This window comes from Dialister sp. (assembly GCF_051885895.1).
Classification (GTDB): Bacteria; Bacillota; Negativicutes; order Veillonellales; family Dialisteraceae; genus Dialister.
The window spans coordinates 12267-55504 of record NZ_JBJEXP010000029.1; the positions used below are offsets into that span (position 1 = coordinate 12267).

At 47.1% G+C, this 43238-nt stretch carries 39 protein-coding genes and 1 tRNA gene; 36 read left to right on the plus strand and 4 right to left on the minus strand.

Annotation, left to right across the window (positions count from 1 at the left end; translation table 11 throughout):
- The first annotated feature begins 255 nt into the window (after nucleotides 1–255).
- The 8 genes from ACI4N7_RS02265 to ACI4N7_RS02300 all read left to right on the plus strand — a co-directional run bounded on the left by ACI4N7_RS02265 (nucleotide 256) and on the right by ACI4N7_RS02300 (nucleotide 12013).
- The gene (locus ACI4N7_RS02265) at nucleotides 256–1200 is read left to right on the plus strand and encodes a manganese-dependent inorganic pyrophosphatase (RefSeq protein ID WP_439731748.1); all 945 of its coding nucleotides are present in this window, start codon (nucleotides 256–258) and stop codon (nucleotides 1198–1200) included.
- A 173-nt stretch (nucleotides 1201–1373) separates the two neighbouring features.
- Complete coding sequence (gene pcrA, locus ACI4N7_RS02270; protein ID WP_439731749.1) at nucleotides 1374–3581, plus strand: DNA helicase PcrA; 2208 nt, start codon at nucleotides 1374–1376, stop codon at nucleotides 3579–3581.
- A 15-nt stretch (nucleotides 3582–3596) separates the two neighbouring features.
- The gene (ligA, locus tag ACI4N7_RS02275) at nucleotides 3597–5600 is read left to right on the plus strand and encodes an NAD-dependent DNA ligase LigA (RefSeq protein ID WP_439731750.1); all 2004 of its coding nucleotides are present in this window, start codon (nucleotides 3597–3599) and stop codon (nucleotides 5598–5600) included.
- A gap of 158 nt (nucleotides 5601–5758) precedes the next feature.
- Nucleotides 5759–7483 (plus strand): proline--tRNA ligase, encoded by a 1725-nt coding sequence (locus ACI4N7_RS02280; protein WP_439731751.1) that lies wholly within the window; start codon nucleotides 5759–5761, stop codon nucleotides 7481–7483.
- A gap of 61 nt (nucleotides 7484–7544) precedes the next feature.
- Nucleotides 7545–7832 (plus strand): chorismate mutase, encoded by a 288-nt coding sequence (locus ACI4N7_RS02285; protein WP_439731752.1) that lies wholly within the window; start codon nucleotides 7545–7547, stop codon nucleotides 7830–7832.
- Nucleotides 7829–9964: an SF1B family DNA helicase RecD2 gene (recD2, locus tag ACI4N7_RS02290; protein WP_439731753.1), complete on the plus strand. Its 2136-nt coding sequence runs from the start codon at nucleotides 7829–7831 to the stop codon at nucleotides 9962–9964. The genes ACI4N7_RS02285 and recD2 overlap by 4 nt, the downstream gene beginning before the upstream one ends.
- Nucleotides 9961–10611 (plus strand): ComF family protein, encoded by a 651-nt coding sequence (locus ACI4N7_RS02295; protein WP_439731754.1) that lies wholly within the window; start codon nucleotides 9961–9963, stop codon nucleotides 10609–10611. Before recD2 ends, ACI4N7_RS02295 begins: the two co-directional genes overlap by 4 nt.
- Nucleotides 10612–10798: 187 nt before the next feature.
- Nucleotides 10799–12013, plus strand: a complete 1215-nt coding sequence (locus ACI4N7_RS02300) for an RtcB family protein (protein ID WP_439731755.1) — start codon at nucleotides 10799–10801, stop codon at nucleotides 12011–12013.
- Between the two features lie 138 nt (nucleotides 12014–12151).
- Here ACI4N7_RS02300 and ACI4N7_RS02305 read toward each other — a convergent pair whose 3' ends face one another.
- The gene (locus ACI4N7_RS02305) at nucleotides 12152–12964 is read right to left on the minus strand and encodes a DAPG hydrolase family protein (RefSeq protein ID WP_439731756.1); all 813 of its coding nucleotides are present in this window, start codon (nucleotides 12962–12964) and stop codon (nucleotides 12152–12154) included.
- A 153-nt stretch (nucleotides 12965–13117) separates the two neighbouring features.
- Here ACI4N7_RS02305 and ACI4N7_RS02310 point away from each other — a divergent pair, with 153 nt between their 5' ends.
- The 3 genes from ACI4N7_RS02310 (at nucleotide 13118) to ACI4N7_RS02320 (ending at nucleotide 16904) form a co-directional block, all read left to right on the plus strand.
- A complete protein-coding gene (locus ACI4N7_RS02310) occupies nucleotides 13118–14020 on the plus strand; it encodes a LysR family transcriptional regulator (protein ID WP_439731757.1) in 903 nt (300 codons plus the stop codon).
- A 350-nt stretch (nucleotides 14021–14370) separates the two neighbouring features.
- The gene (locus ACI4N7_RS02315; protein ID WP_439731758.1) at nucleotides 14371–15570 is read left to right on the plus strand and encodes a hypothetical protein; all 1200 of its coding nucleotides are present in this window, start codon (nucleotides 14371–14373) and stop codon (nucleotides 15568–15570) included.
- Between the two features lie 14 nt (nucleotides 15571–15584).
- On the plus strand, nucleotides 15585–16904 hold the full coding sequence (locus ACI4N7_RS02320) for a glycosyl hydrolase family 18 protein (protein WP_439731759.1): 1320 nt from the start codon (nucleotides 15585–15587) through the stop codon (nucleotides 16902–16904).
- A 45-nt stretch (nucleotides 16905–16949) separates the two neighbouring features.
- On the opposite strand, the gene ACI4N7_RS02325 is transcribed toward ACI4N7_RS02320, so the two are convergent.
- The gene (locus tag ACI4N7_RS02325; protein ID WP_439731760.1) at nucleotides 16950–17573 is read right to left on the minus strand and encodes an HD-GYP domain-containing protein; all 624 of its coding nucleotides are present in this window, start codon (nucleotides 17571–17573) and stop codon (nucleotides 16950–16952) included.
- Nucleotides 17574–17650: 77 nt separating this feature from the next.
- Nucleotides 17651–17902, minus strand: coding sequence for a GNAT family N-acetyltransferase (locus tag ACI4N7_RS02330; RefSeq protein ID WP_439731761.1), 252 nt, complete (start codon nucleotides 17900–17902; stop codon nucleotides 17651–17653).
- 270 nt (nucleotides 17903–18172) lie between these two features.
- Here ACI4N7_RS02330 and ACI4N7_RS02335 point away from each other — a divergent pair, with 270 nt between their 5' ends.
- From ACI4N7_RS02335 to ACI4N7_RS02455, 25 genes are all read left to right on the plus strand, one after another.
- The gene (locus ACI4N7_RS02335; protein WP_439731762.1) at nucleotides 18173–18874 is read left to right on the plus strand and encodes an MBL fold metallo-hydrolase; all 702 of its coding nucleotides are present in this window, start codon (nucleotides 18173–18175) and stop codon (nucleotides 18872–18874) included.
- Nucleotides 18871–19176, plus strand: coding sequence for a hypothetical protein (locus ACI4N7_RS02340; RefSeq protein WP_439731763.1), 306 nt, complete (start codon nucleotides 18871–18873; stop codon nucleotides 19174–19176). Before ACI4N7_RS02335 ends, ACI4N7_RS02340 begins: the two co-directional genes overlap by 4 nt.
- Nucleotides 19177–19503: 327 nt before the next feature.
- Entirely contained in the window at nucleotides 19504–19800 is a 297-nt protein-coding gene (locus tag ACI4N7_RS02345) for a hypothetical protein (RefSeq protein ID WP_439731764.1), read from the plus strand.
- 73 nt (nucleotides 19801–19873) lie between these two features.
- Nucleotides 19874–21472 (plus strand): ribonuclease Y, encoded by a 1599-nt coding sequence (gene rny / locus ACI4N7_RS02350; RefSeq protein WP_439731765.1) that lies wholly within the window; start codon nucleotides 19874–19876, stop codon nucleotides 21470–21472.
- A gap of 238 nt (nucleotides 21473–21710) precedes the next feature.
- On the plus strand, nucleotides 21711–21944 hold the full coding sequence (locus ACI4N7_RS02355) for a YdbC family protein (RefSeq protein ID WP_439731766.1): 234 nt from the start codon (nucleotides 21711–21713) through the stop codon (nucleotides 21942–21944).
- A gap of 225 nt (nucleotides 21945–22169) precedes the next feature.
- The gene (locus ACI4N7_RS02360) at nucleotides 22170–23369 is read left to right on the plus strand and encodes a cation diffusion facilitator family transporter (protein WP_439731767.1); all 1200 of its coding nucleotides are present in this window, start codon (nucleotides 22170–22172) and stop codon (nucleotides 23367–23369) included.
- 437 nt (nucleotides 23370–23806) lie between these two features.
- Complete coding sequence (locus ACI4N7_RS02365; protein ID WP_439731768.1) at nucleotides 23807–24868, plus strand: PIN/TRAM domain-containing protein; 1062 nt, start codon at nucleotides 23807–23809, stop codon at nucleotides 24866–24868.
- A complete protein-coding gene (ispF, locus tag ACI4N7_RS02370; RefSeq protein WP_439731769.1) occupies nucleotides 24861–26024 on the plus strand; it encodes a 2-C-methyl-D-erythritol 2,4-cyclodiphosphate synthase in 1164 nt (387 codons plus the stop codon). The genes ACI4N7_RS02365 and ispF overlap by 8 nt, the downstream gene beginning before the upstream one ends.
- A gap of 3 nt (nucleotides 26025–26027) precedes the next feature.
- Nucleotides 26028–27488, plus strand: coding sequence for a glutamate--tRNA ligase (gene gltX / locus ACI4N7_RS02375; protein ID WP_439731770.1), 1461 nt, complete (start codon nucleotides 26028–26030; stop codon nucleotides 27486–27488).
- Nucleotides 27489–27705: 217 nt separating this feature from the next.
- The gene (locus ACI4N7_RS02380) at nucleotides 27706–28281 is read left to right on the plus strand and encodes a hypothetical protein (protein ID WP_439731771.1); all 576 of its coding nucleotides are present in this window, start codon (nucleotides 27706–27708) and stop codon (nucleotides 28279–28281) included.
- A 50-nt stretch (nucleotides 28282–28331) separates the two neighbouring features.
- A complete protein-coding gene (locus ACI4N7_RS02385) occupies nucleotides 28332–28595 on the plus strand; it encodes a DUF4321 domain-containing protein (protein ID WP_439731772.1) in 264 nt (87 codons plus the stop codon).
- 72 nt (nucleotides 28596–28667) lie between these two features.
- Nucleotides 28668–29351, plus strand: coding sequence for a RadC family protein (gene radC / locus ACI4N7_RS02390; RefSeq protein WP_439731773.1), 684 nt, complete (start codon nucleotides 28668–28670; stop codon nucleotides 29349–29351).
- 172 nt (nucleotides 29352–29523) lie between these two features.
- Nucleotides 29524–29865: a hypothetical protein gene (locus tag ACI4N7_RS02395; protein ID WP_439731774.1), complete on the plus strand. Its 342-nt coding sequence runs from the start codon at nucleotides 29524–29526 to the stop codon at nucleotides 29863–29865.
- Nucleotides 29866–30087: 222 nt separating this feature from the next.
- Nucleotides 30088–30813: an ATP-grasp domain-containing protein gene (locus ACI4N7_RS02400; protein ID WP_439731775.1), complete on the plus strand. Its 726-nt coding sequence runs from the start codon at nucleotides 30088–30090 to the stop codon at nucleotides 30811–30813.
- A 219-nt stretch (nucleotides 30814–31032) separates the two neighbouring features.
- A complete protein-coding gene (dnaG, locus tag ACI4N7_RS02405) occupies nucleotides 31033–32823 on the plus strand; it encodes a DNA primase (protein WP_439731776.1) in 1791 nt (596 codons plus the stop codon).
- 221 nt (nucleotides 32824–33044) lie between these two features.
- Nucleotides 33045–34187, plus strand: a complete 1143-nt coding sequence (gene rpoD, locus ACI4N7_RS02410) for an RNA polymerase sigma factor RpoD (protein WP_439731777.1) — start codon at nucleotides 33045–33047, stop codon at nucleotides 34185–34187.
- Nucleotides 34188–34371: 184 nt separating this feature from the next.
- Nucleotides 34372–34448 (plus strand) — tRNA-Ile (locus ACI4N7_RS02415).
- Nucleotides 34449–34504: 56 nt separating this feature from the next.
- The gene (locus ACI4N7_RS02420) at nucleotides 34505–35188 is read left to right on the plus strand and encodes a tRNA (adenine(22)-N(1))-methyltransferase (RefSeq protein WP_439731778.1); all 684 of its coding nucleotides are present in this window, start codon (nucleotides 34505–34507) and stop codon (nucleotides 35186–35188) included.
- Entirely contained in the window at nucleotides 35185–36231 is a 1047-nt protein-coding gene (locus ACI4N7_RS02425; protein WP_439731779.1) for a Nif3-like dinuclear metal center hexameric protein, read from the plus strand. Before ACI4N7_RS02420 ends, ACI4N7_RS02425 begins: the two co-directional genes overlap by 4 nt.
- Before the next feature lie 172 nt (nucleotides 36232–36403).
- Nucleotides 36404–36958: a signal peptidase I gene (lepB, locus tag ACI4N7_RS02430; RefSeq protein WP_439731780.1), complete on the plus strand. Its 555-nt coding sequence runs from the start codon at nucleotides 36404–36406 to the stop codon at nucleotides 36956–36958.
- A gap of 205 nt (nucleotides 36959–37163) precedes the next feature.
- Nucleotides 37164–38276 (plus strand): efflux RND transporter periplasmic adaptor subunit, encoded by a 1113-nt coding sequence (locus tag ACI4N7_RS02435; protein ID WP_439731781.1) that lies wholly within the window; start codon nucleotides 37164–37166, stop codon nucleotides 38274–38276.
- Between the two features lie 2 nt (nucleotides 38277–38278).
- Nucleotides 38279–38992, plus strand: coding sequence for an ABC transporter ATP-binding protein (locus ACI4N7_RS02440; protein WP_439731782.1), 714 nt, complete (start codon nucleotides 38279–38281; stop codon nucleotides 38990–38992).
- Nucleotides 38989–40203: an ABC transporter permease gene (locus ACI4N7_RS02445; protein ID WP_439731783.1), complete on the plus strand. Its 1215-nt coding sequence runs from the start codon at nucleotides 38989–38991 to the stop codon at nucleotides 40201–40203. Before ACI4N7_RS02440 ends, ACI4N7_RS02445 begins: the two co-directional genes overlap by 4 nt.
- Nucleotides 40204–40462: 259 nt before the next feature.
- A complete protein-coding gene (locus ACI4N7_RS02450; protein WP_439731784.1) occupies nucleotides 40463–41566 on the plus strand; it encodes a hypothetical protein in 1104 nt (367 codons plus the stop codon).
- A gap of 22 nt (nucleotides 41567–41588) precedes the next feature.
- Entirely contained in the window at nucleotides 41589–42386 is a 798-nt protein-coding gene (locus ACI4N7_RS02455; protein WP_439731785.1) for an undecaprenyl-diphosphate phosphatase, read from the plus strand.
- 160 nt (nucleotides 42387–42546) lie between these two features.
- On the opposite strand, the gene ACI4N7_RS02460 is transcribed toward ACI4N7_RS02455, so the two are convergent.
- Nucleotides 42547–43238 (minus strand): hypothetical protein (locus ACI4N7_RS02460; RefSeq protein ID WP_439731786.1); only part of this gene is annotated, 692 nt, incomplete at its 5' end.

Consider the following 43238-nt stretch of genomic DNA (forward strand, 5'->3'; position numbering starts at 1 on the left):
GTACATGGCCGGGGTTTTTGTTTTGGTGAATTAGTGGGTTAGTGGACTGGTGGCCAGCTACCCGATCCCAGTCCCAGTCCCGTTCCCGACTGTGCCACCATCATTTTCCATTTTTAATTTCCTCCACCACCCTTTGAACCTCTGCACCTTCTGCACCCTTTGAGCCCTCTGTACCCTTTTCATCATCTGTCCCTTCATGGTATAATGGGGAAGTAATTATGAACCCATTCATCATTGGATTAAAGGAGCGATAGAATGAGCAAGGTATATGTAACAGGTCATAAATCTCCGGATACCGACAGCATTGCTGCTGCCATTTCCTATTCCTATCTGAAAAGACAGCTGGGAATGGACGCAGTAGCTGCCAGAGCAGGGGAACCGAATAAGGAAACAAAATTTGCCCTTGATTATTTCAAAGTAGAAGCACCGGTGCTTCTCACCAATGTGGCAAGAAAAGATGAATCGGAAGAAAAAACAAAGCTGATTCTGGTGGACCACAATGAATCCAAACAGTGCGTAGACGGCATTAAAGATGCAGAAGTGCTGGAACTCATCGATCATCATCGTCTCGGCGACTTTGAAACAGAAAGCCCCATTTTCATCCTGATCCGCCCGGTAGGCTGTGTGAACACCGTGATTTACGGCCTTTACAAGCAGAACGGCATTAAACCGTCCAGGGAAGTGGCAGGCATGATGCTTTCCGCCATTATTTCCGATACAGTTCTCTTCCGTTCTCCCACCTGCACCGAGGAAGATAAGGCAGCCGTCAAAGAACTGGCTGAAATTGCTGGCGTAGATTATGAAAAGTACGGCATGGACATGCTGAAAGCCGGCGCTGATATTTCCGACTATCCTGCTGAAAAACTGGCTCATAACGATACCAAGGAATTTGAAGCCGGCGGAAAGACCTTCTCCTGCGGACAGATTTCCGTGATGGACGTGGAACCCATCAATGCCAAGAAGGCAGACATCATGAAAGCCCTGGAAGCCACCAAGGCTGAAAAGAACTATGAAGCCTCCTATCTGATGGTGACCAATATCCTCACCGAAGATACCTATCTCTGGTTCACAAAGGGCGCTGAAGAAGCGGCAGAAAAAGCCTTCGGCAAGAAGGCGGAAAACGGTATGGTTTACCTGCCGAAAGTCATGTCCCGTAAAAAACAGGTGGCTCCGTTCCTTTTGAAGGTTTATGGAGAATAATGAAATTCCGGGATAGCGGCATGATGACTCATGGCTGATTCCCTGAGGAAGAACTCATACATGACTCTGTCATATATGAGTTTTTCTTTTTGGAGGAGCAGAATCGGCGGAAGGCAGATGAGACCTTTTCGCCGGAAGGCCTCTATTCCACTCATTTTATGGAAGGAGTAAGAATGACAGATTTTTTAAATACATTGAATGACCGCCAGCTGGAAGCGGTGAAGCAGGTGGAAGGCCCGGTACTGATCATGGCCGGCGCCGGTTCGGGAAAGACAAAAGCCCTGACCTGCCGTATTGCCTACATGCTGTCTCTGGGCATCCGTCCCAGTGAAATTCTGGCCATTACGTTTACCAATAAGGCAGCCAAGGAAATGCGGGACCGCGTTCACGGTCTGGTAGGGCCGGCTGCCGATAAGATCTGGATGTATACCTTCCATTCCTTCGGCGCCCGCTTTCTGCGCCGGGAAATAGGAAATTATCCTCCCTATACCGATAAATTTACCATTTATGACTCCGATGATTCCAAGCAGCTGGTGAAAAATGTGCTGAAGGAACTGAATCTGGATGACAAGCAGTTCCAGCCCAATGCAGTGCAGAGCGCTATTTCCACAGCCAAGAACAAGCTGCAGGATCCCAGGGCCTTCCGTCAGCAGGCAGGAAGCAATTTCTATAATCTGAAAGTAGCGGATGTGTATGATCTTTATGACAAGCACATGAAGCAGAACAACGCCCTTGACTTTGATGATCTTCTCTTTATCACTACGGCTCTTCTGGCCAATGAAACCATCCGCAGACGCTGGCAGGACCGGTTTCACTATATCCTGATCGACGAATACCAGGATACGAACCATGCCCAGTACCTTATGGCCAAGTACATTGCGGGAAGCCTGCAGAATATCTGCGCCGTAGGTGATGCAGACCAGAGTATTTATTCCTGGCGCGGCGCGGACCTTCGGAATATCATGGATTTCAAATCGGATTATCCCAAAGCCAAGGTTATCAAGCTGGAGCAGAACTACCGCTCCACCCAGACCATTCTGGATGCAGCCAATGCGGTGATTGAAAACAATCCGGACCGTCCCTCCAAAAAGCTGTGGACGGAGCAGAGAGGCGGCGCCCACCTGCAGTGGTATACCGCCATGGACGAGCACAATGAAGCGGAATTCATTGTGAATACCATGAAGAAAAAACATGATGAAGACCATGAGCCCTACGGAAATATGGCGGTGCTGTACCGGATGAATGCCCAGTCCCGTGTACTGGAAGAAACGCTGGTGAAACGGGGTATCGGTTATACCATGGTCGGGGGCACAAGATTCTATGACCGGGCGGAAATCCGGGATATGATGGCTTACCTCAAGGTGATCAACAATTTTCGGGACAATATCAGCCTGACCCGCATCATCAACGTACCGAAGCGGGGCATCGGCGCCACCACGGTACAGAAGCTGACAGACTATGCCAATGCAGGGGACATGTCCATGTTTGAAGGCATTATGGCAGTGGAAGGGTCCGATATTGCCTCTTCTGCCCAGCTGAAGCTGCAGAATTTCAGCGCTCTTATTTTTGATTTTCTGAATGCTTCTACGGAAATGAATATTTTCGACCTGCTCCAGAAAATCATGACGGATACGAAGTACCTGGCCCAGCTGCAGGAAAGCAATGATCCCCAGGCCCAGAGCAGAGAAGAAAACCTGGGCGAACTTCTCTCCGTAGCCAAGGACTTTACCACCACTCATCCCGGAGAAGGGCTTTCCGAATTTCTGGAACAGGTAGCCCTGGTGAATGATGTGGACGGCTATGAAGAAACGGATGATAAAGTCACCCTCATGACCATGCACAGCGCCAAGGGGCTGGAATTCCCTATTGTCTTCCTGCCCGGCATGGACGAAGGCATTTTCCCCGGCGTCCGCTCCATGATGGAAGAATCCAGGCTGGAAGAAGAACGGCGTCTCTGCTATGTGGCCATTACCCGGGCCAAAAAGGAGCTGTATCTCTGCAATGCCCATATGCGCACCATGTACGGGCAGATTAAGCCCTATATGGCCAGCCGATTCCTGGAAGAAATCCCTTCGGATCTCATAGATCACGTGGGGGTGGACCGGCAGAAGGAAACCATGCATGCAGCCGGCAGATGGCAGAATGAAAGCAGGAGCCGCTACGCTCTTTCCGACTCCGCCGTGGTGAACAAGCCGAAAAAGACAGGCGTCAAAGCAAGATATGACTGGAAAGTGGGAGACACCGCCCACCATAACCTCTGGGGAAATGGAAAAGTGGTGGCTGTCATGGGAAATGACAAGAATATGATGATTAAAGTGGATTTCCAGGGCAAGGTGCGCCAGCTCATGGTGGCCTTTGCGCCGATTACAAAGGTTGAATAAAAAAGAGGGACATCTATGGTACCGGAAGAAATCAGACAAAAAGTGCAGGAGCTCAGGAAGGAAATCCGTCATCACAGCTACCTGTACTATGTAAAGGATGCACCGGAAATTACGGATTATGAATTTGACCACCTTTACCGGGAGCTGGTGGATCTGGAAAAGGAATATCCTGAAATCGTGACGCCCGATTCTCCTACCCAGCGGGTAGGTGGGAAAGCGTCCGATGATTTTGGGAAAGTCCGTTTCAGAAAGCCCATGCTGAGTCTGGCCAACGCATTCAGTGCGGAAGAGCTCAGGGATTTTGACCGGCGGGTGAAGGAAGGACTGGGCGTAGACCGGGTAGAGTATATTACGGAGCTTAAAATCGACGGTCTTTCCATGAACCTGATCTATGAAAACGGCAGTCTTGTCCAGGGCCTGACCCGGGGCGACGGCAGAGTAGGGGAAGATGTGACAGCCAATGTGAAAACCATCCATACCATTCCCCTCTACATTGAAAATGCGCCGCCCTACATGGAAGTCAGAGGCGAGGTGTACATGCCCCGCAAAAGCTTTATTACCCTCAATGAAGAACGGGATGAAGCAGGTCTCATGCCCTTTGCCAATTGCCGGAACGCGGCGGCCGGTTCTCTGCGCCAGCTGGATCCCCATGTCACCGCCTCCAGAAACCTGGCTTTCTTCGCCTATGCGTTAGGCGATATCCAGGGGCTGGAAATCCACTCCCAGGAAGAACTGCTGCAGCAGCTGGAAAAATTCCATTTCCAGGTCAATCCGAACTATCGGAAATGGGACTCCATCGAAGGCGTCATTGAAGGCGTCAATGCCTGGGAAGTGAAGCGCCATAATCTGGGCTATGATACCGACGGCATGGTGATCAAGGTCAATGACTTTGCCCAGCAGAACCGGCTGGGAGCTACGGTGAAGGATCCCAAATGGGCCATGGCCTATAAATATCCGCCGGAAGAAGTGGAAACGACGGTGGAACGGATCGTTGTCACCATGGGACGCACCGGCGTGCTGACGCCCTCTGCAGACCTTGCGCCGGTACATCTGGCCGGCACTACGGTGAAACGGGCCACCCTGCACAATATGGATTTCATTCATGAAAAGGATATCCGCCAGGGAGACCATGTGATGATTTACAAAGCGGGGGAAATCATTCCTGAAATTTCCACCGTGCTGAAAGAAAAACGCACCGGCAGGGAAGAGGTCTTTGTCATGCCCGAACTCTGCCCTGTCTGTGGCAAACCGGTGCACCGGATCGAAGGAGAAGCGGCCTATCGCTGCACCAATCCGGACTGCGGCGGCGTGGTGCGGGAAAAGCTCATTCATTTTGCTTCCCGGGATGCCATGGACATTGAAGGCATGGGGCCATCGGTGGTGGACAGCCTTCTGGCTGCCCGGCTGGTGAATGATCCCGGCGACTTTTACCGCCTGAAACAGGAAGACATTGAACAGATCGAACGGATGGGTGAAAAAAGCGCCTCCAATCTGGTGAATGCCATTCAGGACAGTAAAGGAAGGGGCCTTTCCAAGCTGCTCTTCGGCCTGGGAGTGCGTTTTCTGGGAGCCAAGGGGGCAGAGCTCATTACGGCAAGATACCATACCATGGATGCCATTATCGGTGCTTCCGCTGAAGATATCCAGGAAACGGAAGGGATTGGAAAGGTTATCGCCGGAAGCCTCTATGACTATCTCCATGATGTCAAGAACCTTGCGGTCATTCAAAAGCTGAAGGACGCAGGAGTTCTCATGGAAGAAGTGAAGGAAGAACCGGCAGGACAGGCCTTTGCGGGCGAAATGGTGGTGCTTACGGGAAAACTGTCATCCATGGGACGGCGGGAAGCCGGAAACATCATCAAACAGCAGGGCGGAGACACCCAGTCCTCTATTACCAACAAGACCACGCTGGTGGTGGCAGGCGAAGATGCAGGGAGCAAACTGGAGAAAGCCAGGGCTAAAAATATTCCTGTCATCGATGAAGAAACCTTCCTGCGGAGAGCAGGCATGCGGTCCTGAGAAAAGGAAATTTCTCTTTCTCAAGCGGGGAAGACTTCTGCCGCTGCATGGTTCGACGCATAAAAGCGTGGTATAATGAGAAAGCATATGACGAAAAAATTTCGGTATGAAAATTCGTTTCGGTGTTTCTGCCGAAACAGTTACAGGGGGAGATTGCATTGTTAGCATCCAGATTATACAGTCCTACATTACGTGAATTACCGGCTGACGCTGTAGTGGTAAGCCATCAGTACATGCTGAAAGCAGGTATGATGAGAAAGGTGGGAAACGGCATTTATTCATTCCTTCCGCTGGCATGGCGTTCAATTCGCAAGGTGGAAAAAATCATCCGCGAAGAAGTCAACAAGACCGGCGCTCAGGAAATCATGATGCCAATTCTGCAGCCTGCGGAACTGTGGCAGAAGACCGGCCGTTGGGAGGTATTCGGCCCGGAAATGTTCAAGCTGAAAGATCGGAATGACAGAGAATACTGCCTGGGACCGACCCATGAAGAACTGGTTACCACCCTGATTCAGATGGATACCACTTCCTATAAACAGCTTCCTGTTTCTGTATACCAGATCCAGAATAAATACCGTGATGAAAAGCGTCCCCGCTTCGGTCTCATGAGAAGCCGCGAATTCATTATGCAGGATGGATATACCTTTGATGCTGATGAAGAAGGACTGGATAAACAGTACAAGCTCATGTACGATGCCTATTCCCGTATCTTTACCCGCTGCGGCCTGACTTTCCGTCCGGTTATTGCCGATTCCGGCGCTATCGGCGGCAATGCATCCCACGAATTTGAAGTACTGGCAGATTCAGGGGAAGCAGATATCGTTTACTGCGATAACTGCGATTTTGCAGCTAATATTGAAGCCGTAGATCCCCTTACCATCCACAGCGATGTGCATAATGACAAGGAAAAGGAACTGGTAGAAACACCAGGGCAGCATACCATTGAAATGGTGTGCGATTTCCTCCATGCACCGGTAACACAGTCTGTCAAAGCTGTCGTTTATAATGTGGACGGCCTTGTGGTGCTGGCCATGGTTCGTGGCGATCATGAAGTGAATGAAACCAAAATCCAGCATATCTACAATGCCATCAATGTGGATATGGCTTCTGACGAAGATTTGAAACGGGTAGGCCTTACCGCCGGCTATATCAGCCCCATCGGTCTCAAGCGGACAAAGGAATTTGATATTGTGGTGGATCCTACCGTTATGGAAATGCAGGATGCCTGCTGCGGCGGCAATGAAAAGGACAAACATTACATCCACGTAAATCCGGCCCGTGACTTTACCGATGTACGGGTAGAAACCATCCGCCAGATTGATGAAGGAGATGTATGTCCGAAATGCGGCGGCCACATTGTACGGTGCCGGGGCATTGAAGTAGGACAGGTATTCAAACTGGGGACCAAGTACAGTGAAGCCCTGCATGCTACCTACCTGGACAACCAGGGAAAATCCCATCCTTTCGTTATGGGCTGCTATGGCATCGGCGTCACAAGAACAGTGGCTGCTTCCATTGAACAGAACCACGATAAGGACGGAATTATCTGGCCTGCCTCCATTGCGCCCTACGAAGTAGTTATTGTGCCGGCCAACAACAAATCGGAAGAAGTCATGGCTGCGGCACAGAAATTGTATGATTCCATGGAAGACAGCCGGGATGAAGTAGTATTGGACGACAGGAACGAAAGAGCAGGCATTAAATTTAAAGATGCTGATCTTATCGGATATCCGGTGCGGGTAACCATTGGAAAGAAATGGCAGCAGTCCGGCAATGTGGAAATCAAACTCCGCCGTTCCGGTGAAGTAATCGAAGTGCCGCTGGAACAGTGCAAAGAAAAGGTGGCTGAAATCCTGGCCCGCCTTTATGCAGAAAATCGCTGATTACTGCCGCAGGAATCCGTTTTGATATCCCGTTTTCCGATGAAGAGGGGAGTGAACGCAGATGGAAGATAAAGAATTAGAAGCTTTAAGAAATTCAGTCAGAGCCATTGATAAAGAAATGGCCGCCCTGTTTCAGAAACGGCTGGCCCTTTCCAAGTGCATTGCCCAGTGCAAGCTGAAATCGGAAATCCCGGTCTTCGATGCCAAACGGGAGGAAAAGAACATAGAAGAGCTGTCCGGACTCATTGAAAATCTGTCCGTGCGGCCCGACTTTGTCCGCTGGTACCAGATGCTGATGGATATCAGCAAAAAGGTACAGAATCAATGGATCAGGGGAGAGAACAAATGACAGAAGAACTGCGGGGCACCGTAAGGAAAATCATATTTTCCAGCGATGATGGCAGATTCTGTGTATTTCTTCTGGAAGATAAAGAAAGCAGAAAAATAGTGACTGTCTCCTACAGAGGCGCTGTGCCCTATACAGGACAGTCCGTGCTGCTTCGGGGATGTTGGCAACGGCATCCCCGTTTTGGCATGCAGTTTAAATGCAGCACCGTGGAAAATGTAAAGCCTGAGGAGACAGAGGAAATCAAGCAGTTTCTGGCTTCCGGCATGATTGACGGCATCGGTCCGTCCATGGCTGAAAAAATCGTGGACCATTTCGGCAGGAAAACACTGGATATTTTTGAGAACCAGATCGATTCCCTCATAGATGTCCCGGGTTTAGGAGCCAAAACCCTGAAAAAAATCAGGGAATCCTATGAAAAGATCAAAGAAGAGCAGTCCCTCATTATGTTTCTGCAGTCTCAGGGCATTCCTGAACGGTTTGCCGCAGATATCCGGAAACGCTATGGCGACGAAGCGGAGGTAGTCCTTACCCGAGATCCCTATCGGATGGTGCGTGATATTCCGGGACTGACCTTTCGGGACGTGGACCGCATGGCCCTGACCAAGGGCATTGCTCCCGATGATTCCGACCGGATAGCCGAGGGGCTCCATTATGTCATTTCTCTGGCTTCAGGCCAGGGGCACGCCTGTGCACCGGAAGCCTCGGTTTTCCGGAATACCTCTCTGACTCTTGGCATTACGGAAGATCTTGTCCGCTCTGCAGGAAAGGAGTTTGAAGAAGATGGACAGATTCCTTCCGTCTTCTGGAACGAAGAAAGATATCTTTATCTGCCCTCTCTCTATGAGGCGGAAACGGAGTCCGCTCTCCGCATCAAATCCCTCCTGCAGGCAGAATCCCTTGGCTCCGCTGGTCTGGCCATTGAAAAATTTGAACGGGAGAATCAGCTCAAACTGGCGGACAGGCAGAAAGAAGCCGTACAGAAAGCTCTTGAGTCAGGGGTGCTGATTATTACCGGCGGCCCGGGCACAGGAAAAACGACCCTTGTCCGTGCGGTGATTACAGCGGCCAGGCAGTTCCAGCTGAAGGTGCGGCTTATGGCGCCTACGGGGAGAGCGGCCAAAAGGCTGTCCCTGTCCAGCGGCGTGGAGGCCGACACCATCCATAAGGCGCTGGAAGCGGAAATGAGGGACAGCGGCGGCACCCTGTTCAATCGAAATGAAACGGATCCTCTGGAAGAGGATCTCATCATTGTAGATGAAGCATCCATGATGGATATTTCCCTTTTTTACCACCTTCTCTGCGCACTGAAGGAAGGGGCCCGGCTTATCCTGGTGGGCGATATAGACCAGCTGCCTCCGGTAGGACCCGGTTCTCCCCTGAGAGACCTGATCCGGTGGGGAGAAGTGCCGGTGGTGCGGCTGACTCAGATTTTCAGGCAGAAGGAGGGAAGCGGCATTATTGACAATGCGGCCCGCATCCGCTCCGGCGAAAGCTGTTTTCCCGATGAGGAAGGGGAGTTTTCCATTTATTATGCCTCTTCCGAAATGGATGCTTTTCAGGAGGTCATGTCCCTCTGTGAAGAACTGCAGTACGGCAGTGATAAGATGAAAATGTCCATGCAGGTGCTGTCACCTATGTACCGCGGCGTATGCGGCGTGGACAATCTGAACCATGCCATCCAGGAACAGGTGCATCACTGCGAAGTGGCGGCAGGACCCTCCCATTTCATGATCGGCGACAAAGTCATGCAGAAGAGAAATGACTATGAAAAGGGTATCTATAACGGGGATCTGGGCATTGTATGGGCTGTGGATAAAAATAAAATTTTTGTCCGCTTTGACAGCGGAGAAGTGGTGTTTGAAGGAGAAGAAAGAAACAGTATCCAGCTGGCTTATGCCTGCACCGTGCATAAAAGCCAGGGCAGTGAATATGATACGGTTATTCTGGTGCTCCTTCCCAGCCAGAGCATCATGCTGAAGAGAAATCTGCTTTATACCGGCGTCACAAGGGCGAAAAAGAGGACCATCCTCATTTCCACAGAAGACGCCATTTCCCGGGCAGTCAGCCGGGCCGACACAGCCAGCCGCTACAGCCTTTTCCTTCCCCTGCTGAAAGAGGAGGCAGAGCCATGAACCTTTTCAAAGACCTGGCGGATCTCCTTTATCCTGTAACCTGCCCGGGCTGCGGCAGAGTCATGGACAGAGATATCGTGTGGTGCAGCAGCTGCCTCACAAAAATCTGGAATCCCCGTCTCATCAATTCATCCCGTACTGAGCACCTGCAGGGCTGCTATACCCTCTGCAGCTATGAAGGGGCAGTCAGAAACTGCATTATAGAGGTCAAGTACGGCGGAAGGGCAGATCGGAAGCAGGTCTTTTATCCCCTCCTGGCCCGTTTTCCCTACTGGGACCGGCTGTCTGCCTTCCACCTGGTAATTCCTGTTCCCCTGTCGAAAAAGAAAAAAGAAGCCCGCGGCTATAACCAGGTGGACCTCATGTTTGAAGACTGGATGAAAGAGCAGGGGAAAACCTATCTTCCCCAGGGACTGGTAAGGTTCAGAAGTGCAGAAACCCAGTCCCTCCTCTCCAGACGGGAGCGGTATGAAAATATCAGAGGCGTGTTTCATATCAATAAAAATCTGGATATAAAGGGGAAATCCATTCTGATAGCCGATGACGTATATACTACCGGCGCCACAATGGAAGCAGCGGCCCACGAGCTGATGCGGGCCGGGGCAAAGACTGTGATGGGCATAACCATCGCCAGCGGTGCCATGTGAAGATGGATTTCTCCGGGCCCGGGCCTTTGGATGCTCTCGACTGACCATATCACTGTCTATCCCAAACAAGATGTCAGGCCTGCCTTTACAGATGGACCGGATATAGAAGTGGGTGAAGCAAAGAAAAATTCCGATTATGTTATAATAAAGTAAGTTATAAAACATAATGAAGGAAGGTGAGTCTCTAATGGAGAAGATTGAAGGAACGGTTACAACGGCCATTTCTTATGCCAAGACGATTGATGCAAAGGCAAGAGAACAGATCCGCCGAATGTGCAGCTATGAACTGACAGAGGGAAGCCGAGTACGGATTATGCCGGATGTTCACGCCGGCAAAGGCTGTACGATCGGTACGACGATGACAATTACGGATAAGGCTGTACCCAATATTGTGGGCGTGGATATTGGCTGCGGCATGTATACAATTGATCTTGGAAGCCAGCCAATAGATTTTGCTGCACTCGATCAAGCGGCTCATACCGTACCTTCCGGGATGAACGTATGGCCCGAGAAGCAGGCCGATTTTGATTTGAAGCAGCTCTATTGTTATGACAAACTTAAAAAGCTGTCCTGGATTGCATGCAGTATCGGTACTTTGGGCAGCGGAAATCATTTCATCGAAGTGGATGAAACTCACCATGGACAGCATTATCTCGTCATTCATACAGGGAGTCGGAATCTCGGCAAACAGGTAGCGGAAATTTATCAACAGACAGCAGTTGAACTGAATGCTCACGGTGAAAGGCTGGAAGAACGGCTTGGCCATATTATAGAGGAATACAAGGCAGCGGGAAGACAGAAAGAAATCCAGCAGGCCATTAAACAGGCGAAAGTGGAACAGCGCCGGAAAAAGATACCGGCTGACCTTTGTTATGTTTCCGGCAAGTACCTGAAACAGTATCTCCATGATGTGGATCTTTGTCAGCAGTTTGCCAAGCTTAACCGGGAAATGATTGCGAAAGCGCTTCTGGAAATGACAGGCCTTCAGTCTGGCGAAGCATTTCATACGATTCATAACTACATTGACGTAAATGAAATGATTTTACGGAAAGGGGCCATTGCTGCGCATCAGGGTGAAAAGGTTCTTATTCCCATTAATATGCGTGACGGAAGTATTCTGGCGGTTGGCAAAGGAAATGCTGAGTGGAATTATTCTGCTCCTCACGGGGCCGGCCGTATTATGTCCCGTACCCAGGCTGTAAAAACGCTTTCTCTCCAGGAATACCGTAAGGAAATGGCGGGAGTTTATACGACATCCGTCAATGAAGGGACTATCGATGAGGCCCCTATGGCCTATAAATCTCTGAACGATATCCTGGATGTGATTGGTGATACTGTCGATGTTATTGAGGTGATGAAACCTGTCTACAATTTCAAAGCCTCTGAAGACAAACATTTCTAGATTTCATAAATTTTTATCCATAAAAAAGATGCCTTCCTGCAAACTGGTGAAAAACTGTGGGAAGGCATCTTTTTATTTGGCCCTGCAGCAGGCTGGAAGACAGCGTATCAGACCAGGGCGTTCTGCTGTTATAAAAGATCAGAAATTATCTTTATTTTCTTTGTACAGGGATGGCAGGATGGAAGCGAGGTTGGTGAATTCTTCAATGTTGTGACGGAACAGCCCTCTGACTGCTGCCAGCGGGATTTGCTGACCTTCCGGCAGGGTTTTTACAATGCGGCCGTTGACCTCTCCGTAGCCGATCCAGAAGCGGGAACAGAACATGATACCTTTCTGATAGGGATACCATTTATGTGTCATAGCCGCAGCAATCCGGCTCTTATCGATACCGCATACCAGAGATGAGCATTTGGGGGTTCCAATGAGGGACTCGTCATAGCCGAAATCCCTGGGCCGCATAAAGCAGAGGTGAAGTGCCTCCGGTCCCATGCCGGCATCTTCCAGAATATAGTGTTCCACACCCCAGGTTTTCTGATTTACCGGAACATGAGGGTCGCACACATAGGCTGCGTTATCCGCCCGGGCAAAATAGTGATCCTTCGGGTCCCAGATTTTATACCGGAGGTCACTGCCCACGCTGTGCCATGGAAACCACCAGTCCATCATCTCACTGGTAACGCCGGGCATATAGGTGGCATTGGCGGAAAAACCGGTTCCATCCTCACAGATGCCAAATCCTATCTGTATATATCCCTCTGCTTCATCTTCACCTGAGAGGAATTTGTTTCTCTCTTCAAAAGGAATGACATGGCTCTGCGGTTCTTTATTCAGAAGATCCAGTTTCTCCTGAGGAACCGGGGCCATGGGTTTTAGAAAGTATTTGAAATAAGGAAGGCTCATTTCTTCCTTTGTAACCGATACCTTTTCACCGCGCTTTAAAATTCTGCTCATGTGTATGGTCCTCCTTTTCATCAGATATGTGTATTATAACTATTGATTTTATGGAAATCTAATAAGAATATTGCCTCTATTTATAATCAATGCTTATTACTGATTGCTTTCTGTTCATCTTCCCTGTATACTGGACATCAAAGGAGGCGCACCATGAATATCCGCCAGTTACAGTATTTTGCCGCCGTTGCTGGCACGCTGAATTTCACGAAAGCCGCCAGAAAACTTTATGTATCACAAACCGCTGTTACCCAGCAGATACAGGCTCTTGAAAAGGAAATGAATCTGGTACTCTTTAAAAGGAATCACCGGCATGTGGAACTGACGCCTGAAGGAAAGGCATTTCTCCCTGCAGTCCGGAGTATTCTCCAGGAACTTCAGGAGGCTGAGGAGCGCTGCCATAATCTCACCACCGGTATTACAGGATCTCTGACTATCGGCATGGTAAAAGACTATGCAGCCGTGAATTTTGTGGATGTGCTGGATAGATTCAGCCGGAATTATCCCAATATTTCCCTTCGTTTTCTCCGCCTTACGGCAGGTGCCATTCATGAGGCTCTTGTTACCGGGAAAATAGATTTTGCCATTAACATTAAATTCGATACAGACTGTTTTCAGGAACTCCGTACTTTGGATCTTGCCACTGCGAACCTTACTGCTGTGGTGTCCCGCAGTCATCCTCTTGCCCGGAGGAATGCCGTCAATCGCGCTGATCTCAATGATGAAGATCTCTTCATATTGGAAACGCAGGAAAATGAAAAAATTGATGAGCACCAGCAGGTGTATCATTCTCTTTTTCCGGACAATACCCATCATGGAAAATTTCTTTTCATTCCGGATGTGGAGACAATTTTTTTCCTGGCATCATCCAACCAGGGCATAGGCCTTGTAGGTGACTATGTGTCACAGCTTCCTCTTTTTGAGAAGCACGTGAAAAGTCTGCCTCTGGCGGATATACAGCATCAGCTTACGATTGTGGCAGAGTGGAATGAAACAAATAAGAATCCCTCATTACAACGGCTTCTGGAAATGATAGGAGTCGGGAAACCGGATTAAAGGGGAAAGATAAAACTTTTTCTACTTGCAGGCTGTAAAAAGGAACTTTTTAATTTTTTAAAGTGTGCCTTGCAGAACCTTTTTGCATTAATTTTGAAATCAAAAGGGGACCCTATGCGATTCCGGATAAGGTCCATCTATATGCTGCTCTCAAAGTGATGGATATGGATTCATTAAACTTCATTAGCATGGGAGCTTTTAGAAAAATTGTTTGATTATATCAAACCAAGTATAATAACATATATCAACGACCGGCGGCAGAATGGATGCAGCAGCTTGATAGAAGAGCTGTGAAGGACACCCATTGCCGTCGGTGCCATATGAGGATGTTTTTGGGGAAGGAAAAACCTATGGAAATCAGGAAAAGCAATGCAGTGAAAGACAGGATTCAGGATCTCTGGAAGAATTATCTTCTTTCCACCGCCGCACAGGACATGCTTCTGGGAGAAGTGGCGGAACATCTTTATGTGGGAAATCTGGACTTTAAACAGATGGCAGCCCGGGGAGACTCTTATGTGTCTTCGGCCTATGTGGAAACCGGCTTTGCCGATGATATCGGAGAGCTGGCCTATGAACTCTGCCATGGGGGAGAAGACATGGCTCCTTTTTCAGAACTTTCCGATTCCATGACGGAAGAGGAAATCGGAGACGGGCTTTTTCATATCCTTGTCTCTCATATAAAAATGTACAGTGCTTCTGATATTTTAGATAATCCCTACTATCGAAAAGTGAAGGTCAAAAGAAAGACCAGAGAAGGGCATATTACCCTGACGGTGAATGACTACCTGCCGGGAGAGCTGATTCAGACTTACCATGACGGATTCCGGAAAGAAGATCCCTTTGCCTACGGCGATGCAGGATTTTTTGACAGCCGGGTTGTTTTTCCGGTACTTCTGGAAAACGGCAGCGTATGGATGAGCGTAGTACTGAGTGAGATCGAGTCCATGAAAGAGCCCCTGGAAAAAGCTAAAGGAAATGTAATCACCTATGGTCTGGGGCTTGGATATTATACCTTCATGGCTTCTGAAAAAGAGGATGTGGAGTCGGTGACAGTGGTGGAACTCAATCCACATATGATTTCCCTGTTTAAAAATCAGCTGCTCCCTCAATTTCCTCATCAGGAAAAAATTCATATTGTAGAGGGAAATGCGCTGACATATGTAAAAAATCAGGAAGACGGAGCCTTTGATTTTGGCTTCAGTGATTTTTGGGGAGGTCTTGAAGACGGACTTTTTCTATATCTGTCTTTTGCATCTAGGACAGCCCGCTTCCGAAGGACAATTCATGATTACTGGATTGAAAATGCTTTTATTGATGCCTATTTCCGCCCGGCAGTCATGAAATTCCTGATGAAAAAAGGGCTGGGTAGAAATGTTATATTATTAGATCAGGGAAAGAAAGTCAGAAGGATCTGTGAACAATTTATTGCTTTCCTGGACAGAGAGCCTTTATCTGTGGATAGGGAAGAAGATATATACCGCCTTTTGGATACAAAGACCCTGGTATCCCTGGTGCGTAAGTTTGCTTCAGAAAACGTTGAATCTTGGTAAAGGAGAAGGATGTGTTGAAAAAATTACTGCCGGCACTTCTGCTGGCTGCTGCGCTGCAGACGGTTTCCTATGCGGAGGATCCTGTTTCCGTAAAGATGAAGGGAAATGATTTCAAAAATTTCACTGCCATTGAAATGGACGGAACGTTTTATACGGCACCGGTAGTCCTGTCCAAAGGCGGAAAATGGAAGTTATCCTGGGAGAAGGATAAGCTCTATGTATACCTGACACCGGCGTCCCTCAAGAAGGAGGAAAAGGTTGAAATTCCCTACAAGGAAATCCAGGGAAGCAGATATGTGGATTTTTCCTATTTCAGTACGCCGGCAGGACTGGAATATGTGTACAAGCCCGGAAAGAAAGAGCTGACAGTAAAAAAGCGGAAAGAAAAATCCCGCCCGGCCAGGGAGGTCAGGGAAAGACCCCTGGTGCTGTGGGATGTGAATGATTCCTACCGGGCAGAAGATTCCGACTTTGCAGTGCTGCCCGGCAGACATGTTCTTTCTCCCTCCCTGGGGAGTTATGAAGATATGGAAAACAACCGGTACCGGTGGAATTTCGACTATCTGAAGCAGGTCAAAAAAAGTGATGCCGATATCATGCCCCTTGTCCACAATGACTTTGAGGTAAAAAAAACATCGCAGTTCATGCATGACAAAACGCGGCAGGCGGCTCTCATTTCCAAAATGGAAGCACTGGCGGAAGTTTACGGGCTCTATGGATACAATATAGATTTTGAAAATATGGATCCCCGGGATAAGGAGCTTTATACATCATTCATCAAAGATCTGTCCCTGCCTCTTCATCAGGCGGGAAAGAAGCTGACTGTAGATATTACCGTATATAATGAAGGCTCTCCTTCCTGGAGCCTCTGTTATGACAGGGAAAAACTGGCAGACTACTGTGATTATGAAATCATTATGGGGTATGATGAAACGCCCCGTACCAGTCCCTATGCAGGATCCGTATCCTCCTATTCCTGGCTGGATAAAAACATAGGACGGCTGGTACAGATGGTGCCGCCGGAAAAGCTGATCCTGGGTCTTCCGCTCTATACCAGGATTTATGAAGGAAAACCGGGGCATATGACATCCAGAGTGCTTCCTATGAAGGACCAGGATGCTCTGATCAGCAGGTATCACCTGAAACCGGTGTGGCAGCCCGATGCCAGGCAGTATACACTGAGCTGGAGAGAGGGTGGGGTGATGCACCGCACTTATATGGAGGAAGAAAAATCTCTCTCCGCCAAGGCGGAACTGGAAAAAACCTATGGCCTGGGAGGTCTTGCGTTCTGGCGATATGGCTTTGAAAAGAAGGGCATCTTCGGAAATCTATAGTCTTCATTTTGTGCAAAAAAAAAACGCCTGCAGATGCAGGCGTTTTTATGTGGGAATCGTATTGCTGTGAAAGAGAACTTTCAGAAAAGCGGATACCACTTCCGGATCAAAGAGTATGCCGGAGCCGGTCATTACATCTCTTGAAATTTCAGAAATATCCTTTGATTTGAAATCGGGGGAAGAATAAACCATATCATCATAGTAGCTGGCCACCGATATGATTCGGGCACCCAGAGGGATATTTACGTTTTTCAGATGTTTGGGATACCCCGTACCGTCCCAGCGTTCATGATGGCAGCGGATATAGGGAAGAAGATCCTGACATCCCGGTACCGATTCCAGCATGTTGGCCCCCAGTTCGGGGTGCTTTTTATAAAGGGAAAGCTCACGTCTTGAAAGATAGGGTACCTTGGAGAGTATACGATTGGGGATAGTAAGAAGCCCGATATCATGCAGGAGTCCTGCATAGCGGATCAGGGTGATCTCATTGGCGGGAAGCCGCATATAAACGGCTGTGGCTCCGGAATAATTAGCCACCCGTACGGAATGTTCATATAAATCTTTGGACTTTAAACGCAGAAGTTCAATAAAATGGGTGGTTATCATATCAAGTGTATTTTGTGTTTCCTGGAATGTGCCAGGACTTTGGAAAAGTGATGAGCTGTACATAGAGACTTCCATTCCAAGTATCAATAAAAAAGCAGCCTTGGAAGGCTGCTTCAACAGATCTAAAGCGCCTGAAAAGTTTAATTGATTTTATGTCGTTTCATCCAGGCTGTCATGTAGGAACAGTCCGACTGTATGGTGTAGTGATTTTCTGATGCCCAGCGGTAGAAAGCATCTGCTAAACGGGCGGCAATGCCCTGTCCTGCCAGCGCATCGGGGACAATGGTATGGATAACAGTGACCAGTCCGTGGTCATCAGTGTATTCCAGATAAGCCTTTCCTTCGGGATAGTTGATTTCAAAGATGTGGTCAGTTTCATTGTGTGTAATCATTTTCCACCTCATATACAATGCTATTTTACATAAACTTTTCGTAAAGGTCAAAGGAATGTTTATTTGGGGGTTGGATAGGAAATGCCTGACACCCATGCATATCAAATTCGATTCTGCCAATCAGGCGGCTGTTTCCTGTGCCTGTTTTCCCTGTCTCATATGATATAATTATTATACAGCTTCCCCAAGGGAGGCACATCACAGTTAAAATTTATTAGAAGATACAAGAAATCTTTGCAAATGTCAGTTCTTCCCCGGAAAGGAGAAAACATGAAACCGGTAGATATATATTTCCTTCATCACAGCGGTTTTATCCTGGAGCTGGAAAAGACGATCCTTGTTTTTGATTATTTTCAGGATCCGGAAAACAGGCTGGATGAGGTTCTTGCTCACAGGGATAAAAACCTGTATTTCTTTGTGTCCCATGTACATGGGGATCATTTCAATCCCTCTATCCGCCATTTTGAAAAAAGAGCCAAAGGTTATTTTCTGCACCGGGACTGCAGACTGAATCTGGATGACCGCCATCTTCTGCATGAGATGGAAGTGGGAGACAGGCTGAAAGCAGGTCCTCTTTCTGTCCACATGTATGGTTCAACCGATGCAGGCGGTTCCTATATGGTAGAGACAGAGGGCCTTCGCATTTTCCATGCAGGGGATCTTAACTGGTGGCACTGGGCCGGCGAGAGGGATGAGGATAACCGGGACGCACGGGATGCCTTTTTCCGGGAACTTTCCCGAATTAAGGAAAAGAAGGTCGATATAGCCCTGCTGCCTGTGGATGCAAGGCAGCAGGTGGCCAGGGAATGGGGAGTTAAACAGTTCCTCCGCCATTTCTCGGCCCACCTTCTGATTCCCATGCATGCTTTTGGACAGCGTTGGGCGCCGTCTTATGAATTTCACTGGCTTTTCCCGGATCAGGACATATGGATTCCGGAAAAAGATGGAGACCATGTGGGGAGGATTCTATGATTTCCATGACCTGGATCTACATTATGCTGCTCATGCTGGCAGGCAGTTTCATACTGCAGATGATCCCTCTTCTTTTTTACTTTCCTGCGGTATTGATTGTCAATGGCATTATTTTTCTGGCTGCTTTTATTCTGATACGGCGGGATCCTTTCATAGAAAAACGGGCTAATATCCTTTTCATGGCAGGACTGACGGTTATCAATGTTCTGACAGATCTGGGCATTCTTTCCTATCTCATGTCCTGGGCTGCTTTCGGCGCCCTGGTCGTTTGGTCTGCCTTCGGCGGAGGAAGAGGACATTAATCAGGCCTGAAGAGGGGCCGGGATATGGTTGTCTGGTTTTCACCTTATATCTTCCGCACAGTATATGGAGAAGGGACAAAGGAAAAGTCAGGTCAACAGATGGAAAATGGCAGAAAATGATATAGAAAATAGGGGAGTGATTTCATCCCTGATTTCTTTATCCGGTCTTTTTCTGAGAGATAAGTTAGAACATAGCGTCAAAAAGGGCGGCGCCAAAGCATAAAATTAAAATTGCCTTAACTTTTCGGCTTCCGGATTTCCGGAAGCCGTTGTTTTACCGCTCTCAGCAAGGGTTCCGTCTTGACAAGAAAATATAAAAATTTTAGAATGGAAACAGGTGCTGGACCAAGTGAACATTCCTTTTGTGGATTGATTCTGATTTTATATATGAAGCCTTCTGGAGGGCATGAACATGTGCCGCAGGGGCTTTCTCCGTATGGAATAGAAGCTTTTTCATTGTATGAGGAAATCCATCTGTTTCAGCCTGGGGGAAATACCCCCTTTTACATAACCGGAGCGGATTTCTGCATACAGGATGAATTGATGATATACATATCCTGTGCCTGGGACAGTTTTGTACCTGTTCTTCCACAGACAGACAACCTGATACACCGGTCTTTGTGATTGGACGCGGCATTTCCTGATCATCTCCTGCGGGAGATGTTTCTTTTATGTTTCATCAGTCGAAATAAAAATAATGAGAAAGAGAGAGGTGAATCATTTGACACTGGATGAAGTTTTACTTTATGTAATTGTTGGATGCATTGTGGCAGCGGCAGCAGGTGCAGGTATCGGATACATGCTGCGCAAGCGCATAGCAGAAGCACGAATTGGTTCAGCAGAAGAAAAAGCCCGCCAGATTGGCGAAGAAGCAAAGAAGCTGCTGGATTCCGCATCCCGGGAAGCAGAAACCCTGAAAAAGGAAACTATCGTGCAGACCCGCGAGGAAATCCATAAGCTGCGTGAAGACGTGGAACAGGAAAACAAACAGCGTCGAGATGAACTGCAGAAGTATGAACAGCGTCTGGTTCAGAAAGAGAACAATCTGGACTGGAGAAGCGGCAACCTGGAACAGCGTGAATCCCAGCTGGATAAAAAGGAAAGCCAGCTGAAAGCACAGAAGGAAAAACTCACAGGCCTTTATGATGAACAGCAGAAAAAACTGGAAGAAATTTCCCAGCTTTCCAGTGATCAGGCTAAGGATATGATTCTTTCCAGAGTGGATGAAGAACTGACCCACGAAAAGGCAGTCCGTATCCGCAGCGCTGTGGAAGAAGCGAAGAATACAGCAGATGCCAAGGCAAGAGAAATCATTGCTTCCGCCATTCAAAGAAATGCGGCAGATACGGTATCTGAAACCACTGTATCCGTAGTTTCCCTTCCTAATGAAGAAATGAAGGGACGTATCATCGGCCGTGAGGGACGTAACATCCGGGCAATTGAAACACTGACCGGTGTCGACCTGATTATTGATGATACGCCGGAAGCCGTCATTCTTTCCTGCTTTGACCCCATCCGCCGTGAAGTGGCCAGACTGGCACTGGAAAGTCTTGTAAAGGATGGCCGCATCCATCCTGCACGGATTGAAGAAGTGGTGGCCAAGACAAAGAAGGATGTGGATAAGGCTATCCGGGAAGCAGGCGAACAGGCAGTTATGGAATGCGGTATCCGCGGAATGAATCCGGAACTGGTGAAGATTCTTGGCCGTCTGAAATACCGTACCAGTTACGGACAGAATGTGCTGCAGCATTCCATTGATACATCCTATTTTGCAGGCATTATGGCTGCCGAAATAGGGGCCAATGTGGAATTAGCCAGAAGAGCCGGTCTGCTTCATGATATCGGCAAAGCAGTGGACCGCGAACAGGAAGGCACCCATGTGGAACTGGGCGTGGAACTGGCACAGAAATATCACGAATCGCCGGAAGTCATCAATACCATTGCATCCCATCATGGTGATACAGAACCGACCTGCGTAGAAGCAGTGCTGGTAGCAGCGGCAGATGCTATTTCTGCAGCCCGTCCGGGTGCACGCCGTGAAACGCTGGAAAACTATATTAAGCGTCTGACCAAGCTGGAAGATATAGCAAAATCCTTCCCGGGCGTGGACAGCTGCTATGCTATCCAGGCAGGCCGTGAACTTCGTGTCATTGTGAAACCGGATAAAATTTCGGAAGACCAGGCAGTCATCCTGTCACATGATATTTCCCGCAGAATTGAAAAGGAACTTCAGTATCCGGGACAGGTCAAGGTGGTTGTCATTCGAGAGACCAGAGCTACAGATTTTGCCAAATAAAACATAATGAAATCGTAGTCCCGCTTCATGCACTGCCATGGAGCGGGGTCTTTTTTTGAAATCCTTATGCCGGGAAAGTAGAAAATTGCCTGCGCCTTGATGAAGCCATGGTAAAATCGGATTCAGCCGGTTTATCTAGGCTTTTGCAAGAAAGAAAAACATGCTTTTATGATTTACATTCAGACCGCTATATGATACGATTAATTCATAGTCTATTAATTTATGAGGTGATTATACAATGGCTGCAAAAATTACATATACCATTCAAGAAGAGCTGGGAGATCTTTCTGTTCAGCCTAACGGCTGGAAAAAACAGCTGACCTATACAAGCTGGAATAACCGGGATGAAAAGTTTGATCTTCGTTCCTGGAATCCGGATCATACGGCTATGACAAAGGGACTTACCCTTACCAAGGAAGAAATTCTCAAGCTGAAAGATATTTTGAACAGCATTGACTTTGATAAATATTAATAGCAGCTTTCATTCCATACTGATGGAATTATGGCTTACTGAAAGAATTCAACCTGAAACGAAAAGGCTCTCCTGCAGGAGAGTCTTTTGGTATATATGAGAGATTTTAGGCAGTCCTCCGATTCATTTCACGGTATACTGACGAATAGAAAGCTGCCGATGGCAGCTGTTTCCCAGAAGTGATTCGGCAGTGGGTTTTGTTTTCCTTTACAAAGGAGCTTTCAAATGACATTTTTATTTTCCGGTCCCCAGGGAGAAAGAACGAAGGGTGCTTTTCTGGCCGGTTGTGTAGGACTTTTAGTAAACTTGATTCTTGGTTCCTTTAAAATCCTGGCAGGGTGGCAGAGCGGTTTCCTCTCCGTTATGGGGGATGGGTTCAATAATATTACTGACATGGGTTCCGTGATCCTGCTGATGATGACTTTCTATTATTCGGCAAAGCCTTCAGATAAGGAACATCCCTTTGGTCATGGCCGTCTGGAGTATATTAATTCCACAGTCATGGCAGCGGTGATTCTCTATGTGGGAATTACGCTTCTGGTGGAATCGGTGCAGAAGATTATGCATCCCAAGGATACGGAGTTTACCCTTTTTGTAGCAGTGATTCTCTGTGTCGGTCTCGCAGCCAAGCTGTTTCTGGCATGGTGGTATAAAAGAGCGGGAAGAAAGCTGAATTCCAAGGCCTTTGACGCATACAGCGCTGACTCCCTGTCTGATATGCTTTCTACCTCCGGCGTTCTGGCGGCTGCACTGGCAGAGTACATATTCGGTTATCATATTGACGGGATTATGGGAACCATTATGTCTCTTTTCATTCTCTGGACCGGCTATGGGATTATGAAAAATGCAGTTAATTCCATTCTGGGAGCGACTCCTGATACGGAAGTATACAAAAAAATCAGGGAATGCATCCTTTCCTGCCCCGGCGTGTATGGTGTTCATGATCTTATTGTTCATGACTACGGACCGGAAAACCATTTCGCTACAGCCCATGTGGAACTGGACAGTGATCTGAATCTGGTAGAAAGCCATGAACTGGCGGAAAACGTGATGACTACGCTTCGGGAAAAACTGAATGTACAGGCTACCATTCATGCAGATCCCAAAGCTATATCCAACCCCAGAGAAGCTGAATACAAAAGGGATCTGGAGTCTGCGATTTACAGAACGGGGCTTCCGTTGTCATATCATGACTTTTTTGTGGAAGAAAAGAAGGACGAGATTCATCTGTCCTTTGAGCTTGCACTGAAAGGTCCCACCAAGATGAAGGATGAAGAGATTTATCAGGTTATTTGTGCCCGTCTGAAAGAAATCAATCCGGCCTATACGGTAGAAACCATGGTGGATCGCAATTTTATCAGCGGAAAAGTGTATGGGTCCGATGAAGAGGAAGTCCGGGAAATAGCGGATAGAAAGAAGTCATAAGGAAATAGGGAATAAGGCTTAAAAGCCTGTCTATCTATGTGTAGGATAAATCTGTCATCCGTTGGAAGCGGTATAATCAGTCCTTTTTTCGGAAGTTTTTATTCTTCTCCTTGAAGGAGAAAGGGGGGACTAAAGGGAAACTGCTGAACTTGCAGCTCCTTTGAAGAAGTTTTTTGTACCGGACGTGTCCATAGGGAGAAGGGCCGCCCTCTTTGCCTGAAATATCAATATCTAAAGGTCTTTTTTAGAAATTTTTCATCATTTCTGTATAAATTATGTATACAATTTGGTATAATAATTGATACGGAAAGTTTTTAATGTTCTCTGTGAGGACAGCCATGAGCCGGAAAAGGCTTTTGGATATAAATGGGAATTCATAGATCTATCATAAGAGGGAATTTAAGATGCCGGAAAAAATTTTAAGAGGAATATTTATATTGCTCTTTACTGTTCTTGGTATCGTTCTTTCCAGGCAGGGAGAAACAGTGCTGGCTGCACTTCTTCCTAATTCGGTTTTAACGGAAACCATTCTGGGCGTGACTTTCATGTCCCTGGGAGCGATGCTGGTAGGCGGAATTTTAGGCGCCATCGTGGGCTGCTTTATTTCTCCTTACCTGAACAGGAGCCTTTTTGCGTTTACTTCAAGAGTAGAAAAATCCCTGTCTTCCATGTCGGTGCAGGATCTGATAGCCGGAACCCTGGGCCTGTTTCTGGGGCTCATTATTGCCAATCTGGTGGGACTTGCCTTCATCAGCGTGCCCTATATCGGGCCCTATGTGTCCGTGGCGCTGAGTATTGTGCTGGGCTACTTGGGCATGCATCTGGCTGTAAGCAAGAAGTCGGAAATGGCAGGTTGGTTTCATTTTCACTCTGAACCGGAAAAAAAGAAAAACAAAGATAAAAGGGAAGGTAAACTTCTGGATACCAATATTATCATTGATGGCAGGATAGCAGATATTTACCGGACCGGTTTCCTGGAAGGCCCTATTTATGTGCCTGTTTTCGTGCTGGAAGAACTGCAGAAAATTGCGGACAGCTCTGATGTACTGAAAAGAAACCGGGGCCGCCGCGGGCTGGATATTCTGAACCATATGAAAAAGAACAGCAGGGATTTCCACATCATTACCGACGATTTTGAAGAACTGAATGAAGTGGACTCCAAGCTTGTCAAACTGGCACGGGCAAAGGGATATAAAATTGTAACCAACGATTATAACTTGAATAAGGTGGCTGAACTGCAGGGAGTCAGTGTCCTGAATATCAATGATCTTGCCATTGCAGTAAAGCCGGCAGTCATTCCTGGTGAACAGCTCTTTGTACAGCTGGTGAAACAGGGAAAAGAAGAAGGGCAGGGGGTTGCCTACCTGGAAGACGGCACGATGATTGTGGTTGAAAACGGCAGCCAGTGCATTGGCAGGGAGGTGCCGGTTATTATTACATCCGTCCTGCAGACCTCCGCAGGAAAAATGATTTTTGCAAAGCTGGACTCCAATGATTAACTCTCTTATACTTGTGGCGGCAGGCAGCGGCAGCCGAATGCAGGCGTCTTTGAACAAACTGCTTCTGACCTGTGAAGGCCATCCTCTTATTTACTATACACTGAAAAATGTCTTTCAAAGCAGACTCCTTTCTGAACTTGTGATTGTCACAAAACCGGAAGAGCGCCCTGTTTTTGAATCCATTGCCAACTCCATTCCTCATTCCATCCGTGTCATTTTTGCCCCCGGCGGTGCAGACCGGGCGGGATCCGTGAGGAATGGATTTCACATGGTTTCTAAAGATTCGGACAAGGTGCTCGTGCACGATGGAGCCCGCCCCCTGGTGGATGGAAAGACCATTGATGAAGCCTTCCGGGCTATCAGTTCTGAAAACCCTGCTGTGGCAGTAGGAGTGCCCTGTATTGATACGATAAAAAAAGTAGATGGAGACAGGATTGTGGAGACGCCGGAGCGAAGCAGTCTTTTCCGGGCCCAGACGCCCCAGGGGGCACTGACCGGCCTCTTTCACCGGGCTGTGGAATTTTTGTCCCGGGGAGGCAGCTTTACTGATGATGCCTCTGTGTTGGAACAGCTGGGTGTTCCTGTGCGGCTGATTCCCGGAAAGGAACGGTTTTTTAAAGTGACTACACCGGATGATATGGATCGGTTAGGACAGGCTCTTCGAAAGGACAGATGCCCTTTCCGCATCGGCCAGGGCTATGATGTTCACCAGTTTGATGAAAGCAGGCCTCTGATTCTTGGCGGCATCCGCATCCAGGAACAGGGAGGCCTTTTGGGCCATTCCGATGCCGATGTTCTGCTTCACGCTGTGATGGATGCTCTTTTGGGAGCCTGCGGGCTTCCGGATATCGGTCATTATTTTCCCGATACAGATGACCGGTTCAAGGGAGCTGACAGCACCCGTCTGCTGACGGAAGTCAGGAAGATTATTGAAGATGAAGGGTATATCATAGGAAACATTGACAGTACTGTGATTGCCGAAAAACCCAAACTGGCCCCTTATATACCGGCCATGAAAGAAAAGATTGCCGGTATATTGGATATATTGCCTGGTGATATAGGCATTAAAGCAACTACCAATGAAAAGCTGGGAGCTATCGGCCGCTGTGAAGGCATAGCCGCTATGGCATCAGCTATCGTATGCAGGAGGAGTTAATTCATGGAAAAGAAATTAAAAGTTCGTTTTGCCCCAAGCCCTACAGGCCCGTTCCATATCGGCGGTGCCCGTTCTGCTTTGTTTAACTGGCTTGTTGCCCGCCATGCCGGCGGAAGCTTCCTTGTCCGCATTGAAGACACAGATCTGAAGCGCTCTTCCAGGGAATCGGAAGAAAATATCAAGGCTTCCTTGAAATGGCTGGGTCTGGACTGGGATGAAGGTATTGATGTAGGCGGTGAAAACGGACCATACCGTCAGACAGAACGCCTTCCCATCTACCAGAAAGAAGTACAGCGCCTCCTGGATGAAGGGAAAGCCTATTACTGCTACTGCACAGAAGAAGAGCTGGAAGAAAGCCGTAAAAAGCAGGTGGCAGCCGGACAGACTCCTGTCTATGACGATCACTGCCGCCATCTGACGGAAGAACAGATTGCCCGCTACAAAGAAGAAGGAAGAAAACCGGTAATCCGTCTGAAGGTCAGAAAAGAAGGCGTTTTTGCTTTTGATGACATGGTTAGAGGTCATGTGGAATTCCAGGCATCGGGAGTGGGCGATTTCATTATTGTGAAATCCGATGGCATTCCTGTATATAATTTTGCCGTTGTGATTGATGATTCTCTCATGGGCGTAACCCACGTCATTCGTGCAGAGGAACATCTGTCCAATACTCCACGTCAGCTGGCAATTTATGAAGCACTGGGATATCCGATCCCTAAATTCGGTCATATTTCTTTGATCCTTGGTGCAGACCATAAGAAGATGAGCAAGCGTCATGGTGCTACTTCCGTAACGGAATATAAGAATATGGGTTATCTGCCTGAAGCCATGGTCAACTATCTGGCCCTTCTGGGATGGGCTCCTAAGGGAGAACAGGAAATCTTTACCAGAGAAGAACTGATTAAACAGTTCTCCATGAAGCGGGTATCTTCCAACGATGCTGTGTTTGATATCGAAAAACTGAACTGGATCAATTTCCAGTATATGAAAAAGCTGTCTCCGGAAGAACTGCTGAATCTGACACTTCCCTTTATTGAAAAGGCAGGGTATGTAACAGAGCCTCTTTCTGAAGAAAAAAGGAAATGGCTCACTAAAGTGGTATGGTATGTCCGTGATCACCTGTATTATGGTGCCCAGGCTCCGGAAAATGTAAAGCTTTTCTTCGAAGAACTTCCTGAAGTGACTGATGAAGAAACCCTTTCCATCATGAAACAGGAAACCAGCGGAAAAATCATCACCGCCTTCGCCGATGCTCTGGAAAAACTGGAAACCTTCGATGAAGCAGCTGTTAAGAAATGCTTCTCTTCCCTCATGAAGGAAACCGGTATTAAAGGCAAGGCTGCCTTTGAACCGGTAAGAATTGCGCTGACCGGTGTTACCCATGGACCGGGCCTCTATGATATGATTGTTCTCTTTGGCCGGGAAAAGACACTTACCCGTCTGAGAGGCAGCCTGAAATACTGCTGATAGGCTGATAAAAAGCTCCGGACAATCCGGAGCTTTTTTCGTGGAATGGGCAGGGCTTCCTGTATTTTTTAGCAGGTAAATCTGAACGGATGACAGCTGTCTTTGATCCTCTTCTATGGATCGCCTTTCCCTTCAGGAAGTATGGTATAATAAAACTGATAGCCTAAAATGCAGAAGGAAGCAGGAAAGACTGCTTCCCTAAGGAAAGTGTTGAATCATGAAAATAAAAAAAGCGAAAATTTTACTGGCCGGTACCCTCCTGGGAGCAGTTCTCCTTGTTTCAGGATGCGGCAGCAGTCTGGATGATCAGTTTGTATTCGGCAAGAACCGGATTCACTGCGATAACCAGACTATTACTGTTTCCACGCCCTTTGAACTGGTGTCCAACGGGAAACAGGTAGATCTGGGAGATCGGGCGGCTTCCGTAGTCAAGGCAGAAGGACATAATAACCATCTGCAGATTCTGGTAACCGGAGCGAAGACAGCACCGGACATGAATGAAACTTTATTGGTATCAGAAGCACAGGATATCCTGAAGAGCAATCCGGCCCTTACCCATCTTACTTCCGACACCCAGTCTGTCAAAATAGGAAGCCTGGATGGGAAAAAGCTGACTTTTACCTTTACGGAAACTGGAAATGGCCGGAGTACGGATTTGACTGTGGAAGAGTATATTTTCACCGAAAAGCAGACGGTATGGCGTGTCATTTACCAGTACCGTACCGGTGATTCCATAGGAAAAGCCCTGGCGGAACGGGTATCCGGAAAGATTGCCCTGGGCAGTGAATTCTGACAGCAGGCACGATGAGATTATACGCATTCATATCATAGGAGCTGTTTTATATGCATTTTTCCAAAGGATTTATTCCTTTGCTTCTCTTCCTGGCAGCCGGTGCGCTTATTGGCGGCATCCTCGGCCAGGTGATGGAAGGGGCCAGTCTGGCAGGCCTTATGCCGTATTTTACTAAAACCTTTGAAATTTTTGATTTGAAAGATATTTTTCTGAATCTAGGCATTATCCAGTTTCATTTCGGCCTGCGTTTTGCTCCGAATCTCATCAGCATTATCGGGATTCTGATTGCAGCCTGGCTGTACAGGAAGTTCTAAGGAAACGCTGTTTCTTTCTGATTACAATTGAATATTTCATATCCACAGTTGTCCAGCTATGAGGTGAAGACTATGCTGATACGGGAAATGCGAAACGAAGACAAACCGAGAGAACGATTTCAGTTATCTCCGAGACTTGCCAGCAACACAGATCTGGTAGCCATTCTTCTTCGCACAGGAAGACAGGGACATTCAGTTATGGAAATCGCCAAGGAAGTGGTGGATTTTCTGGAACGGGAAACCGGAATCAATGGATATGAAGATCTCAACTGGCGGGATTTAACGGACATCAAGGGCATAGGTCCCGATAAGGCGGTAACCATCTGCGCTGCTGTGGAGCTGGGACGACGGCTTTCTCTGATTTGCGATAAAAGGAAACTGGTAAGCTTTAATGCACCGGACAAAGTGGCCGCCTTTTTTATGGAAAAATTACGCCATGAAAACCAGGAACACTTTGTCACCGCCTATGTCAATGTGAAAAATCGTCTTCTCGGGTATCGTATCATTACCAAGGGCAGTCTGAATGCCGCACCGGTGGATATGAAGGAATCGTTGAAATGGGGTATCCGTTATAAAGCCTATGGTCTGATTCTGGTACACAACCATCCCTCAGGATACCCGGAACCTTCCAATGAAGATCTGGAAATTACAAAAGCATTTACTGCGGCGGCCAGGCTGCTGGATATGGAAGTACTGGATCATGTCATTATTGGAGATGGTACCTTCGTAAGCCTTCATGAAAGAGGATATCTGTAAGGCAGTCGGCAGGGGCCGGATATTACCTAAAGGGTGGACACCTGATGGAATAAGAAAAACAGGTTTAATCTCTGGTAATGATTCAATCAGCGTTTCCCTGTCATGCAGAAGGACAGCAAAGATGTTATAATATAAAAGTAATATTTCAACTGTAAAGGACAGGTGTTTATTCATGGAAGAAATGGAAAAAGGGAAAAGATATTCTGCTGAATCCAAAGGATATGACAGCACGATTTATGAAGTTCGCTTTACTCCGGTCATGGACCGTCCTGAATATCAGGAAGGACCAACCAGAGAAGCACTGGAACGGCTGCAGAAAGAAATGGCGGAAAAGGATTTTGAAAAATATGTGAATAATGGCCTGATCCGTATAACCTTTGACAGCGGAAGGCTCCTTCTCATTACAAAATCCGAGATTTACAGAACCATGCTTTATGGACCTTTCTTCAATGTCATCTGCAAAGCATTTGACGTCGGAAATTTCCGTGTTGTAAGTCAGGTAAACGGTTATTGAGCTGTGCCAAAGAAGGCTGTGAAAGATGGAATCATCTTTTCACGGCCTTTTTGTTCTCTTGGGCTGGCTTTCCCATGGATGACTTACAATGCATTGTGCCATTTTTCTTATTTTCTATAAATTTAGGCTTTTCCGATCTGTTATAATACACTGGCAAAAAAGCGGTATAAATGATATCATTAAATTTGTAGCGATATATATTTTTCTGATGGGAGAGTATTCATGAAGGCTTATATCCGTATCAAACATACAGGGGAGTTTTATGATCCCAGCTGTTATTATGCCTATACAGGATGCAGCGAGCTTGACATTCCCGTTGTCAAATACAAAGCGGTGTATTCTCTTGCGGATAATGAGCCCGGTGATCCGGTAATCGGTACAGTGTCCGATGTAAAAGTGGCACTGGAGCGGTTTGGCGTGAAGCTGGAACCGCTTGACTATCCCGATGAACTTCTTCCTTTTACGGGACGAAAGATTTGGAAATCCACGCTGTTCACGATTACCAGCCATCCTGAGGACTGGCATGTATTCGTTAAGCCGGTGGAGGATATCAAACGGTTTCATGGTACAGTGCTCGACAAATCGGAAGATCTGATCAAACTGGGCGGAGGCCTGGAAGACATTGATGTATGGTGCAGCGAGAAGGTTCGTTTTATTTCGGAATGGCGCCTTTGGGTACTTCACGGTACAATTCAGGGATTGACGCCCTATAAGGGAAGATGGGATGTATTTCCGGATGTGGGGGTCCTTGAAGAAGCCGTAAAGGAATACAAGTCGGCACCTGCTGGTTATGCCATTGATTTCGGCGTCACTGATAAAGGGAAAACCCTTCTGGTGGAGGTAAGCGATGGATATTCCCTGGCTTCCTTCGGCCTTTCACCAAAGTTATATATGAATATTCTGGCAGCCCGCTGGAAGGAATTAACCTCTTCTGCAGTGAAGGATTGACCTTCCGCTGGGAATCTGTATTTTAATGCACCGATGAACGAGTGATTTTGGTTTCTCTTTCCTGTCGGTGCTTTCTTTCTCTAGGGGATACGACGACTTTGTTGTGATTGCATGCCCTAAAACAGGAGAAGACAGTTTACAAGACAGGGAAAACAATTTTTCCTTTACGCCTTTTCTAGGCGTCATTGGCAAGTTCATGCAAGCAGAATAAGGAGGATTATGGCCGGCTTTACAAATGAGTTTCTTCAGCAGTTAAAAGAGAATATTAATCTGGCAGACCTCATTGGCTCTTATGTGACTTTAAAGAAGCATGGTCGTTATTATATGGCTTCCTGTCCATTTCACGGACCGGAAAGGACCCCGTCCTTTGCAGTTTCTCCAGAAAAGGGGTTTTACTACTGTTTTGGCTGCCATGCCAGTGGTGATGCCATTACCTTCATCGAAAAGATGGAGAATCTGACTTTTACAGAGGCAGTGGAGCGTCTGGCCGCCTATGCCCATATGGAAATTCCCAAAAGGGAAGAATCACCGGAAGAATTGCGGAAAGCGGCCATGGCGCAGAAACTTCATGCTGTAACGGAGCTGGCCGGCTCCTATTTTCACAGCTGCCTGACCCGGACCAACATGGGAAAGGCCGGTCTTGCCTATTTTGACAAACGGCATCTGACTATGGAAACGATTGAAAAGTTTAAGCTGGGATTTGCTCCGCCGGACTGGCAGAAACTGTACCGGGATTTTACTACGAAAAAGAAAATTTCTGGAGATGTGCTGGTAGAAGCAGGTCTCTGTGCTTATAAGAACGGACGGTATTATGATGTTTTCCGCAATCGCTGCATGTTTCCCATATGGAACCTCCAGGGGAAGATTGTGGCTTTCGGCGGACGGGTTATGGATGACAGCAAGCCAAAATACCTGAATTCTCCGGAAAGTCCTATCTTTAATAAACGAAGGCTTCTTTTTGCCATATATCAGGCTCTTCCTACTATCCGGGCTAAAAGGCAGGCCATTATGGTGGAAGGGTATATGGATGCCATTTCGCTTCATGCCCATGGGGTGACAAATGCGGTGGCTTCTCTGGGCACTGCATTTACTATTGAACAGGCAAGGCTTCTGAAAAAATATGCAGATGAAGTGGTCTTCAGCTACGATATGGATGCAGCAGGGCAGAATGCAACGAAGCGGGCACTCGAAATTGCTGGTTCTGTAGGACTGAAACTTCGGGTAGTGCATCTGGGAGAAGGAAAGGATCCCGATGAATTCGTCAATCTGCATGGCGGGGAGGCTTACCTGGAAGCAGTGAACCAGGCGGAACCGGCTATGGATTTCCTGTTCCATTCCCTGCTGAAGCAGTATGACAGCACCACTCTGGATGGACAGCATCATATTCTGAATGAAATGTTTTCTGTCCTTCTAAGTGCAGGAGATGCATTCCAGCTTGATGCGTTTATCCGGAAAATGGCCAGAACCATGCATATGGATGAAGGCATGATCCGCAGTGAAGCGCTGATTTATGCGAAAAAGAACAATTCTTCCATCTATATTTCCCCCAAGGTACCGGTGGAAAAAGAAGAAGTGGAATTAAATCCGCTTAAGAAAAGGCAGAAACTGCTGGAAGCGGGACTTTTGAATTACTGCCTTGTATATCATATGCTGCCGGAGGGGTGGGAGGAACTGTCACACTATCAGTTTGCTGATCCGTTCTACGGACGACTCTTTTCTCTGCTGAAGGAAATTCATGAAAAGGGGATGCCTTTGACGGCAGAAACTGTGGAAGGCATGCTTCCCAGAGAAGACATCGGCCTTTTGGCCAGGCTTCGCATGAACGGAGAACAGCCGGGCTCCGTACCGAAAGAAGAATATATCTGGCCTATGAAGAAGATTTATCTGCAGGAGGAATACAGGATCCATACACAAAAAGCACAGGAATTAATGAACAGCGATCCTCAGAAGGCAAGAGAGGAACAGCTGCTCTGCATTCAGTTAAGCAGGGAAATATTGGCATTAAAGTAGCGCTGGCACTACAGACAGGGTTTGCTGCGGGATATGCAGCAGTGTAAAGATATTTCAGGCGTCCCGGGGGCAGGGAATTCAGGAAACAAGACAGGGGCGCCTATGAAAATGCTCAAAGGGAATATTTGGCAGAAAGTATCATTTCGTATTTCAAAGGCATTATGCGGAACATCCTTTGAAAACGGGGGCGTTTTCAATCCTTTCACAAGGGGGGAATTACTATGGCAGGGCAGGACGAAAGACTGGGAAAATGGATCAGCGAACTCACCAAAAAAGCAGGAAACGGCGTGATTTCCAACAAGGATATCATGGACCTTGTTGCGGAAAAGAATCTAAGCGGGGAAGATCTGACCAATCTCTATGAAGCCCTTCATGACGATCACTATGAAGTCAACTTTGACATGGATGTATCGGATGAAGACCTGGATATGCTGGAAGAGGAAGAAGAACTGGAAAAAGAGACGGAAGAAGCGGCCAAGGAGCCTCTTCCGGATATGGATAATTCCATGACCATTGATGACCCGGTGAAAATGTATCTGAAGGAAATCGGGGCTTTAAAACTGCTGGACAGTGAAGAGGAAATTATACTGGCTAAAACAGTAGAAAAAGGCACCCTTCCCAATGCTACAGAAGAAGAAAAAGCCCAGGCCAAGGCGGCTAAGCAGGAACTGGCTGATCGAAATCTGCGGCTTGTTGTATCTATTGCAAAAAAATATCTGGGCCGGGGCCTTCAGTTCCTGGATCTGATACAGGAAGGAAATCTGGGGCTTCTCAAGGCCGTGGATAAATTTGACTATACGAAGGGTTATAAATTTTCCACCTATGCGACCTGGTGGATTCGTCAGGCTATTACCCGGGCTATTGCTGACCAGGCAAGAACCATTCGTGTTCCGGTACACATGGTGGAAACCATTAATAAACTGAACCGCATTTCCCGCCAGCTGCTTCAGGAAAAAGGGCGGGAAGCCACAAATGAAGAACTGGCTAAGGCCATGGGAGTGAGCGTAGGGAAAATCAGAGAAGTGAAAAAAATCGCGCAGGATCCCATATCCCTGGAAACACCGATTGGAGAAAAAGAAGATTCCCATTTGGGAGATTTTATAGAAGATCATGAGGCTGTTGCACCGGATGATGCGGCCGGTTCTATTCTGCTGAAAGAGCAGATCGACCAGCTTCTCCAGGGCCTCACCGAAAGGGAGAGACAGGTGCTGGAACTTCGATTTGGCCTTAAAGACGGAAAAACGAGGACTCTGGAAGAGGTGGGACGCTATTTTGATGTGACCCGTGAAAGAATCAGGCAGATCGAAGGCAAGGCTCTGCAGAAACTTAAAAAATCTGCAAGAAATCTGATGATCAACCAGTAGAAATGACTTACGAATGTAGTTCATGGAGGCAAGCTGTCCCGTTGTAGACTGGGGGGGACAGCTGTCTCCATGAACTATTCCATAATGGATAATCACTCTCTGCGCCGTTATATCTGCATATGGCAGGGGGCTATACTTGACGCATTAGAAATTTACTGATAAAATAGCATAAGTTGGTGATTGCGGGCCCATAGCTCAGTTGGTCAGAGCCGACGGCTCATAACCGTCTGGTCCCAGGTTCGAGCCCTGGTGGGCCCACCAATGAATACGCAGGCTGAGCGGAAGCTCAGCTTTTTTATTTTAAAAGGAGAATATCCATGAAATTGACGGAGCGCCTCCGCCGGGCAGCAGATCTGGTGCCTCGATGCCATGCCATAGCAGATATCGGTACGGATCACGCCTATCTTCCTTTGGCACTGCTGGAAGAGGGCAGAATAGAGAAAGCGATAGCCTGTGATATCCACAAGGGCCCCCTGGAAAGGGCGGCGCTCCATATCAAAGACCGGGACAAGGAGAAAGAGGTCGAACTCCGCCTGGGAGGAGGACTGGCACCTATCAGAACCGGAGAAGTGGAAGGCGTTGTGATTGCCGGCATGGGCGGTCTCATGATGATGGATATTCTGGAAGCAGATTTTGATAAAGCCCAGGCTCTGCAGTGGCTGGTGCTGCAGCCGCAGAACCATACAGCGGAGCTGAAGCGGTACCTTTCTACCCACCATTTTATAATTGAGAAAGAAGAACTGGCGCTGGAAGGACACAATCTGTATGAAATGATGCTTGTTTCTCCCGGCAGGATGGACCCTGTTTCCCTTCTGGAAGGGGAAATCGGCGTGACATCTGCTTATCGGAAGCATCCCCTGTTTCCCGAGCATATCCGCCGACTTATTCGGAAACGGGATTTCCTGATTCACGGGGTCGCAGAAGATACAGATAATGAAAGAAATCGGCAAAAGCGGGAAGCAGCGCTGGAAGAAAAGAAAAGACTGGAGGCACTTTTATGAACATACAGGCACAGGATCTGATTCATCTGATGGAGAAATGGGCACCGGCAGATCTGGCAGAAAGCTGGGATCATCCGGGGCTGCAGGTGGGAAATCCACGGCAGCCTGTGGAAAAAGTACTGGTTTCTCTCGATTTGACGGAAGAAAATGTGGACAGGGCAGTCAGGGAAGGCGTTTCCATGATTATTTCCCATCATCCTTTCCTGTTTAAATCCATTCATACCATAGATCTTTCAGCCTATAAAGGCAGGGTCATTGGAAAATTGATTAAGCATGATATTCTTGCTTTTGCTGCCCATACGAATCTGGATACTGCCAGGGAAGGGGTGAATGATGCTCTGGCTGATGCGCTGGGGCTTCAGAACAGGGAAGGGCTGGTCAAAGAAAAAAGCAAACCTCTCCTGAAGGTGGCAGCCTATGTACCTTTCGTGAAAGCCAGAGAATTCCGGAAACTTTTGGAAAAGAAATATGATGGAAAAGCCGGGCATTTCTATCTTCTTGGCGATGCAGACGACAGGGATGAGGAAGGAAAGCTTGAGTTTAATATTCCCTCTTCTTCTCTCGACGATGTGGTCCGTGATCTGGTTCATGTGTGTGGTCCGGTCCACTACGATGTCTATGCACTGCAGAACGGAATGCACCATGAATATATGGGGCGTATCGGGACACTGCCCCGCCCGCTTTCCGGGAAAGAAGCTCTTCTTCATATTAAGGAAACGCTGGGAATTCCTGATCTCCGGTATGCGGGAAATCCCGATATTCTGGTGAAGAAAATCGCTGTTCTGGGAGGAGCTGGAAGTGAATTCGCTTCTTTAGCCAAAGCAAAGGGAGCCGACCTTTATCTTACGGGAGACTTAAAATACCATGAAGCCCAGGATGCAGCAGCTATGGGGCTTCTGATTGCTGACGGTGGTCATTTTTACACCGAACGGGTCATTGTGCCGAAGCTGGCGGAACGCATCCGGAAAGAAGCGGCCTTGAAGCATTGGAATCTGACCGTTCTTGAAGACAGCGGTGCGCAAGATATATTCAGCCATATATGAAAATGGATGGATGATTTTAAAAGTTTGATAGTTTATGAAACTTTTGACGAAGAAATAACGTGACGATTCTTTGATTCTACGAAATCATCGGCCTTTCTCTAGCGCAACAGGAGCTGATGATGTACAATGAATCATACACAGAGGGATTATTTTAATCATAAAGGAGAATTTCATGCATGAAGTTTTAGACTGGGTCTATTCTATTGTAGTGGCTCTTTTTCTGGCCATGCTGATCCATATTTTTCTTTTTGTTCCGACAAAGGTATCCGGTGAATCCATGTATCCTACCCTGACCAATGGGGAATACCTCATCGTTTCCAAAATCAGCCATGTGCTGAGGGAAGTACCGTCCTATGGGGATATTGTCATTATTGACAGCCGTACTCACAGAGAGCGCTCCTGGATGGATGACCTGGATGAACCGTTGAAAAATTATATTGCTATTTTTGACAAATCTTCCCAGGGACATAATGTATGGGTTAAAAGAGTTATCGGCAAAGGCGGAGACAAGCTGGAGTTTAAGAACGGCCATGTCTATCGCAACGGTACGGAACTGGATGAACCGTATATCAATGAACCTATGGAATTTTCCATGGACGGCTCCTATACTGTTCCTGAAGGCACCGTGTTTGTTATGGGGGATAACCGCAATCACAGTTCTGACAGCCGTTTTATCGGACCTGTGCCGGTAGATCACGTACTGGGTAAAGTGGTTTTCCGCTTCTGATTGAGAAAAAACTTCCTCTTTAGAGGAAGTTTTTTTAATTGGTATGCTGGGGATCCGGAAAAAGAATATAAAATCTGCCGGATTGTGATTCTGCTTTATCTTATTCTATTCTTTTCGTACCGTACCGGGGTCTGTCCGTGTTATAATATAAAAATCTGGGGAAAGTTTATTTCATTTCATTTTCTATGCAGGAGGGCGGTATAGTATGAAGAAAAAAGTACTGATCGCTATATTGATTATTCTTATTCTTGCCTGTGGCGGGGGCTGGTATTGGTATAACCGCACCCATGAGAGCAAGAAGGAAAATTATACCCTTGGCACAGTGACAAGGGACAACATTATGCTTACCGTAGATGCTACAGGCACTATCGAACCGGATAATAGCGTCGATCTGTCCGCTACTGCTTCCGGAACACTGGAAAAAGTGTATGTCAAGCAGAATGAGAAAGTAACGAAAGGGCAGGTGCTTGCTACCATTGAATCCAAAGCCCTTACGTCTACCATGAAGCAGGCTCAGAATACACTGGAAAATAAGGAATCTTATTTCAATCGTCTGAATCATCTCTATGAGCAGGGTGCTATTTCTTACCAGGAGATGGATAATGCCCGCCTTGAGTACAGAAATGCGCAGGCTGCTTATGACAAAGCACAGGCTGATGTTAATGATACAGTGATTACATCACCTATGGATGGGATTGTTATCGGAGAACCTATGAAGGAAGGGGAAACCGTTTCCCAGGGTCTGTCCAGTCAGATGGTCATTGTGAGTGTGGCTGACCTTTCCTCTATGCGCATTGAGCTTCTGGTAGATGAAACGGATATCGGCGAAGTGAAGATCGGCCAGGGTGTTGATTTTACGGTTGATGCCTACCCGAACCAGACATTCCATGGCATGGTTACCGATATTTCCAAGAAGGAATATTCCTCCAGCTCTTCTTCTTCCTCCTCTTCCAGTTCCTCTTCTTCTTCCTCCGTGGTATACTACACGGTCTATGTGGAAATTAACAAAGATGAACTGTCAGGACTTTATCCTTCCATGACCGCTCGGGCTACCATCCATGGCCGTGAAAGCGACAATGCCCTGGAAGTGCCGGTTACGGCTATCCGCAGTGATGCTGAAGGATCCTATGTATACGTGAAAGACGGCGATGGCGTGGTAAAAACCTATGTGACAACAGGCATTACCACAGAAAAGGAAGTGGAAATTCTTGACGGTCTCCATGAAGGAGATGAAATCGTGGTAAGCGGCACGGTTTCACAGGAAAAATCCACACCAACCAATAAAAACCAGCGCGGTGGTCCCGGACCGGGGTTCTAATTATGGCTGAAGCACAAAATGAACCCAGGGAAGTCATTCGCCTGACAGGAATCGGTAAAAGTTATTATATCGGCAAGGAGGAAGTGCCTGTACTGACCCATATCGATCTGTCCATCGCAAAGGGGGAATTTGTATCTATTATGGGGCCTTCCGGTGCCGGCAAATCCACCCTGATGAATATCCTTGGCTGTCTCGACCGCCCAACCAGAGGCTCTTATCAGCTGGACGGGAAAGAAGTGGCCAATCTGAATGACAGCGAGCTGGCTTACACTAGAAACCGGAAAATAGGTTTTGTTTTCCAAAGCTTTAACCTGCTTCCCCGGCTCTCTGCCCTGGATAATGTGATTCTTCCCATGATCTATGGCAGTCTCTTTAAAAAAGAGAGAAAAGAAAGAGCCCGGAAGATGCTGGAATCCGTAGGACTGGGCGACCGTATACACCATATGCCTGCTGAAATGTCCGGCGGCCAGCGGCAGCGTGTGGCGATTGCCCGGGCTCTCATCAATGATCCCGCCATTATTATGGCCGACGAACCTACAGGTAATCTGGACAGTCACTCCACAAAGGAAGTCATGGAAATTTTTTCCAGGCTCTATGAGCAGGGAAAAACCATTATTCTGGTTACCCATGAACTGGATGTAGCACGCTATGCAGGCAGGCACGTGATTTTATCTGATGGACACATCAGTAAGGATATCAGGGGGCCGCTGCCATGACAAATATCTACATTGAAAGTATATTTATGGCCTGGGGATCCATCCTCAGCAACAAGATGCGCTCCCTTCTCACCATGCTGGGCATCATCATCGGCGTGGCAGCAGTCATTGCCCTGATGTCCATCGGCTACGGAGTGCAGAATAAGATTGAAAGCAATATTTCCAGTTTGGGATCCAATACCATTACGATCACGCCTGGCACTGGCAGAAAGCCCGGTATTCGTCCGGCGGCCGGATCCATGCAGACTTTGACCTACAAAGATTATCTGGCCATCAAGAATCTGCCGAATATCATCTATGCAGCACCGCTGGTAAATACCAGCTACCTGGTGGTGAATGGAAACAAAAACTGGACGACACGAGTTTACGGCTGCACGGAAGATTATGCCACCCTTTCCAGCCTGAACGTATCGGAAGGCCGTTTCTGGACCACGAAAGAATATAACTCTCGGGCCCGGGTGTGCATTATCGGTAAAACCGTAGCTACCGGACTTTTTGGTGATGAATCACCGGTAGGACAAAAAATCCGCATTAACGGGAATCCCTTTACTGTCATTGGCGAACTGGAAGAAAAAGGCTATTCCTTCATGGATCAGGATGACCGCATCCTCATTCCTTTCACCACTGTACAGGAACGAATGCTTCATATTACCTATGTGAATAATATCGTGATTTCTGCAGACAATGCTGATGACCTGTCCCAGATTGAGTCCGATGTGACCAATCTTCTCCGTACCCGCCATCGGATCCAGACAGGCAAGGAAGATGATTTCTCCATCCAGAATTCACAGGACCTCATGGAAACCATGAAATCCACTACCCAGACACTGACTATTTTCCTTGGCAGTATAGCTGCTATTTCCCTTCTGGTAGGGGGTATCGGCATCATGAATATTATGCTGGTGTCTGTAACAGAAAGAACAAGGGAAATCGGCATCAGAAAAGCTCTGGGAGCTACCTATAACATGATTATTGTGCAGTTCCTGATTGAATCGGTGACTGTCAGTGTAGCCGGTGGACTGATCGGCGTACTCTTCGGTATAGCTATTTCCAAAATCATTCCAATGGTTTCTACTTTGTCCACTGTACTTTCTGTCACACCTATTCTCGGATCTTTCCTTTTCTCCGTATTTATTGGTCTTGTATTCGGCCTGTATCCGGCCCAGAAAGCTGCCAGACTGAATCCTATAGACGCTCTTCATTACGAATAAGTCTGATTCATGCCCGGCATTCCCTTGGACTGCCGGGCTTCCTTTTGATATTTCTTTCTTTTCCTGAATAGATTCTTTGAGGCGGGCCGGTTAATGAGGAAAAGAGGTTTTACAAAGACAGGAAGGAAGAGATAGTAATTTCTCTTCTTGACAGAAAACGGCCGGACCATCATAATAAACGAGAGTAACTCTGAATCAATCAGTGCTGCTCCGGTACCCTTGTATCCGGGTACCTTTTGTATAAAAAAGGAGACTGCCCATGAAATATAGAATAAAGGCGGCAATGCTGGCCTTTTTTGTTTCTTTTTCAGGTCTTTGGTGCTCTGCAGCTGCTGATGGTAACAATCATCCGGAAGGGGCTATGAGTCAGGGGACGGGTGTTGCGGCTCCTTCTGCGGCTGAAGAAACTTCTCAGAAGCAGAAAACGGAGGAAGACAAGCCGGAAAAGCTCCGTGCCATCATGAAAGCTGCATTGAACAAAGGCGATTTTGCTGCCGGCGGTGTTTCTCTGGGAGATATGATGCCTCAGGTAATCAGCCGTCAGGGAACGCCTGATAGTGTGACCCACGAGAATACACTGGATTCATATGCTTTCAAGAATATGACAGTGAAACGGACAGCGCCTTTTCTTCTTTCCTATTCCCAGAGAACGGATCTGCCCGACGATTTCCATTTCCCCGGTAAGGGAGTGTCGGATATCCTGGTAAAAGGGACATCCATTTCCACACCCCGTGATATCCATGTGGGAAGCAGCAGGGAAGAAGTGCTGCGGGCCTACGGCCGGCCTCTCCAAGTACTCTGGGATGGCAGTGGAAAAAGCTTTTATTTCCGCTATGGTCTGGGCAGCAGCGCCATGGATTTTGCCATTCAAGGAGATAAGGTGTCTTCCATCCATATCCAGTCTCTGACGGCACCTGTAAAGGCAGAAGACATTTCCTACAATGACGGAGAAAGCCGTCTTTTCCTGGGGGACAGAGATTTCAAAGTTGCAGGCTATGAGATTGGGGATACTTTCAAAGCCCATTCTTTTGAAGAATGGGAGAAGAAGATGGCCAATCCCAAGGAAGAAATTGTGTATTTTTCCGGCTATGCGGTGCGTCTTACCGTTAAGAGCCATATTATCTCCGCTCTTTTCCTGACTGATGATCGTATGGTCACATCGCGCGGCCTTTCCCTGGGGGACGATGTAACTACGGTGGACATGCTTTATGGAAAACCGCACAGGGTGGAAATGAATGTGTCAGGCAGTGAGCCGAAAACATCGTACATTTATTTTTCCAAAGGGCAAAACGATGTTTTGATTATTAATTTTGCAAAAAACAAAGTGGAAGGCATTGTCAGTGCCATGAATCCCACAAAGTAAGTGATCAGTCTGAGGTGTTAGTGTGTACGAATATTTTTGTGCTTTAATTGTTGGTATTGTAGAAGGCCTGACGGAATATATTCCTGTTTCTTCCACAGGTCACATGATCATTGTTGGCCATATGCTGGGATTTGAAGGAACCCTGGCGGACCTTTTTGATGTATTTATTCAGTTGGGCGCCATTCTTTCCGTATTGGTCGTGTATCATGAAAAATTTACCTATATTCTGAATACCCATCACTGGTTCCGGAAAAAAGGACCTTCTGTATTTAACCTCTGCGTAGCTATGTTTCCTGCCTGCCTTACAGGCCTCCTTTTTCACGGCTTCATTAAACATAATCTTTTCAGCCCGACAACCGTCATCATTGGTCTGATACTGGGCGGGATTTTTATGATTGTAGCGGAAAAAACAAGGAAGGGGAAAAAATTTGATGTGACTGACGTGGATAAAATTTCCACACGACAGGCTTTCATTATCGGCCTTTTCCAGTGCATGTCCCTCTGGCCCGGTTTTTCCCGGAGCGGCAGTACTATTGCTGGAAGCCTTCTCCTGGGCATTTCTCGAAAAGCAGGTGCGGATTTTACCTTCATCATGGCAGTGCCTCTTATGTTCCTGGCCTGCTTCTATGATCTTCTGAAAGTCATCGGAAGCCTTTCACTGGGAGATCTGGGCGTTCTGGCAGTAGGATTTTTCACTGCCTTCGTCGTAGCCTATGCATCGATCCTCTGGTTCCTGAAATTCCTTAATACCTCCACCTTAACCGGATTTGCTATTTACCGCTTTTTCGTGGCAGCCTTTGCACTGGTTTATTTCTGGTAAAAAATTTTAAAAAATCAACTCAAACAGCATCCTTTCAGGGTGCTGTTTTTTAGTGCATAAAATCTCTAGTCTAACCAGGGATTTTTTACAATAAAAAAGACAATGCTTTTGTAAGCGCTGTCTTTTATATCGTTTAGATTTATGCATATGAAAAAATCTTTTAATTTACATACTCTACCTGCAGTTCCAATTTGGTATAAAAAGCAGGGGATTCACCAGATTGATTCCATATATTTCTTAATAGAGTAATAAAAAGAATATTTTTGCTTTTTAAATGAAGGCTTTTCATAAATGATTGAATTTCTTTGATATATTTTCCCGGATTACTGTGGAACCGGTCTTTTAATATGAGCGTCAGATATAAAGAAGGCGGATAAGTTAACGGATTACTGAAAGCATGCGCATCATCAGAGAAAAGAATCAGTCGATAGTCATGGGGCTGCTCTAAATCTTCCAGGTTAGTAAAAGAAGGTAGAAATGCAAAATTGAGTTTGTGTGAAAATAAGTCTTCTGCATACTTATTAACTAAAGGTGCGCTTTTCAGGAGTGCTTCGGAATGTGGCGTTTTGCCGGATATAATCATGCTTCTTTGATAATATAGAAACCCTTTAGGTACCAGCATGGTTTGGTTTAATGGGGCATATTTGCTGGATTCCATTTGATGAATGGAATATCTTAAATTTTTTGTGCGCTGCGTAAGATCTTCAATTATCTCACTATATTCCAATATTTTATCCTTCATTATTTCTGTCAATAGATTACCGTTAGGGTGATGACTGTATTCAGCTAAGCGAGTACCGGGAATTGATAAGTGTCGAAGGGACAACAATTCAGCAAATAAAAATACCTGGT

What these genes read in the sequence shown, in the direction of transcription:
- recD2 (WP_439731753.1), top strand. Translation starts at nt 7,829, where the DNA reads ATGACAGAAGAACTGCGGGGCACCGTAAGGAAAATCATATTTTCCAGC.
- dnaG (WP_439731776.1), top strand. Translation starts at nt 31,033, where the DNA reads ATGGCCGGCTTTACAAATGAGTTTCTTCAGCAGTTAAAAGAGAATATT.
- ACI4N7_RS02310 (WP_439731757.1), top strand. Translation starts at nt 13,118, where the DNA reads ATGAATATCCGCCAGTTACAGTATTTTGCCGCCGTTGCTGGCACGCTG.
- ACI4N7_RS02380 (WP_439731771.1), top strand. Translation starts at nt 27,706, where the DNA reads ATGAAAATAAAAAAAGCGAAAATTTTACTGGCCGGTACCCTCCTGGGA.
- ACI4N7_RS02400 (WP_439731775.1), top strand. Translation starts at nt 30,088, where the DNA reads ATGAAGGCTTATATCCGTATCAAACATACAGGGGAGTTTTATGATCCC.
- ACI4N7_RS02330 (WP_439731761.1), bottom strand. Translation starts at nt 17,902, where the DNA reads ATGATTACACACAATGAAACTGACCACATCTTTGAAATCAACTATCCC.
- ACI4N7_RS02355 (WP_439731766.1), top strand. Translation starts at nt 21,711, where the DNA reads ATGGCTGCAAAAATTACATATACCATTCAAGAAGAGCTGGGAGATCTT.
- ACI4N7_RS02385 (WP_439731772.1), top strand. Translation starts at nt 28,332, where the DNA reads ATGCATTTTTCCAAAGGATTTATTCCTTTGCTTCTCTTCCTGGCAGCC.
- ACI4N7_RS02450 (WP_439731784.1), top strand. Translation starts at nt 40,463, where the DNA reads ATGAAATATAGAATAAAGGCGGCAATGCTGGCCTTTTTTGTTTCTTTT.
- ACI4N7_RS02325 (WP_439731760.1), bottom strand. Translation starts at nt 17,573, where the DNA reads ATGTACAGCTCATCACTTTTCCAAAGTCCTGGCACATTCCAGGAAACA.
- pcrA (WP_439731749.1), top strand. Translation starts at nt 1,374, where the DNA reads ATGACAGATTTTTTAAATACATTGAATGACCGCCAGCTGGAAGCGGTG.
- ispF (WP_439731769.1), top strand. Translation starts at nt 24,861, where the DNA reads ATGATTAACTCTCTTATACTTGTGGCGGCAGGCAGCGGCAGCCGAATG.
- ACI4N7_RS02440 (WP_439731782.1), top strand. Translation starts at nt 38,279, where the DNA reads ATGGCTGAAGCACAAAATGAACCCAGGGAAGTCATTCGCCTGACAGGA.
- rny (WP_439731765.1), top strand. Translation starts at nt 19,874, where the DNA reads ATGAGAAAGAGAGAGGTGAATCATTTGACACTGGATGAAGTTTTACTT.
- ACI4N7_RS02420 (WP_439731778.1), top strand. Translation starts at nt 34,505, where the DNA reads ATGAAATTGACGGAGCGCCTCCGCCGGGCAGCAGATCTGGTGCCTCGA.
- gltX (WP_439731770.1), top strand. Translation starts at nt 26,028, where the DNA reads ATGGAAAAGAAATTAAAAGTTCGTTTTGCCCCAAGCCCTACAGGCCCG.
- ACI4N7_RS02345 (WP_439731764.1), top strand. Translation starts at nt 19,504, where the DNA reads ATGGAAACAGGTGCTGGACCAAGTGAACATTCCTTTTGTGGATTGATT.
- ACI4N7_RS02340 (WP_439731763.1), top strand. Translation starts at nt 18,871, where the DNA reads ATGATTTCCATGACCTGGATCTACATTATGCTGCTCATGCTGGCAGGC.
- ACI4N7_RS02425 (WP_439731779.1), top strand. Translation starts at nt 35,185, where the DNA reads ATGAACATACAGGCACAGGATCTGATTCATCTGATGGAGAAATGGGCA.
- ACI4N7_RS02315 (WP_439731758.1), top strand. Translation starts at nt 14,371, where the DNA reads ATGGAAATCAGGAAAAGCAATGCAGTGAAAGACAGGATTCAGGATCTC.
- ACI4N7_RS02265 (WP_439731748.1), top strand. Translation starts at nt 256, where the DNA reads ATGAGCAAGGTATATGTAACAGGTCATAAATCTCCGGATACCGACAGC.
- ACI4N7_RS02305 (WP_439731756.1), bottom strand. Translation starts at nt 12,964, where the DNA reads ATGAGCAGAATTTTAAAGCGCGGTGAAAAGGTATCGGTTACAAAGGAA.
- ACI4N7_RS02285 (WP_439731752.1), top strand. Translation starts at nt 7,545, where the DNA reads ATGGAAGATAAAGAATTAGAAGCTTTAAGAAATTCAGTCAGAGCCATT.
- radC (WP_439731773.1), top strand. Translation starts at nt 28,668, where the DNA reads ATGCTGATACGGGAAATGCGAAACGAAGACAAACCGAGAGAACGATTT.
- rpoD (WP_439731777.1), top strand. Translation starts at nt 33,045, where the DNA reads ATGGCAGGGCAGGACGAAAGACTGGGAAAATGGATCAGCGAACTCACC.
- ACI4N7_RS02335 (WP_439731762.1), top strand. Translation starts at nt 18,173, where the DNA reads ATGAAACCGGTAGATATATATTTCCTTCATCACAGCGGTTTTATCCTG.
- ACI4N7_RS02300 (WP_439731755.1), top strand. Translation starts at nt 10,799, where the DNA reads ATGGAGAAGATTGAAGGAACGGTTACAACGGCCATTTCTTATGCCAAG.
- ACI4N7_RS02295 (WP_439731754.1), top strand. Translation starts at nt 9,961, where the DNA reads ATGAACCTTTTCAAAGACCTGGCGGATCTCCTTTATCCTGTAACCTGC.
- lepB (WP_439731780.1), top strand. Translation starts at nt 36,404, where the DNA reads ATGCATGAAGTTTTAGACTGGGTCTATTCTATTGTAGTGGCTCTTTTT.
- ligA (WP_439731750.1), top strand. Translation starts at nt 3,597, where the DNA reads ATGGTACCGGAAGAAATCAGACAAAAAGTGCAGGAGCTCAGGAAGGAA.
- ACI4N7_RS02435 (WP_439731781.1), top strand. Translation starts at nt 37,164, where the DNA reads ATGAAGAAAAAAGTACTGATCGCTATATTGATTATTCTTATTCTTGCC.
- ACI4N7_RS02360 (WP_439731767.1), top strand. Translation starts at nt 22,170, where the DNA reads ATGACATTTTTATTTTCCGGTCCCCAGGGAGAAAGAACGAAGGGTGCT.
- ACI4N7_RS02395 (WP_439731774.1), top strand. Translation starts at nt 29,524, where the DNA reads ATGGAAGAAATGGAAAAAGGGAAAAGATATTCTGCTGAATCCAAAGGA.
- ACI4N7_RS02445 (WP_439731783.1), top strand. Translation starts at nt 38,989, where the DNA reads ATGACAAATATCTACATTGAAAGTATATTTATGGCCTGGGGATCCATC.